The sequence below is a fragment of the Microcoleus sp. PH2017_24_DOB_U_A genome, from assembly GCF_020738205.1.
Classification (GTDB): Bacteria; Cyanobacteriota; Cyanobacteriia; order Cyanobacteriales; family Microcoleaceae; genus Microcoleus.
In genome coordinates, this window is sequence record NZ_JAEQCT010000018.1 from 1 (window position 1) to 57,671 (window position 57,671).

The window sequence follows — 57,671 nt, forward strand, 5'->3', positions numbered from 1 at the left end:
CTGTCGATCGAAAATAATTTCCTCATATAATTGCTCGATCGGCAAACTTAGATTGATACTTTGAAACTCAACCCGTTCGCCCTCCCGATAGCTCAAAATTACCCAATCCCCCGCCTCATTTTTATGATAAATATCGATCGCTATTTCATCCGAACTGACTAAAACATAATCAACCATATTCGGGTTGCGGCGATACTTTTCAAACTTCTTCCCTCGATCGTAAGCTTCGGTGCTATCCGATAAAACCTCCACAATTAAGCAGGGATAAGTAATATAAAGAGCATTCTCGCGATCGCGCCCGTCACAAGTCACGCTTAGATCGGGATACGTATAGTTGGGCGTATTGAGAATGTTAACCTTTAAATCTGAATTAAAAACAGTGCATCGACCGCCCCGCAGATGAGAGCGAATTAACAACAAGAAATTAATTGCGATCGCACTATGATTTTTAGTGCCACCACTCATCGCATAAACCCGACCATCGATTAGCTCGTGCTTTTCCAGTTGTTGCTCCTCCCAAGCAAAATACTCTTCCGGTGTAAAGTGCCGATCGTTATCTCGTGCTGCTATCATCACAATACTCCATTAATCAAAAGTTAATAATACCAACTCACAACTCGATAAAAAGTGACACGATCTGGTAAACTTACGTAAATTATCTCGATCGATTTGAGCTTTGAGATGTGAGATTTACGATAAATATCCCTAGTGTTTTTTAGCTCTACCCAAGCAAGTATCTAGCGATTATTTTGCGGGTAAGAGCAGGTGTGTCAATTTGAAGTGTTACAGACGATCCTGCCAGTAGCTGGGATCGCGACGACAACTCATGATTGCTGCGATCGCTATCCTGTCTGAATAAACTCGATACAAGATAGCATAGGAAAATTTGGGGGTTAGATACCGACGAATTTGGCCTTCAACAATCGGCCAGCGTTCGGGTGCGCCAACGATCCGAAATATAGAGTTTTCTATGGTGTCGATGAAATCCTGATGGCGGTCTTGCTGGGCGAAGAATTGGACAGCTTCTGCATATTCTTGCAGGGCGGCTGGGTGAAATTCGTATTTCATTTTCCTAGCAATTGTCGAACTTGTGCCAAGGCAACATCGCCTGGAATGGATTGGACTGTGCCACTATCAATCTCGGCAATGCGGTCTTGAGCTTTCTGTACGCCCTCCTTCAAAACATCTTGATCGATCTGTTCTGTCATGCTTTCTAGGATCTTGTCGAGGAGGATAGCCTTGGCGGTATCGGGTAGGGCAGTTGCTTCGGAAATAAGCTGGTCTAGGGTTAGCATTGGATGATTTTGCTCCGAGGAAACGATCTGAATTCTAACAATTTTTACGGGAAGATTTATTGGTTTGGATGATCTGGTGGAGTTTCTCGGCGGCTGTCATGGTTTGTGGGGAGTGGATGGGGTTGTATATGTATTATGACTAAGTTTTACGGGCCCAGCCAATACATAGACATTACGAATCAGGCTATCGACACAAACAAGATGTATGGGTCCAAGCATAATATACGTTATCAGGTGGAAGAGTTAAAGCACCCTCGAAGCCTGTATAAACAACACACTCTATCTCAACATCCGATCGCTCCGGGGGACGCAGAATCACATTGATTCTTGCTTGAAGCCCAACAACAGTTCCGTGAATCACAGTGCAGTCCTTGTTAAGGTGCCACCGACTGCATAAACTGCATTGAACCCAATTCGCTCTGTCCAAAGAACTGCATTTTCATGCCGAGCCTGCAAGCGACGACAAGTTGCCAGTAAATCGCTGTCAATCTCGTAATCACCAGTTTCAATGTCGATCGAAATAATTTTGCCAATATTTTCCTGAGTTTCTACTTTGGCACGAATTTGATTCTCGTAAATTGCTTTTCCGCGTTGGACAATTTCTCGATCGTCGAGATCGGCGTGAGACATAAAGCATCATCCATCACCGACGTGTTTTAGAACAAACGGACTTTTATTTTACACCATTCTGTTCTTGTTGTTTTGTAGCCAGAAGATTCATTAAAACATTGGCAGCCTCAGAGCAATTGTAGGGCGACCAGACAGGATACTCTTGGTTCGCAACAAAGAAGTTTGCATCCTCTGCTTTGACAAGTTCTGTTGCAAGAAACTGCATCAGCCGAAGCTTGTCAATTTTTGGAAGTTCCTGGATTTGTAACATGAGTTCAGCCAATGGCATTCGATCGTCTTCTCGTTTGAGGATTGGTGAAAGTATTGGGGATGTTAGCTTATCGCATGGGGGCGATCGCTAGCATCTATTTATTGTACCAATTAGTCCGATCAATTGGCTCAGGATCTTCACAAGTAACTTTGCGATCGCGCATTAAACAGTGATGCAAACCCACTTCGGAAACCGCACCCCAACGACACTTTTCGATTGCCCCCTGACAGATAACCTAACGATCTAACGACCAAGATAAGCGGCGGTAGGAAACCTTGATAACCTCACCAAAATCTCTCAACCGTCCGCTTCATCGACTTGTTAGACGGCTGGCAACTGCAATTTGCTTATTTGCCAAACATTTCCGGTAACATATCTTGAATGAGAATGCTAACCCCTGTTACAACCTGAGCAATAGATAGAATAGCAATTAATACGCCAAATGCGATATGTGGAACTCTTGCCCAACTCTTGCCTTGATAGATGAAAGTAGATAGTGAGCCAGCAAGGGCAGCAAAACAAATGACACTTAATCCAACAATGAGATGAGGACTAAAAAACAACTGCCCATACAGATAATAAGTTACTGCCATTCCCCCAACACCACCAACTACCCACATTGAAAGCAAGATCGAGGCTACTTGAGCGTGCTTTAGGTTGAACTTCTTTTTTACCAGTTCTTTTTTCTCTTCGCTCCGTGCTGTACGAGTGCGTCTTGTTTGTACCCCAAAGTAGGCAGCATAGAAGGTAGCAGTGACAACTGCTGTCATAATCACAGGATGTAGAAAAGCTATGAAGGATTTTAAGAGCAGCGGAATATCATTCCTCATCATGAATAAAAACCTTTGTATGTAAATAGGGTTTCAGGAGTTCTGTCAGTCAACCAGGAGTGTTGTCACAACGATTTGGAATCTTCTTGCTGAGTTGGTTCTTGGAGGAAGAGAATACAGCCCGTTGTGAATAGGAGGCTTGCCAATAGATGTCCAATTGAATGTAGTGAACAATCTGTAAAAACTTCGCTAACTGAATCACCTGTAAAAATGAGAGAACCTAGCAGGAAAAGCCAATTGCCAATTGAATAAAGCGTCATCTTAGAGCCTCTAAACTCAACTGATCCTATTCAACAGCATTGTCCTCAATGTTTCTTGCACGTTTCTCCGTTTCCTAGCACATTCTTACTGCTGAATAAGAAACTGCTTTGGAGTCACACCAACCAAGCGTTTAAAGTGACGAGTCAAATGGCTTTGGTGAGTAAATCCAACTTGATAGGCAATATCTGCAATTTTCTCTTCACCATTGACGAGTAACTTCTTTGCTCGTTCTACGCGCTGCCGAATCACATATTGATGGGGCGCAAAACCTATAGATTGCTTAAATTGCGTGGTGAAATAGTTAGGACTAATTTGGGCGATCGCTGCTAAATCAGCCAAAGCTAGCTCTTGATCGAGATGAGCATGGATGTAATCCACAACTTGTTGCAGTTTATACTTTGGTAGTCCACCGACATACGATTCATGAATCGGTTTCTGAGCACAGTAGTACTGCAATAGATGGGCAAACAATGCTCCTAGCAACGCATCAATATAGAGTTGTCCACCGAGTCCAGAGGTTTGTAACTCTTGCTTTAATGCGTTCCCAACTCCAAACAGCAGTGAGTCTGAAAGCATGAATTGGGATAAGAGTTCAATCGAATTTCCCGCAACGTGTTCTCTAAGCCGCTTCTCAAACACATCAGGTTTAATCATGAGAGCCAAGTATGAGTGTTCTCGATTCCAAGAACTACTGCATGTAGAGTGAGCTGGAACGATAATAACATCCCCAACTCTCATTTCTGCCGTCTGATATTGCCCATCAATGGTTTGCTCTACTTGTGTACCCGCTGATACCTCTGTATGAATTAAGATGACGTGCTGTTGCTCAACACCAGTGGGTATGCTGTCCGATGAATGACGAAAATGAGCAAGCTCGATGCCTGTTGATAAAAGTTGACGCTGTAAGAGAATTGCACCCTCAAAATAGAGGGCTTGACTATCTATCCTACTGGTATAACCAACGCTTTCTGATTGGGGAGATGCCATCTGTCCATAGGTGTAGGGGATCTAACGTTAATTTTACCTAATTTTCTGACAACCTTGAAGTTAGTCCCTACCAATACCTAAGCTGTCTAACTTATAATTGTGTCGCAGATGCGGTACAATACTATTCCTAGTTGGCTTATCCCGCACATCTGCGGTTTAACTCCGAACATTCTGAACAGCTTGTTGTCTGCTTTAACTCAAAGAATAAACCACCCCGATCGCCCTGTCGGTGAGAAAAAGTGACATAATTTTGTCAAACTTGTAAATGGTAAATTGTCGAGCTAGAGGAAAGAGCGTACTTGCAACCTTGACGACAGCTACAACTCATCGATCGTCACCAACCCACCTTCTGTAAACTGAATAACAAGTTCTTGCTCATCCAGCAAGGAAGTTCCAAGTAAAGGTCGCCTTCCTGTGGCAATGACAAGGACTTCTCGCTCTTCACCATCCCAAAGGACGATCGCTTCGTGAATTGGTAGCAAGACTTCACTATTATCTGCCAAATTTGCGGGAATGTCGTGTCTAAAGGTCAAGCCCATCAATAAAACAGCCTCTAGAGGAAGACATAATTCCCCAGTGAAGCCTGTATCTATCACAAACTCAATAGGGATGCTTGAGCCATTCGATAGCAAGAAAGTCAGCGTTACTGTTGCGTGTCTATTTGTCACAATCCCTGAAATCACTTGTATACACGCTCCATGACACCACCAAATGAGACAGCAACGTTATATCCAATACGAATACCAAATAGTCTAGCGTTTGGGTGCTTCTTGCTAAGGTTACGGGAGGCTTGCAATCCAGTTTTATCGACTTCATAATCACCTGTCTCAATGTCGATGATTACCATCTTGCCGATGTTCTTTTCCACTTCTACCTTTTCGCGGATGGTGCTTTCATACAATTGCTTGGCACGTTTCGCAACTTCTTCACGGCTTAAAAGGATTGCTTGCATAGGTTGACTCCCCATCGAGGATTTTCTGTGAATCCTTCCATGATAGCGCACGCACAAGCAGGGCGATTGTTGCGCGGTTAATTCAATAAATTTGTTTATTTTCTGAAAAAAATAGTTCGGACAGTTTTTTAACGGCCCTGTAAGCCGATGGCGAGGAAGCCCTGCCATTTTTAACGCATTTTAAGCAACGAGTGCGATCGACTTAAACCTTAAAAAAATAGTCCACTACATAGCCAGTAATGGTTTCGGACACTATATCAAAGCTAAAACTGTCCGAACTATTGTATATAAGATAAGAGCGCTTAAGCGCAACTACGTACCTTTTTTATCTGATTGTTGCGCCTGGACTTTCATAGATAGAACAGATCTTAAGCGCAACTACGTACCTTTTTTATCTGATTGTTGCGCCTGGACTTTCATAGATAGAACAGCGCTTAAGCGCAACTACGTACCTTTTTTTATCTGATTGTTGCGCCTGGACTTTCTTTTTTTTACGATCGCACTATGAGCTGATATCGTTTCCGGTTGCATCGGTATTGTTTAAACCGTCAACAGTTAACAGTCTACAATCTACAGTCAACATCACCTGACGGTGCAGCCGGAATTGATATCATTTCATCTGCGTTCATCCGTATTCATCCGCTAACATCTGCGGTTCCCAACTCCCGATCTAACTACTTCGCCGCCGGCAAAGACAATTGAGGCGAAGTATGAGGATAGCTGCCATTTTCAGGAATAGCTGCCGGTTTCTCGGAAAGTAAAAACTCGCGAATTAATCTAGCAACTGCTCTTTGAGCTAAACCGCCGACGACTTGCTGGCCCATATTCTGCACTTCTGGTTTCACTAATAATTGCGGCAGTAGTTGCAATACTTTCATGCCGTCAAAACCCGGAGTTGATTGCAAAATATCCCAAATCCGCTTGATGTGTTCGAGGTTTTTTTGTTCGGTTTGTGAAACTACAGGTTGATTTGCTTTGACTCCAAACCATTCGCCGACGACTGCTTTGGCGTTAGCAACAGCATTGCTCGAAAGTGTGTCGAGACTTTTCACCAATTCAGCAACAATCCGATCGCGAATATAATCTCCTCTTTGAGAAAATAAATACTCTAACGCTTGGTTGAGGATTTTGCTCACATCGTAATCGTCGCTTTCGCGGGCATTGTTCAGCAAGTTTTCTAAGCGATTCCAGCGGAATTCGCCTTGTTTGAACAATAAATCTTGCAGGGATGCTCTCAATTCCGGTGCAGGGTCGCTCAACAGCCGTTTTGCTACGTAAGGATAAGCTTTACTCAGCACTTTGAATTCTGGATCGACATTAATGGCAATCCCTTCTAGCGTAACGAGCGATCGAATAATCAAAGCATAGTAAGCGGGAACTCGGAAAGGATACTCGTACATCACCGCCGAAAGTTCGTCAGTAATGCTTTTGAAATTGAGTTCGGCAACGCTAGCACCCAAAGCATTGTTAAACACCCCAGCCAAAGCCGGAATAATTGGCGTCAAATCCGTGTCTGGCGTTAAAAACTCCAACTTCACGTAATCTCTGGCCAAACCTTCAAAGTCGCGGTTTACCAAATGCACCACAGCTTCCAACAAGCCGTACCGCTGATAAGGTTTGACTTCGCTCATCATCCCGAAATCGAGATAAGCCAACTGACCGTCAGGAGTTGCCAAAAGATTGCCGGGATGCGGGTCAGCGTGAAAGAAACCGTGTTCTAGAAGCTGTCTGAGAGAACACTGCACCCCCACTTCAATTAAGTAAGGAGCGTCAATTCCTTGAGCCTTGACGGCTTCTAAATTAGTGAGTTTGATGCCGGTGATCCACTCCATGGTCAAGACGCGGCGGCGGGTATATTCCCAGTAGATTTTGGGAACGTAAATATCCTTCAGATTCCCGTAGAGTTCGGCGAAGCGTTCGGCATTGTGTCCTTCGTGGGTGTAGTCCATTTCTTCGTAAATGCGCTCGCCCAACTCGTCCATAATTCCGGCGAGGTCGCTGCGAATGATTTTGAAGTTGTTTTGCGCCCAAACTGCGACGCGCCGCAGGATGTAAATATCTAAGCCGATGTTTTCGGCTAAACCGGGTCGTTGCACTTTGATGGCGACGGTTTCGCCGGTTTTGAGTTTGCCTTTGTAGACTTGTCCGAGGGATGCTGCTGCGATCGGATCTGCGGTGATTTCGGCGTAAATATCCTTGGGGTGTGCGCCCAATTCTTCTTGTATAAATTGATATGCTACTTCGTTGGGAAACGCTGGTAATTGGTCTTGCAGCGTGGTTAGTTCTTCTAAATATACCGGCGGTACTAAGTCGGGGCGAGTTGAAAGTGCTTGTCCGATTTTGATGAAAGCTGGGCCGAGTTGGGCGAGAATGTCTCTGAGTCGGGCGGCGCGACGTTTTTGGTTCTTGGCGACGCGGCCTGTTTTGCCGTCAAACCACAAACTGAAGGCGAAGCTAAAAAATGTCCAAACAACGCTCAACAGCCTTTTCCAGACTTGCAGGGGGCGATTTTTGTATTGGGCTGCGATCGCAACTGGATCGTAGCGCACAGCTTCTCCTGCCAACTCATAGGCGATATCTTTGGCTGATTTGAGCGGTTCGGGAGTCGCTGCGGGACTTTCTATTTCTACTTGTACTGCTTGCAGGGGAACTGTTTCTACCTCTTTGAGATTGCCGATTGCAGTGTGAGTCCCTGAATTTGAGTAAGTTGGCGGGGAGGCTGGCGATACCGTCTTGACATCCATAAACTCAGACCTAGTGTGAAGCATTGTAAAGACATTGTAACAATTTGTGGCCTTCTCGCCACTATTGTGAGATAGAGAAAACCGAATTGGTTAGTCAGTTGACAGTTGACAGTTGACAGTTGACAGTTGGCAGTTGACAGTTGTCAGTTGGCAAAGGACTAAAGAAACCGGGTTTTTTAGTGGAGTATCCAAGGTTGTAACGCTTGTTTTGGCGAAAAACCCCATTTCTGGCCACCCCCTCTCCGATTCCCCTCCTATCGCGATTTTCACTCCCTGCCGGTTCTGAGAAGTCGATCGCGAATGCTTGAAAGTTGCGATTTGGTGCTGACGGGCGATCGGGGTCGGGGCATTTCGGTATCGGGCCAGTTGGCTAAGTCGTTACAGGGACACAACTCCGGCGGCATTCCAGCATCGCGCAACGGTACGGGCATGGCGCAGCGCGCACAGGGACTGATTTCCCATGCTGGTGTCAGCAGTTCGGCGATTGTTTCGTTGGTGCCTTGCAGGTAGGAGTCTCCGCTGTCGGAGGAGATGATTTTTTGCCAGCATTCTTCAAATTCCCTGCTGTAGCGATCGCCCGCAATTACCGATTTTGGTAGCAGCGCTTCGGAACCGTTGCGAATAAATACTTTTTTGCCTAACTGAAACCAGTAAGCAATATATTTTCTGACTTCACTTTCTGATGCCATAGCTTTTACTCAATCCTGCAATTCATTGGTAATTTTAGACTTTAAACTTTAAATTTGATCTCTATCTCAAGAGACATTTGATATTTGACATTCTTTCAAAAGCCGACTATTTTAGGTGTCAAATTGTTGTGCTGGTTGCCCGATGGAGTATTTTTTTGGAGTGATTGATGTGATTTTTGAGTTTTCGAGCTTAATTATAATTATAGCTGATTTTTAGTTAAAATTGTCTGCGGGCAAACCGAGCTTTTTGCTCTAAAAGTCGATCGCGCTTCCGTCTGTTAATTCTTGGCGGGCGGTAGTGGCGTACCCAAAGCGGACAGGTTCAAGGCGTAACCTCCGGTGGCGAGATAAACAGTATCGGCGATCGCCCCGATTTGACGGACGAGTGTGCCGAGGCGATCGCGAAACAGCCGCCCCGCCGGATAAGCAGGCACAACACCCCATCCTGTTTCCTCTCCTACAAAAATTGCATCGGCCGCAGTTGACTTCAAACTCGCTAGCAAATCTTGCTGTGCAGCAGTCCACAGTGTGGCTTCTTGTTCTAAAAGATTCGCCGTCCAAGTTCCGAGGGAATCAATTAACAAGCAATCCGATGGTTTACCAGTGCGGACAAATGTCGGTAAGTCGATCGGCACTTCTAGAGTTTTCCAATGAACCGGGCGGCGATTTCGGTGTTGTTCGAGGCGGCGCAGCCACTCCAAATCTGTTTCATCAACCATGCCAGTAGCCACATAGATTACTTGTTTTCCCGAAGCAGCAGCCAGAGTTTCGGCCCATTCACTTTTACCACTTCGAGCCGGCCCAGTTACTAAGATTATTTTAGTCATTGGTTATTGGTTATTTGTTATTGGTTATTTGTTATTTGCGGTTCCCTGAGCGTAGTCGAAGGGTCGAAGGGTTATTGGTTATTTGCGGTTCCCTGAGCGTAGTCGAAGGGTCGAAGGGTTATTGGTTACTGGTTATTGGTTACTGGTTACTGGTTATTGGTTATTGGTTACTGGTTACTGGTTATTGGTTGCTGGTTATTGGTTGCTGGTTATTAGTTATTTGTTTGATTACCAATGATTTTTAGGCGATAATAGCATTGATAGGACAATATCAGAATAACTACATCAAATTTCCCAACATAGCCGTTTTCCAGCAAGTGAGTTACGCCCTTACCAATTTGCAGAGAGAAGAAAAGAAGCAAAAAATAGAGACTATCCCCAATGCCCAATGCCCTGCGCGGGCCTTCTTCCCAATGCCCAATGCCCCATGCCCCATGCCCAAACCTCAGATATCAGCCATAATTTGCACTCACAATCGCGCCAGCTATTTAGCTGGGGCGATCGACAGCTTGCTGGTACAAGATTTTCCCGATAACTTTGAAGTAGTAGTAGTGGATAACGGTTCTAACGATTATGCCAGCCCCAAAAGTACCACGACAAGCACTCGCGAGGTGGTAGAAGCAAGACTCTCCGACTGCCGCCTCAAGTATGTCTGGGAACCCAAAATCGGTCTGTCAGTAGCGCGGAACACCGGCGCCAAGGAAGCTCGCAGCGAAATATTAGCTTATCTCGACGACGACGCTATTGCTGAGCCGAATTGGCTCAGGGTGCTGCACGCCGCCTATCAAAGCAATCAAAAACTAGCCGTAGCCGGCGGCAAAGTTAACTTGCTGTGGCCTTGTGGAGTCTGTGCACCCAAATGGCTATCGCCCGGATTGGCCCAAAACTTGGGAGTTTACGATTTAGGGGATACTTGCCAGTACGTAACTGCTGCCGGTTTGACTCCCAGGGGTGTAAACTACTCGATCCGGCGTGCTTTTCTCGAACAAATTGGTGGCTTCGATGTCAAACTCGGTAGAGTCGGCACAAAGTTGCTGTCAAATGAAGAATTGCGCGCGACAGAATTAGCATTAGAGTTAGGCTGGCAAGTGGTTTATCTGCCCGAGGCCCTGGTTCTGCACAATGTGGCTGTAGAAAGGCTCAAGCAAGCTTGGTTTCTCGATCGCGGTTGGTGGCAAGGCATCAGCGAGTGTTATCGGGAACAATTGTCCGATCGAGCAGGTATTGCTCAGCTTGGACGGGGCGGTGAAAGAATACTGAGGGGTGTATACAAGTCTTTTAAATACATTAGAGATCCAGGGCTGCGCTTTGAAAATTTCGTTTTTGCTTGGGGTCAAATCGGTTATTTAAGTGCAGCCCTTCAGGGCCTGATCTTTCCACCGAAATCGACCAGCAGGCATTAGGCTATAGGCAATATCCCTCGCTGTTAAAGTCGTCGGCGCTACCATGCCGATCGCACTTCATCCACAATAACTCGACCGCATTCAGGTTCAAGCACTCGATTATGACATCTAGTTCATCAAAGATTCCGGTTTCAGTTCTCATTCCGGCAAAAGACGAAGAACTTAATCTACCTGCGTGTCTGGCCAGCATTGCCAGGGCAGATGAAGTTTTCATGGTTGATTCCCAAAGCAGCGATCGCACGGTAGAAATTGCCATCAGTAGCGGTGCCAAAGTAGTACAATTCTACTTCGACAACCGCTGGCCGAAAAAGAAAAATTGGTCTTTGGACAACCTGCCCTTTCGCAACGAATGGGTTTTAATTGTCGATTGCGACGAGCGCATACCCCCGGAACTTTGGGACGAAATCGCGCGGGCGATCGCCGATCCGAATTTTGACGGCTACTACCTCAACCGCAAAGTCTTCTTTTTAGGTCAATGGCTGCGTTACGGCGGCCGATATCCCGACTGGAATTTGCGTTTGTTCAAGCATCAAAAAGGCCGTTACGAAAATCTCGGCACTGAATCCGTCCCCAACACAGGTGACAACGAAGTTCACGAACACGTCATTTTAGCAGGTCAAGTCGGCTACTTAAAACATGATATGATCCACGAGGATTATCGCGATTTATTTCATTGGATAGAACGGCACAACAGATATTCAAATTGGGAAGCCCGCGTTTATTACAATATTATTGAAGGGCGCGATGACAGCGGCACTATTGGCGCTCACTTATTTGGAGATGCAGTGCAGCGGAAGCGATTTCTCAAAAAAGTTTGGGTGCGGCTGCCTTTGAAACCACTCCTCAGATTTATTTTATTTTACTTTATTCAGCTCGGCTTTTTGGATGGAAAAGCTGGCTATATTTATGCAAGGTTATTGAGTCAGTATGAATATCAAATTAATGCAAAACTGTACGAATTGCGCTCTTGCGGCGGCCAGTTGAATGTGGCAGGATCTGAGCCTAGTTTGTCGCCGCCAGAGAGTGATTCGGCGGTTAAAACCGCAGCTACAAAAACGAAGTCTGCCTCCGCAGACTAAGAAATAAACGGGATATTTCAGCCGAATTTTGTATTAGTCTCGCGTTGCGCGGACATTTTTTGTGTAGACGCGGTTTCAATCTGCATGAATTAAGTCCTGCGGATAGGAGTCGCTAAAATTGTCATCGTCTTTTTTTGCACATTAAATCGAATTTCATCGACGACAATTTGCCTGTCTTTTTGTATTTCCAAAATGTACTGCAATTGCTCCCGATTAACGACAGGCGGCCCCAATTTCACCACAGCTTGACCTTTAGCAGCATCTTTCAGCTCAAAAGCATTCATGGGAATGCCATTCCATTTGAATTTACCAGACCGCATAACTAGCCCCCGATTGCTGATAGGCGGCGGCGTACTTTTGGGAAACATGATTTTATCAATTTGGTTCAAGGGGATCGATCGCTGTTGGCCCGATGCCTGTATCCATAATTTTTGCACTTTCTGATCAATTTTTACAACTTGACCGTCTCTTTTGTCCCCCCCTTTCATCACAATTTGTGCTTGCGTCAGTAATTTTATGGGTACTGTCTGGCTAGCGTTAGATTGTGCTTGTACGGATGCCAAATTCTGTTTCTGGACTGGCTGGCTGGCAGCATTAACTTGTGCTGCCATACCCGTTGTTACTGTAAAAAGTGTTACAATTAGAAATGAAAGTGTGTTGCGTTTCATAGTCTCCCTAAACCCCCTTCAATGGTAAGCGTTAACTCCGCTACCGTTATAAAATTTTAGTTCACCTCTGTTGAAGGTAATTCCGTACATTTTTTAAAGGTAATTCCGTGACTGCCTCTCCCCAACCGACTCCCCCGCCTCCTCCACCGACTCCAGAACCGAATATTTTAGGTAACTTTGCCAGTATTGTTGGCTTGCTTGGTACAGCTTTGTTTTTCACGGGCTGGATTTATCGCTGGTCTTATTTTTACTACTTTCAGCTAGAGGTAATGACCCTCGATTTACCAGTAGAATCGTTTTTTATAGTACCGATTCAGGTTTTTTTAGCTAACCCCTGGACGACACTCAAAAGTTTACTGGTGCTTCTGCTAACAGCTCTAGCAATTTACCACATTTTGTGGTTATTTGATATTGTAAATAGGAAAGTTTATGCTATAGTCAATTGGATAGTTATCAGGTTTTCTTCCTCGGCTCGTGTAACAAGAACTCCGTGGCTTTATCACCCATTGATGTCTTGGCAACAATTTAATATAAATCGATTTAGCTCGATCAAATTGGTGCGATCTCTCGTCAACGAAATTATTATCGTTAGTTTGGTATTGCTAACATTGTTTTGGTCTGCTCGCAACCAAGGTATTGTCGATGCCCGACGCGATGCAGGCGAAACTTCGACTTTACCTGCCGTCACTTTAATCGCCAAGAAAGATAACATTGCTTTAGGCAGAAAACCAGATGATGTTAGCCTTCGACTCAATTCAAAAGAATTTAAAGCGATCGGCGATATAGGTCGATTTACAGATTTGAGCAAAAGAGATTATACTGATATCAATAACCCAAAAGAACCTAGAGTTTGGCGGTTGCTTTTGGAGAGAGGAAACTGGATTTATTTGTTTCCAGATTTAACAACAGAACAGCAAAAAAAACAGAAAGCTCGCCCGCTAGTGATTGCCATTCAACAAAGTCAATCAGGCGATCAATTGTTAATTATAAGTCCCGAACCTTCTAAACCGTCTAAATGAATTAGGCTTTGGCGCGGTTTTCATTCATGATCGTGCACGAGTGCCAGAAACCGGGTTTTTGCGAGAATATTTGGTGACAGGCGAAGAGATGGGAAAAAACCCGGTTTCTAAAGATGGTGCGCGAGTCCCTTTATACTTCTTGTAAAATGCGACTATTCAAACGCTCATATTCATCCTCTAGCAGCCACATTTTAGCAGCTTCGTAATTATCACTAGAAAAAATAACTTTATAGTTTTGTGCCGGATTATGAATGCAAAAACTTCCTGATTTTTCCTTAACTAACATCAGGATATAAGGAGGAGAGATCAGAGTATCAGCCCAAATTTCCGCAAACTCCCACTCAGTCTCTTGCTCTGATTCCGAACTGATTTTAGTAGCTTGTGCGGGGTCTTGTGCGAGGTATGACATGATATTTACCTGTGGTTTTCTTAATCTTTATTTCACCGTAGTTTAGTGGTATCCGAGTACCGTCTGCTTTTAGTATATAACCAATATGATTGGTGATGAAATTCTAGCATAAGGTTACACAAGAAATTGCTCAATTAATTAATTGGTATTTTTGACCGCAGATGGTGGCAGATATACGCTGATGAACGCAGATGAGGAGATATTATTTGATTAGTTCTTCGAGGGACGGGAACAGCAATTTTTCGGCGCTCACTATTTCGCAATCACAAGGTTCTTGAATTGCAGATATTGCTGATACATTTCCTAGCAGCAACTGGATGCTTTCAATTAGCAATGGTAGAGTTAATAAAATGATTGATGCTGATACTAGCAAGCTGATTAATCCGTCAGCCCAATTCCAGTGTAGCCACGCGACGGCGATCGCAGCTAAAATTACTCCAACCGACGAAAATATGTCGGCGACTGCGTGCAGAAAGGCGCTTTTGAGGTTCAAGTCGCCGTGACAGCAGGAATGCAAGCAGCAAGCGTTGATTGAGTTGATGCTTAAACCGACAATTGCGGTAATTAACATCGGGAGTCCTTCTACTTCCGGGGTTGGGGACTGCAAACGGGCGATCGACTCTGCTGCAATCCAAAGCGCGATCGCTACTAAACTGATACTATTAACTAAGGCTGCTATGATTTCTCCCCGTGCAGGAATTGCCGATCGCGCGATCGCACAATCCACCGATTTACTGCTTTTTAGTGACGAATACCAAGTCGCAGTTAATGTGATCGCTAAAGCTGCTACATCAGACAAAACATGACCAGCATCTGCCAATAGGGATAAACTGTGAGAGTTGATGGCGGCGATTAACTCTGCTACAAAAAAGCTACTAAGCAGTACCAAAGCTGTTTGTAAAAGTCGCACTTTGGCAATTCTGGGATTGGGATTGTCGCATTGTGCGAGATTCTTGGTGTTTTCAGAGTTAAAATTGTCCCCAACTGGAAATATCATGCAGCAATCCTTACAGCTAAACTCGATTTTCAATCAAACATTAGATGACTCATTATACGCCAAGTCCCGACCCGGAACCGCCGCATCCGATCGCAAATTCCCCAAATCCTGAAATCAACGATCGTCCAATTGGCGACAACCAACCAAATATTTTAACAGGCGAATCTTTAATTGATTTGCGGCTGTACAACCAATCAAATTTCGATCGCGGCAGGCCTGGTTGGCTAATTTTGCTTTGGTGGTTCGTGCAGGCGATCGCATTTCCCCTCACTCCACATCCTTGTAATAGCATCAGAAGCGCGTTGTTGCGGTTATTTGGTGCGAAAATAGGTTTTGGGGTAATTATCCGCCCTACGGCTCGTTTTACCTATCCTTGGAAAGTTGAAATCGGTGATTATAGTTGGATCGGAGATGATGTTGTATTGTACAGTTTGGATCGAATTGCGATCGGCAAACACTGCGTCATTTCTCAAAAAAGTTACCTCTGCACCGGCACTCACGACCCCCAAGACCCAGCCTTTGGGTTAATAACAGCATCTGTTATCATTAATAACGGCGTTTGGATTGCCGCCGACTGTTTCATTGGCCCTGGTGTTGCGATCGGTGCAAATGCCTTAATCGGAGCTCGCAGCAGCGTGTTTGAAAATATGCCAGCCGGCTTTGTTTGCACGGGAACACCCTGTCGCCCGCGCGATCGGCGAGAAATTAATAAAAGTTTGTAGTCAGGACTTCATTCCTTTTTTGTCTAACTTGGGACTAAGGACTTGAGTCCTTACTACAAGCTGGTTTAATGCTGGTTATACAAATATTTTTCTGAAATAAGAATGAATACAGTACCCCAAGAACTACTGACTAATCTTTTCCAGCTCTTTACAGCAACCTTATTTAAGATAGGGGAAAATTCTGTATCGCTGCGATCGCTTCTGGAACTGATAATATCATTCATGATTGTGCTGATCGTATCGCGAACTTTTACTGATTTTCTGAAAGAGCGCTTGCTCGTAAAACTAGGAATTGATGAGGGGAATCAGGAAGCCATAGCAGTTATTTTGCGCTATTTAATCATAGCACTGGGAGTGATAATTGCGATCCAAGGAATAGGATTTAACCTTGCTTCTTTTGCAGTAATTGCGGGCGGATTGGGAGTAGGAATTGGTTTCGGAATACAAGATTTAACCACCAATTTTGTCAGCGGACTAACGCTGCTTTTAGATCGACCTGTCAAAGTGGGAGACTTCGTGGAATTAGAAGGATTGATGGGAGTAGTCAAAAAAATCTCGATTCGATCGACTATTATCAAAACCAACGACGACTCCAGCGTCATAGTTCCCAACAGTAATATGATTAGCAACAAAATTGTTAATAGGAGTTACGAAAATTCGACACTTTGCCTGCGACTTTCGATAAAAGTAGACGGAAATAGTGACCCGCTGTTAGTAACAGAAACTCTTTTAAACATTGCTTATACAGAAGCAGGAGTATTGTACGAACCCAATCCGAAAGTATTATTTGCCGAGTTTGGCAATGATTGCTTTAAATTTGAACTTTTAGTGTGGACCGATCGACCAACGGATCGAGAAGTTATTAAAAGTTCTTTGAATTTTGCGATCGAGTATCATTTTCGCCAGGAGGAAATCAATTTTCCATTCAATGTCAAAACATCTAATAAACTCGCAAAAAGAATGCTTTTTGTTGGAGAGGAAAGCAAACAGTTATCTTCCCTCAGTAGTTTGTTGCGACAGGTAAAATACTTTGAAACTTTGAACGATATAGAATTGCGACAACTCATGGAAGTTGGCTATCGGCAACGGCTGCAATCGCAAGAATTTTTGTTCCGAGAAAACGACCCAGGAGATGCTTTTTATATGATTCTTTCTGGTTCAGTAGAAGTGTTTATCGCAGCAACTGATAAGGAACTGACTCATCTGGGTAGGGGCAAGTTTTTTGGCACACTTTCTTTGATACTGGGAATTCCTAGAACTACTTCGGTGAAAGCTTTGGAAGAAACTATTGTGTTTGCTATCAATAAAGAAGGATTACAAAAGATTTTAGAACGGCCATATTTATCCGAACGGATTATTCAAGAAATAGTCAAACATGAAGAACTAAAGGAGAAACAGCAGCAACTGCGAGAAATGGAATTGGTAGATGTACAAGAAGAAGATGAGGTAAATCCTGTAGATTGGGTGAGAAAAAGACTCAAGAATTTATTTAGTGTTTCAAGTTGAAATTCGCTTAATAAATATCTTGGAAATATGCTAAAATCAACTCATAAAAAATTGTCTTAATTATATGACGCGATTTATTCACGATCGCTTTGCTAAAGAATTTCTGGAAGAATTGCTGTCGCCGATCGGTACGGTGAATGTCGGTCGCGATGTGACAAGCGAAGTCCGAGAAATCGATGTTTACTTCACTCCTGGTACCCCAATTCCCGAATACTCCGAAAATCTAGGATTGTTGGGGAAAATGGCTGGTACAACTGCTATTTTTGAACCGTTTCGCAATCCAGTAAATGTGGTCGAGGCGATTAGCTGTATCATTAAGCTGTGGAATTTGCGAGGTGAATTGCAGCGGGGGGCTAAAAGAAAAAATACTCCCTCTGATGATGCTGAGTTGCCCAGACTGTGGATTTTAACACCTACAGCATCGAAAGCATTGGTAGAGGGTTTTGGTGCGATACCGAACTCGCAAAATTGGGTTGAAGGAATTTATTTTTTGCCGGGGCATTGGGAATCGGCAATTGTGGTGATTCACCAGTTGCCAGAAACTCCCGAAATTCTGTGGTTGAGGATTTTGGGCAAAGGGAAAGTGCAGGAAAGGGCGATCGCCCAAATGAGCGTTTTAGCAACGGACGATCCGTTGCGGATTACTGCGCTAGAATTATTGTATCGGTTACAGTCAAATTTAGTAGCTGATATCCCACAGAAATTAGAGCCAGAAGAGCGGGAGTTAATTATGGCGATTCGCTACGCGATGGCTACGCCTCACGCACCACTTTTTCGAGAACAAATACAAGCTGCACAGCAACAAGCTAGGGAAGAAGGATTAGAACAAGGGCTAGAACGAGGGCTAGAACGAGGACTGGAACAAGGGCTAGAACGAGGGCTAGAACGAGGCAGACAAGAACAACAGCGGTTAATCTTGGAAAATTTTCTGCGAGTTCGATTTGGAGACTTAAGCCCGAAAATGACTGTTTTTTTATCTCCAATATCCAAGTTGTTTGCTGCGGATTTTACGGTTTTGTTGCTGGCAATATCGATGCTGACAGTCGATGAATCGGGGCGGCAAGAAGCGGTCAAGTTGTTAGCTGAAAGTGTATTGAAAATGTTTGTTACTAACTTGGACGATCTGCTGCCAACAGCCGTGACTAATTTATTGGCTTTGCCGATCGCAGAATTGACATTGTTTGTAGAACAACTGCCACAGTTATCGGATGCTGAATTGAGGGAAAGGTTGGTTGACAGTTGACAGTTGACAGTTGACAGTTGACAGTTGACAGCAAAGTTTGAAAGCTCAAATGATGGGGGAAAGGGAGAGGGAAAGCGACGGGAGCATCTCTTTTTTGAAAAAAGCATTTTTATTATAGTGCGAGCGTCCCCGCTCGCGATCGGTGCAAGGCTAGCGAGCGTCCCCGCTCGCACTATGAAATGCTAAACTGAGATACTCCCAAAGCGACTACTCAAAACCTCAAAAATTAACCCCATCACCCATCTTCCCATCAACATTCGATCGCACTAGGAATTTAACTCCGCAGGCAAAATCAAGTGCAGCAGAGCGTCGATCGCTCGATCGCGCTCCATGGGCATAATATCTTTACCGTGCATCATCTCCTGCGTTAACTGGAAATATACCAGAGAGCCAATAAAAATCCGCGCCGTCGCCTCCGGATCGGACAATTTTAACTCTGGATGCAATGTTAAATATTCAGTCAGCCGATCGATACCCGGTTTAGCTAAGTTTCTCACAAAAGTCTGCGCTAGCTGGGGAAAACGCCCCGACTCCGCAATCACTAGCCTGACGAAATTGAGAAATTCGGGTTCGTGCGTCGCCTGATCCAATATAGTTGTGGCAATGAATCGCAGCGCTACGGCGGGTTCTTCATCCAGAATTGTAAAATGGACTTTTTTTCGCGCCAGCCACTGCACCAAGGCTGCAAACAATCCCTCCTTATCTTGAAAGTAGCTGTAAACCGTGGCTTTGGAAACTCCCCCCGTCTTGGCTACCTTGTCCATACTCGTACCCGCGTAGCCGTGGGTTAAAAATTCTTGCATCGCACCTTGCAGGATTTGCTCGCTTTTGTCACCTAATGTTCCGTCGGGTTCGATTGGTTTTGTCCTGGCCATCTCTGGTTTCTGTAATTTTTGCTTCGGGTATTGACATCATTATACTGAACGGTTTAGTATTCAAATAGAAACTAAACCGTTTAGTTTTTACCTACCCAAATCATGAGGTGTGTCATGGTACACCGATTAACAGCAGAAAGCTTATCTTCCAATTCACCCTTAGTTAAACAACTCCTAGTTGTAGCAGCGTTCTTCACTCTGGCGGCTGGGGGAACTACTGGTTACACGATCTGGCGATCGCGCCTTCCCGATCCCAACGCAGCAACCGCAGCAGCAGCCGTCGCAGCATCCCAATTAACCACAGTGACAGCTTTGGGGCGATTGGAACCGAGGGGAGAAGTGATTAAAGTTTCGGGATCTGGGGCGGCGGATGGAAGCAGGATCGATCGACTCCTGGTAAAAGAAGGAGACAGAGTGAAAACAGGTGAGACGATCGCAATTCTCGACAATCGCGATCGCCAGCAAGCAGCCTTTGACCAAGCTCAACAACAAGTACGCGTTTCCCAGGCAAATCTCGCAAAAGTGAAAGCAGGAGCCAAAAATGGCGAAATTCAAGCCCAGAAAGCCACTATTGGCCGCTTAGAAGCCGATCGCAGTAACGAGATCGCAGCGCAACAGGCGATCGTTGCTCGCTTAGAAGTCGATCGCAGCACCGAAATTACAGCCCAACAAGCCACCATTGCGCGCCTAAAAGCCGAACAGCAAGGGGAAATTCAAACCCAACAAGCAGCAATTGCTCGCATAGAAGCCGAACTCCGCAACGCTACAAACGAACAGCGACGCTACTCGCAACTGTACCAACAAGGAGCAATTTCTGCCTCAACTAGCGACAGCAAAACCCTCGCCACCGAAACAGCCCAACAGCAACTCAACGAAGGAAAAGCCAAACTGAATCAAATTCAGCAATCTCGCCAACAACAAATTAACGAAGCGCAAGCCAAACTGAATCAAATTCAGCAATCTCGCCAACAACAAATTAATGAAGCGCAAGCGAAACTCAGCCAAATTCAGGAATCTCGACAGCAGCAAATCGGCGAAGCGGAAGCAAATCTCGATCGCATCGCCGAAGTGCGCCCCGTTGACATAGAAGCAGCCGCCGCCGAAGTCGGTTCCGCCCAAGCCGCCGCCAAACAAGCCAAAGCCAATTTAGCTCTAGCTTACATCCACGCTCCCAGAGATGCTCAAGTCCTGAAAATTCACACGTATCCTGGGGAAAAAGTGGGAAACGATGGCATTGTCGAACTTGGACAAACTCGCGAAATGCTGGCGGTGGCTGAAATCTACCAAAGCGATGTGGACAAAGTACGGATTGGACAGCCAGCCAAAATTACTAGCGATTCTTTCCAGGGCGAATTGCAGGGAAAAGTAGAATATATCGGTTTGCAGGTGCAGCGGCAAAACATTGTTAACACCGATCCTTCTGCGAATATTGATGCTCGAATTGTGGAAGTGAAAGTGCGTTTGGATGCCGCTTCCAGTCAGAAAGTAGCGGGATTGACCAATTTGCAAGTCAAAGTTGCGATCGGCGGGAATTAAGAATTAAGATTTTTTTAACCGCAGAGAGCGCAGAGGACACAGAGAAAACAGAGGAAGAGAAGAGAGATATGATTGGACTAATTAAACCTTTACAACAGTTAAGAAACAGAACTCCTCTCGGATGGTTGCAACTGAGTCACGACAAAGGACGAATGGCGGTTGCAGTAGCAGGAATTGCTTTTGCTGACGTTTTGATGTTCATGCAGTTGGGATTTCAAAATGCGCTTTACAGTAGCAATACGCGCCTGCACCAAACTTTGCAAACAGACTTAGTTTTGATGAATCCCCAAGGCCGGAATTTGCTGAATTTATCTTCTTTCCCAAGACGCAGATTATATCAGGCGATGAATGTACCTGGTGTGAAATCAGCCGATCCACTTTACGTGAAAATTGCCAACTGGAAAAATCCCGAAACTAGGCAGGAAACGTCGATTATGGTGTTGGGATTTAATCCCGATCGCCCTGCATTTGACCTGCCAGAAGTCAACAAAAATTTGAACTTGATTAAATTGCCGGATACTGTGTTATTTGACCGAGCTTCAAGGGGAGATTATCAAGGGTCTATCGCCCAAATTAATCAGGGACAATCTGTTAAAACTGAGATCGATCGGCGCACAATTGCGATCGGCGGTTTATTTACAGTTGGAGCATCTTTTGCCGCTGACGGAGCTTTAATCACCAGCGATCAAAATTATCTACGCCTGTTTCCCCGACAGGATTCTGCAAGCGTAAATGCCGGATTAATTCAACTGCAACCCGGTGCTGACTCGCTGCAAGTCCAACAAGTTTTAAAAGCATATTTGCCGTCGGATGTCAAGGTTTTGACCAAACAAGAATTTATCGAGTTCGAGAAAAATTATTGGGCTAAAAATACTGCGATCGGCTTTGTCTTTAACTTGGGTGTAGCGATGGGTTTCGTAGTAGGAGTAATTATCGTTTATCAAGTTCTGTCAACCGATGTCAGCGACCATATGGCAGAATACGCTACTTTCAAAGCAATGGGCTACCGCAATATTTACTTGCTCGGCATTGTTTTTGAAGAAGCTATTATTCTTTCTGTCCTCGGTTTTTTACCTGGAGTAGGAGTCTCTGTAGCACTATATCATGTGACTCGTCAAGCTACAAATTTACCCTTATACATGACCATAGGTCGAGCATTAGCAGTATTAATTTTGAACATGGTTATGTGCAGTATTTCAGGAGCTATTGCCACTCGTAAACTGCAAGCAGCCGACCCCGCCGACATTTTTTAATCCCAATTATTCATCTCTCTCCGATCTTTCTCTGTGTTCTCTGCGCCCTCTGTGGTTAAAAAAATCCGAATCCTTAACTTATGAAATCCACTCTTGTTAACCCCACAACCACCAACCTACAGATTTCCGAGCCTGTAATTTCCATGCACAAACTCGACCACTACTTTGGTCAAGGTCAACTGCAAAAACAGGTACTTTTTGATATCAACCTAGAAATATATGCAGGTGAAATTGTCCTGATGACCGGGCCTTCCGGTTCGGGAAAAACCACGCTTTTGACATTGATTGGCGGATTGCGATCGGGTCAATCTGGCAGTCTGAAAATTCTCGGTCAAGAGATGTGCAATGCCAGCCAAGATAAATTAGTAAAGACGCGGCGTAACATTGGCTATATTTTCCAAGCCCACAACTTGCACCGCAGTTTGACGGCGCTGCAAAATGTCCAAATGGGTTTGGAAGTTCACGGCAATTTGTCCCGTGTCGAAATGCGCGATCGCTCTGGGCAAATGCTAGAATTAGTAGGACTAGAAGATAGGCTGAACTATTATCCCGATGACTTGTCGGGCGGACAAAAACAAAGAATTGCGATCGCCCGTGCCTTAGTTAGTCGCCCGCAAATTGTCTTAGCTGATGAACCGACAGCCGCCCTGGACAGCAAATCCGGGCGCGAAGTGGTCAATTTGATGCAGAAACTTGCTAAAGAGCAAGGTTGTACTATTTTGTTAGTGACCCACGATAACCGAATTTTGGATATTGCCGATCGCATCGTTAACATGGAAGATGGAAAATTAGCTTAAACAGTTGACAGTTGACAGTTGACAGTTGACAGATAAATTATATTGATAATAGGTAATGGAAATTGCTCATTCTTCCCTCTAGTTTCCCCAAAAATAGACATCACCCATAACTCCCCAAATTTGAATTTTGGAACTCAAAATTTTATCCAAAATCGCAAATTCCAACTCGTCCTCGGACTGTCAACTAATTGCTAACAACCAATCCTGGGCGATAAATCCCTAAATTGTGCCGATACATTTTTTCGAGTTTGGGCAGCGACGAGTCCACGGAACCGCCAAAACGCCGAAAAGAAGGCCAGATGTAAGCGAGTTTTCTGACTGCTGGCTCCAATCGACCCGCTTTTATATCTTCTAATGCACCTCGTTCTCGAATTAACTCTATAGCCATTAGGTCTTGATTTTCTGGACTGAAATCCTTGACACCGAATTTTTTGGCGAATCTGTCCCAAGTTGTGCTGAGAAACTGATACCGCCCCGCAGCGTCGGAACAGAGTTTTTTGCCGTAGCGGCGGCCACATCTCATTTCCCTGGGATGGTCGCTGAAACTGGCAAATTTGGTTCCTGTGTACTGGGTGTGGTAGCCATCGGCAGCAGCGGTGCCTTCGGCGCTGGCGATGGTGTCGAGAAATGCTTTTACCCGATCGCGCTCAATATTATCCTCGTTATCGTCGTTCCGATCTCCTTTGTCTGGTGGCTCGTCAGTTGCAACTTTCGGCAACGCTTCTGATGCTGAAGCCGGCGAGCTTTCTGCCGAGGCAGTCAGGCGTTTTGGAGGTGGCGACATTTCTGCCGAGACTGTTTGCCCCCAAAGTTTCGGGGTCATTCTACCCAAAAAAAAGCACAAACAAATGCACAAACCCCACCCCAGCCTCAAACGGAGTCGTTTGGACTGCTGGCTGTGCTCTCGCACCGGCCACGCGTAGAGGGGGATAGCTGCGGGCAAGATTCCGGTTTGCTGGCCGAAGGCGAACAGCGATTTTAGAGCTAGCAAGGTTTGCTTGTAGAAACGGGGTGGAACTTTGCGAGCCCTCATCGCTGCGGCGAAAGTCTGGATATCTGTCAGAGTCACTTCTGCCAAAGGTTTTTCTACAAACAGTTGAAAACCGTTGGCGGCCTGCCAGCTAAAGCGCTTGCTGGGGGTAGATTTGCGGTTTACCCACAGACGAATTAGCTCTTGGTCGGACATACGAAGCAGATGTCTTCCCAGATGTTCTGATGCGTACAAGAGTACCTCCTCATATCACTTCTAGTTGAAGGTTCCCAGTTTATAGATGAGATGGATAGGGATCGAGGGAAACAGGCTTCAACCATACTAAGTGATACTACTAAGCGCTCACGGGGTCAAGTTTCATCGCCGCTTTTTCGAGCAGTTGAGTGTAAAGTTGACCGAGTTGGGAGGCCACACCGTCCCAACTGAAATTGGCTTGGACGCGCATTCTGCCTGCTTGTCCGAGTTGCTGGCGCCATACTGAGTCAACTAACAGCCGATCGATCGCACTTGCAAAGGCTGCTTCATTTTTCGGCGGCGCCAGCAAACCGGTTTCTCGCGGCACTACGGTATATTTCAGCCCTCCCACGTCGGAGGCGACTACGGGCGTGCGGCAGGCCATCGCTTCAATGGCGACTAAACCGAAGGGTTCGTAGTGGCTGGGAACGACGCAGACATCGGCGGCGGCGTAGTAGGCGGGGAGAATGTCTCGGCTCAAGCCGCCCGGAAAGCTGGTAATGTCGCTTAAGCCTAATTCTTCAACGATGCTGCCGATACGATCGCGCTCTTTTCCGTCGCATTCCCCCTCGCGCCAGCCACCGCCAACGATCAGTTTTAAATCCCCTTTGCCTCGCAGCGCCGACATACTTACGGCGCGGACTAAGGTTTCGATGCCCTTGCGGAGGTCGAAACGGCCGACGTACAACACCACTTTGGTTTCTGGCGCTATTCCCAACTGGCGGCGGGCCTCCGATCGCGCGATCGACCCAAACTGCTGAGTGTCGGTACCGCAGGGAATGATGTCTATATTGCCTTTTGAGGACACCAGAGACCTCATGTGCTCTTTTTCTTGGGGACTGGTAGCCACCACGCGATCGGCTGTTTCCAGAAGAGTTTTTTCCACGTGCAGCCTGGTTTTGGCAATCATCGGAATTGTCGAAACCGACTTATATTTTACTGCTGCCAAAGAATGGTAAGTATGAACTTGTCGCAGGGGTTGCGATTTTTTCAACGCCATTCCCACCCAAGAAGACAGCCAGTAATTCGTGTGAACTAAGGGATATTGAAAGCCTGACTCTAACTGAAACTTCTGAAATTCGCGAACAAAAATTGGCAAATATCCGTAAAGTGCATCGCGGGGAATAAATTCTTGCGGCCCTGCTACGAGGCGAATTGTCCGGCAATTGGGGCTGTGCTGGACAATGCTTGCTTGTTCGCGATCGGATGAGCGGGTGAACATATCAACTTGCCATCCTTGTTTCGCCAAAGATTCTCCTACTTGACGCACGTAAACGTTTTGCCCGCCCGCTTCTTCTTTGCCAATTTCCACAGCCGGATCGCCGTGTACCGAGATCAGGGCGATGCGTTTTTTTGTTAATGAAATCATGATTGTTTACCAAAATTTAAAAAAACTTACCAGAAAGAATTGGTTGAAAGCCGGAACACGAGTGAGGGAGAAATTAAAATCAGACTATTCATTACTCCAATCCTTTTCCTTTTAGGTAGACGTTGCTCTCTTGGGGTCAACTGTCAACTGTCAACTGTCAACTGTCAACTGTTGAAAGCCGATTAATGTGCGATTTTGGCTACTGCGCGGGGAATGAAATGTAGCTGCTAATTGTTATTAAAGTCAAAATAGGCGATCGATAAATCATCCCTCAGGGATAATTTCACTGGAAAAATTGACAAACGACTTCCTTCTGCTGACAGAGACCAGCAGCAGCTAAAACTCTAGATAATCTAAATGGAAATGAACGAGGGTGAAGATAATTTCCCGGATTTGAGCAGTTGTCAAACTCGAACCAGCTTTCAGCTTGCTGTTCGAGCCGATCCAGTCAGTCGGAGGTAAAATTTTCACCTGTCGCGATAAATAATTTGAACTGTGGAGAAAGCAGAAGTAAATCTTCCCAAAGACAGAATTTGACATGGCGCTCGAAGAGAAAGATAAATTATTGCCTTCAAAATTTTTATTTCCTTCCGCCTTCCGCTTTCTGGCTGCTTCGCTCTTGCTTTTATCAAAGCCGGGGATAGACTTTAACCTCAAATTTCCCAATTGTCAAATGTTAAGAATTTTTTCGATGTTTGCGTGTGGAGGATTCCCCCTTTTCGCTGTGCAGGGTATTATTTCGCGAACCTCGCATTCGAGAGCCGTATCGGTTAGCCCAAACTTGGGTAAACTCGGCACCTAAGAACAGAATTTGAGCGGAATAATTAATCCAAAGCAGGATAATTACGAACGATCCAGCAGCACCGTAGGTAGAGGCAATACCGCTACCTCCCAGGTAAACTCCTATTAGGGATTTGCCGATCGTAAACAGCATTGAGGTGATGGCGGCGCCGATCCAAACATCATTCCAGGCAAGATCGACATCGGGCAAAAGTTTGTAAATTAAGGCAAAAAGCAGCGTAACTACGCCAAACGAGATAGCAAAGTCCACAATCTGCCAAATACCAACAGGTAACTGCAACCAGCCGTTCAACCAATAGCTGACGGCAGCTAAAATGGCGCTAAGGACTAAAGATACTAGCAGTAAAAAACCGATGCCTAAAATCATCGCAAAAGACAATACGCGGTCTTGCAAAAATCCCCAAATGCCGCGTCCCGGAGGCGGTGAAACATTCCAAATAGTATTGAGAGCTTCTTTGAGGTTAGTAAATACATTGGAAGCGCCCCACAAAAGTGTAGCGAGACCAACTATAGTAGCAATCATTCCCGACTTGGGTTCGGAAGCTTTAAGGATTAGTTCTTGGACAGTTTGAGCGCCATCTTTGCCGATTAAACTTTGGAGTTGGGCGACGATTTGACCTTGGGCTGCGTCTGCACCAAAGACTAAACCGACGATCGCAATTACGATAATTAGCAGCGGGGCGAGGGAAAAAACTGTGTAATAGGCTAGGGCGGCGGCTAGGGTTGGTGCTTTATCTTCTTGCCATTCAGTAAAAGTTTGTTTTAGCAGCGATATGACTGTTTTTAAGTTCACTACCTTTGGTTTCCTTATACTTATGCTTCACAAAGGCATTGTAATATGTTATGAGTTTTTTCTCGTCGGCCAGAAGATAGATTTATGGATGGCAAATTGCTTTTTTTATCTATTTGTAGGGTGTGCAATGCACACCTTACGAAGACCCGTAGTGCGGATATCCGATATGTGGAGCCGTCAATCTATCTGAATTGCAAGCTAAGATGAAATGATTAACCTAAACATCTATCAGATTAGATATCTATCTTGAATAACCTTACTTGTCTGGAAATAGAAGTCGCCGAAACACTGCTGAGATTAGCAATGTTGCTGGGCTTAACACTTTTAATCGCGTTTTTTGTGGCGTCAGAACTAGCATTAGTATCAGCCGATCGCCATCAAATCCGCCAACTCGCCCAGTTGCGCGATCGCCCAAACGCGAAAACCGCCGAACTCGTCCATCAAGCGCAGAACAACATACCGCATTACCTGTCGGTGACTCAAACAGGCACAACAGCCGGAAGTCTGCTGTTGGGATGGTTGGGCGAGGGTGCGACTGTACACTGGATCGAGCCCTGGATCGACAAATTGCCGATCGGTCATTTTCCCGCGATGCTGACGGCGCATTCGATCGCAGTTCCCGTAGCTTTCATCTTCGTTACATACATCGAGATAGTATTAGGAGAACTCATCCCCAAAGTATTAGCAACCCACGCCCCAGAACGCACAGCTTTGTTACTGATGCCCGCCCTCGAAATCTGCTCGAAAATACTCTGGCCGCTGCTAGCAATTCTCAACGGTACGGTGCGGCTGCTGACAGGTTGGATTACCAGTAAACAGTCAGAATCGCTGCTACCAGCTTCCGAAGCAACTCTCGTTCAAAAAGATGCTCATTCAGCCATAATTTCCGGCGTCTGGGAAGTAACAGCAGTTAACGAAAAACTCGGGTTAAACCTGCCAACCAACCAAGCGTACCAAACAATCGCCGGATTCGCGATCCACAATTTCGGTAAAATACCAAATAAAGGCGATCGATTTTTGTGGGGCGAATTAGAAATAGAAGCAGCAGATGTAGTAGAAGGTAGTTTAGAAACAGTGCTGCTGCGTCAGGTAACTCGCCCTTTGTTTGAGCCACAACGTCCAGAACTCGTCTTGAATTAATCCTAAATCAGGCTTAAATACTTCCTCGATCTATGTGTTTTAGGTTGTAATTGTGCGACAATGTATCAGAAATCTGCAAATTGCGTAAAGCACAGTTTATGAGGTGGATATGCTGAAAACACTTTGGGCTACTGTTCGACAAGGGAAAATTGAACTGCTGGAGTTATCAGAGTTACCCGAAGGGGCAAAAGTATTAGTAACACTCTTACCTGATGAAGAAGCTGAGTTTTGGCTTCAAGCCAGTCAAACATCACTAGATACAGTTTGGGATAATACTGAGGATGATGTCTATGCCCAGCTACTCTAAAAATGACATAATTTTGGTTATATATCCCTTTTCAGACTTGTCTAGTTCTAAGGTAAGACCAGCAATTGTTTTGAGTGCGCCACACGTATCTCAAGACATTATGATTGTGCCATTGACAAGCAAAACTGCATCCTTAATTGAGGGTGAGTTCGTACTCGCTGAATGGTCAATAGCAGGGTTAAATGTGGCTACAGCAGTCAAGCGAGGTTTGTATACAGTACATGAAAGCTTAGTTGTAAGAACGATTGGCAAATTAGCAGATTCTGATGCTGAGCGACTGGAGAAATCTCTCCGAGGTTGGTTAGGGTTTTAGTGCAGCAGCGACAGTTTGTCAACGAGTTTCGCAGGTGCTTAAGATTTAAATTGTACTCCATGCACCTGCAATCTGCTGTAGAGCCGTTTACTTCACAGCAAGCTCGATCGCACCCCCAACAAACTGCTCGTAATCCTCAAACAACCATTCAGGCAAACAACTATCCGCATCCTGAACTTGCAACTGTCCAGCGCGACAAAACAGCCTCGCCGCCAACAAATAATTCACAGCCTGAGGCATTCCAAACCCTTTACTCAACTCACCCACCAACGAATTCAAAACAGCACGTTCAGTATCAGTAAGCGGCTCGTTAATAAATCCGCTCCCGAGCATTGCCTTGTAACCTTTACCGAAATCGCTCCGGTACAAAAGTTCAAGTTGTTCGCCGGAAACCTTCAGCCACACATCAGCAATTTGCTTGCGAATTTCCCGCAAATCTGCTATTACCATTTCCGCCGTCGGGTCAATTTCATAAAGATTCACAGCAGCAGTTAATTGATTGAGAAACTGCGGGAGATAATCTTGGTTGACAATCGTTTGTTGATTGTCCGCGAATGGGATTTCAAAGATTTTTTCGTAATCGTCAATCAACCAGTGTGGCAAGCGGGTGTGAGCGTCAGCAACCCGCATTTTTCCTGGTACAAAGTACAGCATTCCACCCAGCAAAGCATTGATAGCTTGAGGATGCACTAACCCTTTGCTAATTTCGGTCACTTGCTGCAAAAAGTTGTGTTCGGCTTCAGTCATTGATTTGGCTTGCAAGCCGCAGCTAAGTATTGCTTGATATGCTTTGCGAACTTCCCCTCGGTAAACATTTTCTAGTTTTTCTGTGGGAACAATTAGCCAAAAATCAGCCAGTTGTTTGCGGATTTGGCGGAGTTCCAAAACTACCGATTCGTCTGACGGATCGATCCGGTAAAGATTGACGCATCCTAATAGTTGATTTGCAAATTGCGGGGATTGAATGTATTGAGCGAGTAAGTCAGAACTTGACTCCTTCTCGACGGTATCTTCTGTTTCAAAAACTTGTTCGTAATCGCCGATTAACCAGTGCGGCAAGCGGTTGCGAGCGTCGGGAATCCGCATGGTTCCCGGCGGGAAATATAGCATTGCTGCGAGCAAGGCGTTGACAGCTTTAGGATGGACTAATCCTTTGCTAATCTGGGTTAGTTGCTGCAAAAATATTTGTTCGCCTTCCATCATCGCTTGATGTTGAAAGTAGCTATGCAGCAGCATTTGATAGCTTTTACCGTCAGCACTTTTATAGGTGGCTTCTAGGTTTTCGGTGGGAACATTTAGCCAGAAATCAGCGATTTGTTTGCGGATTTGGCGGAGTTCGGATATTGCTGAGATGTTTGATGAGTTTCTTTGGTAAAGCTGGACGTTATGCAAGAGTTTATCGCCCAAGTCTGGCTGTTTGGGAATGCTATCCTGCAAGCTGCGCGAGGCTTCTAGGTGGCTAGTTTGCCAGTTGCTAAAGAGTTCTTGGAATAGTTTCGCGATCGCCCCCGAGTATGCCACACTGTCAAAACAGGCGGGATTGCCCTGCATTTTTTCCTGAATTTCCTGGCGTTTTTGCTGCCGCAGTTGCGGGTTTGTGGCGAGATTGACGGCTAGCTGAATGTAGGATGCCTCGTCACGGGCGATTAAATCGGGCATCAAGAGCGATCGTACCACTGCTGCTCCCATGCGCGATCGTAAAGTATCACCATCCCTGACAACAGTCGGTAATCCCACCTCCAGCGGATCCACAAGAGAAGTAGTCCCCGCATAGGGATAAGAATCCAAATAAACATCACCCAACTTCAAAACTTCCTTGACATCCGCACGATTCGGCAAAGCCTTCACCACCCGCAAACGCTTACTATCAATCCCATACTTCGCAAAAATCCCTTGCATATTATTCACAAAAGCCGCCCCAGGATAATAATTAGTCCAGCTAGGGCCAAAAGGCATTAAAAACAGGATAGAATTAGGAACAGCCGCCAGAATCTTCGCCCAAGTTTCCCTTAACTCCGGCACCAACTTATACAAATTAGCGCTCGAAACAAACACAACCGATTCCTCAGAAATCCCCAGGCTATTTCTAGTCAGTTGAACATTAGGAGTATAGGGTTCCAGAGTATAGCTAAAACAGCAACCCAAGCCGTCAATAGTTGCTAATTCCTCGCGATAATGCGCGCGTCCCTCAATGCCAGGTTCCATCAACTTGCCAGCAATATAATAGTCAACGTGGCGCATTCCCGTAGTCACAGGAGAATTAAAACAAGTAGTTTGTACCCGCGCCAATCGATGCTGCGCCAGCAAACTAATCGGATGAGTGACAGCAGTAATATTCGTAGCAACCAACAGAATATCTAAGTCATCAGCGCGGATAGCCTGAACTTGACTCGGCAAATCACTCGGCAATTGCACCAGCCTATCCGCGCGACTCTGGCAATACTGTTCTAATTTATTACCATCCAAATTGATAGCATACAAAATAATTTCAAACTGATCTCGATTCAGATATTCAAAAGCAGGCAAAGTCGCGAAAGTTTCCGTCATCGCCCCGAAATGCTTAGTCAGAACTCCGACGCGAATTTTCTGTCTGTTTGCAGGCCTCGCCGGAAAAATGCAATCAATGGCAGCCCCGCGATTTTTCATCGCAAATTCAATAATTTCTGCCCGTTTGGTGTAGACTTGCTTGAGATTTTCGCTATTGAAATACAAAGGGATAAAGTTAGCGGTTTGAGTGAAAAACCAGGCAATTTCCTGCCAAATTTGTGAATTTTGGTTTTGGAATATATTGCGGTGTACGTAACTAACCCATCCCTGAACGTAGCGGCAATAATTGTCAGCCTCTCCTAGTTCTTGAAAGAGCGTCGGCGCGGCAAACATAAACTTCAGATAGTCGTTAACAAACCAATTGGGTATAGCTGCATTTTCATACTTTAGCAATAACTGATCGGCACGACGGTAGAGAGAGGCTGCTAGTAAGTAGCTAACATCTTTCAGAGTTTTAATTCCCTGGGATAGATGTGTTTCTAGTTGACCGATTAAACTTTGTTCAGTATCTGTGATTGCTTCATATTTGATAGTGCTGTTAAGCAGCATTTGATGTGCCTTACCTGCCTCACCGGAGTAGGCAGTTTCTAGTTGTTCTGCGGGCAGATTCACAAAATAATCGGCAAGTTGTCGGCGGCTGTGGCGGATGTGAGCGAGAGCAACTTGATTCGTTTGGTCTTTTTGATACTCTCCCAGGTATTGAGGAAGGGAAGCTAAAAACTGTTCGGGTTTATTAAGCTGAGCTAATTCATCAGCAATTAAGTTACCGTGTTGTTGCAAAACTTTTTCTGACCAACGCACTTCTTCGGGTTTGTAAAGTTGAGAGTGCAGGCGAACAATTGTAGCCCTCATCAAGTCTAATTTTGCGCGTTCTCCCGCCATTTTTTGGGTTCTGCTAGAGCCGTCGCCGTGTTGCCTGTAGTAGAGGTAAGGCTGAGGCAAACGATCGCCTAACCAGCCTTTTTCATAGGCAGAAATCCAAAATTCCCAATCTTCGCATCCCAGCTTCATCACTTTTTTCAAGCCGCCTACTTGCTCGTAAATTTCTCTTCTAAATAAAGAAGTAGCGGGGGCTTGATTGTCTCTCAAAAATTTATTGGGGTCAAAGTCACCGTGGATAACTAAATCGCAGTTGGCGCCGAAGTGCTGCACATCTGTATAGACAAAACCCACCTCCGGTTTCGCTGATAAAACTTCAACGCACTCCTCCAGAAATTTGGGATGAATTTTATCATCAGCATCTAGGAATAAAATGAATTTTCCTGAGGAATTCTGAACGCCAACATTTCTGGAATCAGCGGGCCCCGTGTTGGGTTTGTCGATGAGGCGCAGCGCTTTTTGAGGATACAATTGAATTAAATAATTTGCGAAGTTGCTGGTATCATCGGTGCTACCGTCGTTGACAATGATGCACTCCCAATTTTGATAGGTTTGATTGGCAACACTTTCAACAGCTTCTCTGAGTAGATTGGCGTGGTTGTAGCAGGGGATGATGATGCTGACGAGTGCTGGTTCGGGCGTGCGGTAGGGCATGGCGTTTAGCTGTGACGGAGAGATTGCAACGGGGAGGGTAGTGGCGGGTTTGATACCTCGGCGGATGATGCCGTATTCATTCCATATCTTAAGCGTTTCTTGTTGCGATCGCCCTGAACCATGTTCTAAACCTTGCTCGTTGTGGTAGTAAAGCCCAATTATTTCCGGGATGCGGAACATATTTTCGGTTTTTCCCACCCGCAACCAAAATTCGTAATCGCCAGCCGCCGTCAATTCTGCTCGGAAATAGCCGTGTTTTTCGTGTAGCGATTTTCTCCACATTGGCGCAGAACCCATGATGCAGCGTCGTTCCAGTTCCCCATAGGAAAAGTCCGGCCAATTCCACCGCGTTTGAGCTTGCGTCGCAACCCAGGTATCATTAACAACATTCGTAATTAATTGATCGCCGTAAACCAGAGCAGTTTTTGGTTGCGAGTCCAAATAATTAGCCATGATTTCCAATGCGTCGGGGCGGTGTCTGTCGTCGGCGTTCGCATTAGTAATGTATCTGCCGCGCGACATCTCGATTCCTCTATTCCAAGCTGCATAAATGGTTTCTCGCTGTGGTATCCGGCAATAAATTATGTTGGGATATCTCGATTGAAACTCCCGTGCAATTTCTCCTTCGTTCTGTTCGGAGTTGCTGTTAATTACAATGATTTCCAGTTCGCCTTGTTTGTACAGCGTTTGATCTACCAAGTCTTGCAAGCAGCCGCGAATAAATTTTTCGGAATTGTAGGTAGAAACGATCGCAGATACTTTGAAAGCTGACGGGACAGGCTGCGATGTGTCATAATTCGATAATTCGCTCTGTAAGGCTGGATCGGCTTGCGGTTGAAGGGAATGCTCAGCTACTTGAACCAAAACAGAGCTAACAGTTGCAGCCATTTTCGACCAGGAAAACTTCTTAGCTTGCTCTAACCCCGCCGCAATTAATGAGTTGCGGACAGCAGGCTTCTGTATTTCCCGCAAAGCATTGACAAGCCCGCTGACATCATCGCCATCTACATAAACCGCTGCTTTTCCTGCTACTTCTGGAATCGAACCGTTTGGACAAGTGATGACTGGACAACCGCAAGCCATGGCTTCGACGACTGGCAATCCAAAGCCTTCATATTTCGACGGATAAACTAATACCGCAGCACCCGAATAAGCAACTCTCAATTCGCTATCGCTTAGTTGCAGCGTGCGGACAGTGATTCCAGAACAATACAATTGCAGATCGGGTTCTAATACAGGTTTGCCGCCTGTGCAGACTAGATCAAAGTCAAACTTATTGGCAAGTTGAGAAAAGGCTTTGAAGAATAATATCCCATTCTTGTAACCATGCCAGCCTACCCTCTCGCCTACCAAAAGAAAATAGGGTTTAGCAATGCCGTACTTTGACTTAAAACCTGCGATTTCTTCTCTATCGGCTGGCGAGAAATTGGCGTCTATTCCGCAGTGCGCTACAGCTACAGAAGCTGAGGATATCTGCGGAAAAACCTTAACTAAATCGCGGGCTGTATTTGCTGAAATAGCTATGTAGGCTGAGGCGTGGCGGATACCGGAATGCTTTTCTCTCCACTCGGAATGAGCAAGATTTTGTCCCATCAACTCGGGAATCATGTCATAGGTCATGAATACCGATCGCGTTGACAAAGGCGTTGTATAATAAGTAGAAATAAACAAGTCTGCATTTTCTTCATCGCAGATTTGCTGTAGCATTTGGCGGTCTGCATCGGTTTGGCTGTAGTCGTAGCGGGCTACATTCCGGTACTGGATGCCGGGAATTTTGGGGGCGGTTCCCGCTCTGTCAAGAACTAGAATTTGTTTAGCAAAACCATTTTCTGCCCAGTTTTCTAGCAGCGATGTCCAGACGCGACCAATGCCGGTGCTGTTAAGCTGATAAAATACGCCGTCAATCACAATCTTTTTTAAATTTTTAGGAGATAGGGCTGCTGGAGTTATCATTGATTTGCGGTTCTCTCTGTCGGCAATTTTTCTCAAAGCTGCCTCGTAATCATGTTGGAGTAATGAGGCTTTTTTCAATTCCGGCTCTTGGCAATATGATAAGCTTTGAAAAAGTTGATGCGGGATTTCCTTTTCTGTCAAGAGGTGCAAAGAATCGCCGTTAGAGTAAAAATTTAAATTGAATTTCTCGGCAATTATAGACAGTGCCTTGGTGGTATAAATAGAAATGTGCTGACCTTCATCTAGGGCATAGTACCACCATTCGCTGGGCTGGGGATTGTTGGCTGGCAGCAATCTGGTACTGAATAAAATATTGCGAGAATATTTGAAGATTTTTTCGATCTCCGACAGCGGGTCAACAAAATGCTCAAATACTTCAAATGCTGTGACTAATTCGTAGGGTAATCTGCTATTTTCGTCAGCCTCAAATCCTTGTGCAAATATATTTTTGCAATATTTATCATGCCATGAAAAATCAAATCCTAAATCTCTCATCATCCGAACAAATACACCGTAGCCGGCCCCGTAGTCTAAAAAATTAGCGCGGTGATTAAACAAATTAAAAATAATATTATTGGCTGCGGTGGAGAACATCGTGCTTCTGGATAACATTCCCACGTCGCTGCTAGCTATGGCTTCTGAATAAGCCTCCTCAAGCCAGTACGGTTCCTCGGTTTGAACAAATCCACAATTTGAGCATTGAAAATACTCAACGTTATATTTTTTTAGTACCGTAGCCGCAGCCAAGCTGTTTGTTGGAGAATCACAAATATTGCACTTCATTTTGATTATCTAAACTTACAAGGTTGTTTAATTGACTGTCTGTATTGGAAGGCCGAATATCTCTCCCGCTTTACTCAATTTTTAATGTTGCCAAGTGATGGCAATGGGGTAGGCTAGACTGTTTTAATGCTGAGTCTTGAAATCTTCAGACGGTTTCTCAAGGGTCGATCGTTATATATGAAGAGTGAATAAACAGGAACATCCTACACCAATGCAGCCCTGACTCAGATATCTTTAGTCCTGGACGTATTCCTACCAAAGAAACCGGGTTTTTTGCCTAATCTCGCGACTCCAACGAAGGATTTTCGTAAAAAAACCCGGTTTCTGGCCACCCGTGCGTCCAGGACTGATCTTATCAGGAGTCCGCCCCCTCAAGATTACTTCGACTAAAGGCTTGACAAGTTTTAATTTATGCTATATGTGACTCCTTAGTAAAGCACTCCCATCTCCTGACGGCTTTCAGGGCAGTTCGGTTTCCACTACTTCAGACGAGCGATCGCCCTTGCCGGGATTCCTGACAACACAAAAACAAGTTACAAATACGTTAAGATTGATGAACATAAATAAAAATTCCCAAATCACAGGGACTAAATAATTAGGAGGATCGACCTCGGTGAATAAACGCTGGAGAAACGCTGGACTGTACGCACTGCTGGCTATTGTAGTCATTGCCCTAGCCACTGCATTTTTTGACAAACAGCCCCCAAGTAGGGAAGTTTGGAAGTACAGTCAATTCATTCAGGAAGTCGAAGGCAACAGAGTAGACAAAATAAATATCAGTTCCGATCGCAGTAAAGCTCTCGTAACGGCTCAGGACGGCAGCAAGGTAATTGTCAACCTGCCTAACGACCCCGAACTGATTAACATCCTGACCAAAAATAAGGTAGATATTTCAGTTCTGCCCCAAAACGACGAAGGCTTCTGGGTAAAAGCCCTCAGCAGCCTGTTCTTCCCGATCCTGCTCTTGGTGGGACTGTTTTTCCTGGTGCGGCGCGCCCAAAACGGGCCCGGCAATCAAGCCATGAACTTCGGCAAATCGAAAGCTAGAGTCCAAATGGAGCCTCAAACTCAGGTGACTTTCGGCGATGTAGCCGGCATCGAACAAGCCAAGCTAGAACTCGCTGAAGTCGTGGACTTCCTGAAAAATGCCGATCGCTTCACCGCAGTCGGAGCTAAAATCCCCAAAGGCGTGCTGTTAGTCGGCCCTCCCGGAACAGGCAAAACCTTGCTCGCCAAAGCAGTCGCCGGAGAAGCAGGTGTTCCTTTCTTCAGCATTTCCGGTTCGGAATTTGTCGAAATGTTCGTCGGTGTCGGTGCTTCCCGCGTCCGCGACTTGTTTGAACAAGCTAAAACAAACGCTCCTTGTATCGTATTTATTGATGAAATTGACGCCGTAGGCCGCCAGCGCGGAGCTGGTTTGGGCGGTGGTAACGATGAACGGGAACAAACCCTGAACCAGTTACTGACCGAAATGGACGGTTTTGAAGGCAATACTGGCATCATTTTGATTGCTGCTACTAACCGCCCCGACGTGCTGGATGCTGCGCTGCTACGTCCAGGTCGCTTCGATCGCCAAGTTGTGGTCGATCGCCCCGATTTCTCCGGCCGCCTGGAAATTCTCAACGTTCACGCCCGCGGCAAAACCTTGTCAAAAGATGTGGATTTGGAAAAAATCGCCCGCCGGACACCCGGTTTCACAGGTGCGGATTTGGCTAACTTGCTCAACGAATCAGCAATTTTGGCAGCCCGTCGCAATTTGACCGAAGTCTCGATGGATGAAGTCAACGATGCGATCGATCGCGTCCTCGCCGGCCCCGAAAAGAAAGACCGCGTGATGAGCGAAAAACGCAAAACCTTAGTAGCTTACCACGAAGCCGGTCACGCTTTAGTCGGTGCCCTGATGCCCGACTACGATCCCGTACAGAAAATCAGCATTATCCCCCGCGGCCGCGCTGGTGGTTTGACTTGGTTCACACCTAGCGAAGATCGCATGGATTCTGGCTTGTATTCTCGCTCTTACTTGCAAAATCAAATGGCGGTAGCCTTGGGCGGCCGCATTGCTGAAGAGATTGTCTTCGGTGAGGAAGAAGTCACAACTGGCGCTTCCAACGACTTGCAACAAGTGGCAAGAGTAGCACGCCAAATGGTAACTCGCTTCGGAATGAGCGATCGGCTAGGGCCTGTAGCTCTCGGTCGCCAACAAGGGAATATGTTCATGGGTCGCGATATCATGGCCGAACGGGACTTTTCTGAAGAAACCGCAGCTACGATCGACGATGAAGTCCGCTTGTTGGTAGAGCAAGCTTACCTGCGCGCTAAAGACGTGCTCGTCGGCAACCGCCACGTGCTGAACGCCTTGGCAGATATGCTAGTTGACAAGGAAACTGTCGATGCTGATGAATTGCAAAATTTGTTAGCTAACAGCGATGTCAAGATGGCGACAATTGCCTAATTGATTTTAGATTTTGGATTTTAGATTTTAGATTTAATCTAAAGCTTAAAATCGATAATTGGGGTGCTTCTGGTATTGTCTGGAATCGCCCCGATTTTTTTGTGGTGCGATCGGCTGTTTAATTTCATTGTGCAATGCTATTCACCAAACAGTGGACAAGACTCAACAGCTAGTTCATACACTGGACAAATAGCCAGCCTAAGTATCTTGAATACTACGTTTTGAGGGTGATGACACCTACGGGTGCTTTCCAGCTTGTAGCTCTGTCGTTAGAGATTAAACAGATGTATTTGGTTAAGTCAGTGTCTCTAACCCAACAAGCCATCAAAACATTGGCGAGGAAAACATAACCTGAGCAATCAGAGGACTTTCATGTCTAACTTTGTATTCGTTTTAGATACCAACAAACAACCACTTGAGCTAGTAGCACCAGGACAAGCAAGACGATTGTTAAAACTAGCCCAAGCTGCTGTGTATCTCCGTTACCCGTTCACAATTATTCTGAAATATGCGGTTTCTCACCCAAAAACGCAACCGACTCAATTAAAAATTGATCCAGGTTCTAAAACTACTGGGCTGGCGATCGTTAGCGGTAATAAAGTTCTCTGGGGGGCTCATTTGAGCCATCGCGGGCAACAAATTAAAAATGACTTAGAGTCACGTCGCAACCTTCGTCGCAATCGTCGCAACCGCAAAACTCGTTACCGCAAACCACGTTTTCTGAACCGCACAAGAGCACCTGGATGGTTGCCACCAAGCTTAGAATCTAGGGTGAAAAACATCGTGACTTGGGTCAACCGCATCCGTCGATACGTCGCAATTACAGGCATATCCCAAGAGTTAGTTAAATTTGACTTACTTGCAATGCAGAATCCCGAAATATCCGGCAAAGAGTATCAGCAAGGGGAACTTGCGGGCTATGAAGTCAAAGAATACTTGTTAGCGAAGTGGGGGAGAAAGTGCGCCTATTGCGGTGTTGAAAACGTACCTTTTGAGGTAGAACATATCCACCCCAAATCAAAAGGGGGAAGCGATCGCGTTTCCAATCTTACCCTAGCCTGCCGTGGGTGCAACCAAGCCAAAGGCAATCAAGATATTCGGGATTTCTTGTTCAAAAAGCCTGACATCCTGTCCCGTATTTTGAAACAGGCCTCACAACCTTTGAAAGATGCAACTGCTGTGAATTCAACCGGCTGGGCATTGTTCCAACAACTTAAACAAACAGGATTGCCCATAGAAGTTTCAACTGGAGGTAGAACAAAGTACAATCGGACTCGTTTAGGACTAGCTAAAACTCATTGGCTGGATGCAGCTTGTGTAGGAAATGTAGAAGTGCTGCAAGTTTTAACGGATCAACCGTTGTTAATTGCAGCTAAAGGATGGGGCAGCCGTCAAATGTGTACAACCAATAAATACGGATTTCCTGTCAAGCACAGAACGCGGTGCAAAACGTTTTTTGGGTTTGGGACTGGCGACATGGTAAGTGCGATTCTCCCCTCTGGGAGGTTTGCAGGCACTCACGTCGGCAGGCTGACGGTCAGAGAAAGCGGAGTTTTTGAAATGAGAACGCCACTCGGCAAGGTTAGTCCAGTACGTCATAAATACTGTAAATCAATCCACCGCAACGATGGATATATGTATGCTTTTTCCACAAATGTCCAATGAATCAGCGATTAGAGGGGTAGCGATCGGGCGATCGCACTGCATCATTTCGATATAACCGGACTTGATATCACCCTTGGTAAACTTCTCGCCGGTGACGCACTTTACTGATATCGATCGTGCGGCTGTCGTCATCTATGGTGTATATTACCCTGTAATCGCCCACCCGAATTCGCCAGCCGTTTTTCTTCCCCTTTAACTTGAGACAGCCTGGGGGACGGGGCACACTGGCTAAAGCATTTATCTGGGGATAAATGCGACTGCTGATTTCAACGGGCAGAGCGTCCAGGTCTTTTTGAGCCGAACGTGCAGTAATGACCAAGTAATCAGACATTCAACATACCCTTTTCCTCAAGCTGGCGCTTAACTTCTTCCCAGGGAACTCTTGGTTCATCTTGTCTAGATTCAATAGTCAAAGAGTCATAAACATCCTCCCAGAGTTCGCCGTGCTTCTCGAAGTCAAGCAGCACCGCAATTTTTTCGCCTTGGCCGTCAACTAAAAACTGAAAGTCTGTCGGTTCGCCACATTCAGCCAACACGTCAACCCAAAATTCGCTGTGTTCTTTGAGGTCAACAATTGCAGCGGTTTTGTTGCCTTCATTGTCTGTTAAAAATTGAACGCCGCGCATATTGTAGTTTGGCATATATCGAATTTTGTAATGTGTACTAAAATTATATCCTAGTCAGAATGAGTTAGCATGAATCATCAATCTTGGTTGACACTACTAAAAAAACACCGAGCGATCGCCGTGATCCGTTCATCCGAACAGGAAGTCGCTTGGCAGATGGCAAAATCTGTAGCAGCAGGAGGAATCCAATTTATTGAAATTACCTGGAATACCCACAAAGCCGCTGAATTAATTTCGCAACTCCGCTCAGAATTGCCAGATTTTAGTATTGGTACTGGCACTTTATTACACTTAGAACAGTTGCAGCAAGCCATAGATTGCGGGGCTCAATTCCTGTTTACTCCGCACACCGATGTAGGCATGATTCAAGCAGCAGTTGATGCGAGAGTGCCGATCGTCCCTGGTGCTTTTTCTCCCACAGAAATTATGACGGCGTGGCAAGCAGGTGCTACCTGCGTGAAAGTTTTTCCGATCGCAGGCTTGGGAGGCGCTGCTTACCTGAAAAGCCTGCAAGGCCCTCTGGGCGACATTCCTTTGATTCCCACGGGCGGGGTGACGCTGGAAAATGCCAAGGTATTTATTGACGCTGGGGCGATCGCCGTTGGTTTAGCCGGAGACTTATTTCCCAAACACTTAGTGCAAAATCGAGATTGGCGGGCGATCGTCGAAATTGCCAAAACTCTCACCCAAAACTTAACAACTTGTTAAGCCCTCTTTCCCAATTTAAAATCTATAATCTACAATTTAAAATAGTACCAGGTGTGAAAGTTTCCCAATTCTTCAATTTTTCAATCTAAAACTATCAAATCGTCTTGGGTGTGAGGAATAAACATGATTATCAACTCAACTTACTTGCGTCGCGCAGGAACTTTATGTGTTGCCTGCGCCCTAACAGTTGCTGCATTTTGTGGCGGACAAATTCCTGCATTTGCAGGCGAACAGCGCAACATAATTGCCAATAGAATCATGCAGTTGCAGCAATCCAGTCAGCGCTGGATTGAAATTGATTTGTCAAGACAAAAACTCATAGCTTGGGAAGGAAATACACCCGTTTATGCGGTGACTATTTCCAGCGGCAAATCATCGACTCCCACCCGCACGGGAACCTTTGCCATCCAAACCAAATATCGCGTTACTAGAATGACTGGGGAAGACTACGACGTGCCCGACGTTCCCTATACAATGTATTACGATGGCGGTAATGCAATTCACGGCGCTTACTGGCACAATTTGTTTGGAAATCCCGTCACTCACGGCTGCACAAATGTAGCTGTAAATCACGCTAAATGGCTGTTCAATTGGGCCTCGGTGGGGACGCCTGTAGTGGTGCACAAATCTGAAATTTAACTAATAGGTTCGTAGATCAAACGGCGGTTGAAACCGCGTCTATACAGACAAAACAAGCCGGACGCCGGTTGAAGAGTGAGCGGTTAAAATTACATTTATGGAGACAAAATTCACTTCAAGGGCGTGGGAATTTTTGATTTCATTCAGTCCGCGGAGGCGGACTTCCTTTGTCTAGACGCGGTTTCAACCGTACGTCCTATATTTAACTTAACTGCACCACTGGTTTATCCTCTAACAAAGTTTCATTGGTTAGCAAATCTTCCACAGTAATCCGCAAAAAGCGCTGTTCGTCAACGCGGAAAAAGATTTTTATGCGATCGCTCCCCGGATACCCAGGCGGCGTCAATTGCGCGATACTGCGAGCTCCGTCTTTGTCATTTAGCGGCTGTACGGATCTTTCGCCCGCGAGTTGGCGAGTAATTAGCCTGTCGCCGTCAAAATAGATCTCCGTCCCACCAGTTTCCGCTCCCAATTCGCCGATAATTAATTCTATGCTGGGCTGATTTTCCAAAGAAGCTCCCAAGACTAATTCTACCGGTTCGGTCATCGGATAAGACTGACCGGATTTGATTAAACTGTGCCAACTGTGGCAATTTTCGCGGCGGTTCCAGTAGCGAATGCCGTAACTGTGATAGAGAAAATCTTTGATTTCTATGCCTTGACTTAATTGTAGAGCACCTTGGGCGATCGCCTCAAAGGGTTTGTCGCACCGAATTTTTGCCGGATCGAAATATTGCTGCACCCAACGCTGCACCGCTGGAATTTGGACAGTACCGCCAACGAGCAAAACTGCATTGATATCGCCAATTTCTAAGCCTTGGCGCCGCGCTTGCTGCAATACTTGATTCATGCACTCGTCGAGGTTCTCAAAAAACTGATGTTCGGCAAGGATAGATTCAAAGCCCGATCGGTCTAATTCTAATTCGTAACTCTCAAAAGTTTCGTCATCAAAATAAACCTCAGCCGCATTATTTAGCAAAGATAACTGAATCTTTAACCTTTCTGCCAACCTCGTCGTAATCGGAGATTTTGCCAACTTTTTCGTTTTAACAAAATAGTCAACCAACCAATTATCAATATCAGAACCGCCTAAATTTTGTCCGGCTTTAGCCAAAACCCTGGCAACTTTTGTCTTTTGTGCAGAAGATTCAGCTAACAACTTTTCGCCCCATTTCAGCAAAAACCCCAAAGGCTTTTTGTTGGCATTAACATCGAGGCGTACCAATGAAATATCGAGAGTGCCGCCGCCGAAATCAATCACTAATAGAATTTCGCGATCGGCCAAACCGTAACCCAAAGCAGCCGCCGTAGGCTCATCCAACATCCGCACCTGTTCCACTTGCAGAGATTCAGAAACTTTACCCAACCAATGGCGGTAAGCTTCAAAACTATCTACCGGCACAGTAAAAACCAAAGAATCTACCGACAAAGGCAATTCGCGAATTGAGTTCACAATTTGGCTCAAATACCACTCACCGACTCGTTCAAAATCAACAATTTGCCCGTCAAGTTCCGGCACAAAACCCTGCACAAAAGTGCCAATTCCCCGCTTAAAATTGCGAAAAAACCGAGAATCTCGACTCAGATCGAGGCCTTTGTCGCGGACTTGCTGACCGAGGATGACTTTATTTTGAGCAGCGTCCTCAACGTAGAGCAAACTGGGAATTAGGGGTGGATTTTGAACCGAGATTGCCGACAATCCCGGCAATTTCAAGGTTTCGGGCTGCTGGAGAGCTTGATTCCAGCGAGCGACGACGGTGTTGCTAGTTCCAAAGTCAATTGCGATCGTCATTGGGCCAAAATACACAGCTACTAAAGATTATCTTATAATATTATGGTATTTAGAGCTGACAATGCAAACATAATATTATGACTCAATCCACTTCCTTTGCAACACAGAACAAAGAGCCTGTATCGGGAATTAGTGAAATTGCAGTATGCGGGTACAAGTCTATTTATGAAGAGTGCCAAATTGAAGTGCGATCGCTGACAATTTTAGCCGGTGCCAACAGTTCTGGTAAGTCTAGCATTATGCAGCCGCTATTGCTGATGAAGCAAACGCTAGAAGCCCCTTACGATCCGGGTGGTTTGAAACTTGACGGGCCGAATGTTAAGTTTACATCCGCAGAACAGATATTGTCTAAACTGTCACCTGAAAAATACAACGATGAGTTTTATGTCAGGGTTAATCTAGAGAGAGATAATTTTTTGAAAAACGTTTTCAGCAAGCAGCCAAAACCTGGCATTAGAATTGTCAAGGCAATTTACTGTTTTCCTGACAATGATAAAATTATTACTATTTATCCGGGAATGCGACATCAAGAAGTGATTGAGGTTCTTCCAGAAAACTTTGCGGAAAATTACTATATTTTATTAGACAATATTGACGAAGAACCGCCACTATGGAGCGTAAGTAATGTTCGAGGTTTTTTAGACTTACGACTTGGTGAAAGTCATTTTGATTCATCCCATTTGGCAATCAACTTTCAAAAATATATTCGCCAGATAATTCATGTTCCCGGATCGAGAGGCAATCCAGAACGCACCTATAATATCGCAGCATTTGGCAGTGAATTTACTGGAATTTTTGAAAATTATGTTGCTAGTATAGTTAATTCCTGGCAAGAAACCAAGGACGATCGACTGATAAAATTGGGTCAAGCCTTAGAGTTCCTGGGACTCAACTGGAAAGTTGAAGCCAGACAGATTAATGACGTACAAATTGAACTGCTGGTAGGTCGTTTATCCCGCAGCGGGAGTGCAATCGATACGGTTAGTATTGCTGATGTTGGCTTTGGGGTATCGCAAACTTTGCCTATTTTAGTTGCCTTGCTTGTAGCAGAACCAGGACAATTAGTTTACCTAGAACAGCCGGAAATTCACTTGCATCCTCGCGCTCAAGCTGCTTTAGCAGAGATATTAGTTGATGCTGCAAATCGAGGTGTGCGAGTAGTTCTAGAAACTCACTGTGAATTGCTGCTTTTAGCAGTTCAATCGTTAGTTGCCGAGGGTAAACTACTACCTAATTTAGTCAAACTTCACTGGTTTAAACGGCGCGACGATGGTGTCACAGAAGTCAGTAGTGCCGATTTAGACGAGACGGGAGCTTTTGGAGATTGGCCTGAAGATTTGGGCGATGTTTCTTTGCATCTAGAAAACCGCTATTTGGATGCAGCCGAAGCTGTTTTGTGGAAGCATTAACATGGCAGACAAAGTTTCTAAACGCCTGGTAATTGATGCTTCTGTGGCGCGTGCTGCTGGGGGAGAAGATGCAACCTATCCCATATCTGTTTACTGTCGCGATTTTCTCGAAGCTGTGTTGGATATTTCTCACAGAGTTGTGATGACTCCAGATATTAGAGATGAGTGGAACAAGCATCAATCAAAATCCGCTCGTATATGGCTGCGCCGGATGGTGGCAAAGAAGAAACTATGCCCCTGCGATATCGCGGTAGATGATAATTTGTGGTCTCAAGTTGAATCGATTGCCGAAAGCGATAAAGAGCGGGAAATAATGGTTAAAGATTTGCGGTTGGTGGAAGCTGCGATCGCTACCGATCGCACAGTAATTTCACTTGATAACAAAGTCAGACAATGTTTTGCTAAAGTAGCAGTAGAGGTTGATGAGCTTAAAGATATTATATGGGTAAATCCAGCCCAAATAGCAGAAAAACCTCTTGATTGGCTGCAAAATGGTGCTGAACCCGAAATAGAAAGATCGCTCGGATTTCAAAAAGCCGACAACTGAGTTAATTTAGAGTAATTCCTGATTAGGATCGGAAGTGCGATCGCCATTATACCAATTTTCCGATGCCACAAAGACGCACCACTTTGATAAGTGGCACAAAAATCATACTATTTTATATTTTATATTTTATATTGGGCATGACTGACGGCATCAGAATTTCAGGTTTGGCTAAAGTTAAATTTTTGTAAAACTGGTATCACCTCTGGGAACCGGCCAAGCTTTTACCTTTGATGTCAATCCAAATTTTCAAAGGTGGCGTAAAAAATGCTGGAAATTGGCGATCGCAAAACAGCACTCTTAGCTCTCACACTGCTCGTCCCCGCTGCGAGTATTGGTATAATAGCAGGCTTGTATATTGCCCCCGGAAGCTGGGGACAAACAGTATCAGCCTTGTGTCAACTTTGGTTGCTCCTTTTCCCGATCGCCTGGTGTGTTTTAGTCGATCGGCAAAAACTGCATTTATCCCTCCCCAAGCGGCGAGAATTGCGGGCTGGAGCCATTTGGGGAATAGCCATGTTTGCGGTAATTGTGGGTATCTACAGCCTTTTCGGCCAGCACTGGATCGATCCTGTAGCGGCCAAAGAAAAAGCTCGCCAATTGGGAACCAACAGCCAAAATATTTACTTAATTGTTGAAGCATATTTCGTGCTAGTTAACTCGCTGATTGAAGAATTTACTTGGCGGTGGTTTGTCTGCAACAAATGCCAGATTCTGATACCAGGAAAACCAGCCATATTTCTCAGTTCACTATTTTTCACCCTCCACCACATTTTTGTAATCGCAGCCTACAGCGACTGGCGCGCTGTGATTTTAGGCTCATTCGCCGTCTTCACCGCCGGGATAATTTGGTCGCACTGTTATCTAACTTACCGTTCGCTGTGGCCTAGTTATATCAGCCACGCGATCGCAGATTTAGCCCTCGCAATGATTGCTTGGCAAATCCTCTTTAACTAGCCACTTTTTTAGCAACTATAGCCAAATACGGTTCACTTAACGTTTTTGTCATTGCGAGCGATCGAGCGCGGCAATCGCAGAGACTATGACATTTCTCGGTTAAGTCAGGTGGGCGCTGAGCAATTATCTTCTTAAGTGAACCGTATTAAACTATAGCCCAATACGCTTGGGCTAACACTTTTTGTCCGCAGCGATCGCGCCCCAGAGCAATCTCAGTGTCTATTTTTCAAATCGTTATGACTGCGGGACTCTCTTAACTCAACCGTATTGGACGCTGCTGGGATTTTGACTGATGCTGTACAACAATTGAAAGTTCATGTATTCCCACCGAGAAATGCTTTGTGTGAAGACATCTATTTAAAGTTAGAGATTTTGTTGCGCTGGCGATCGCATAATTTTTACTGCGTGAAAACTGGCAAACCATATCGTTGCCACCCTGGGCACCACAACGCTCAAAAGTACACCGATTGTCCTTCGGAATCGTCAACTCAGGAAATATGATTTTTTCATAGCAGGATTTTTTTTGTAAGCGAACTCGCTTGATACATACCGCTAAGCTGCGGCTACCAATTAAGAGTCAAGGTTGCCACGATCTATATCACTGCACCATGACAATTGTTGTGATATTTACACGATCGTTAGGTAATTGGGGGAACTTGAATTTTACGGTAATTACTTAGACATCTGTTGGGCACGCTACATACTCGGTGGAGAAGTGGCAGTCACTTTTGGGGATACTTTCAGGCGATCGCCTGCCATTAAAAAATTTAAAACTCAGGCAGTTAATTAAATTGATACCAATCAAATTATATATTCTGTAGCGATCGACAAACCTACCTTTTTCAGCAGTCCAGACGCATCAAACGGTTTTTTAAGACATTTACGGCAACAAGATCGAGCAATAGTTAAAAAAAACCAGTTTTTCCTGATTAACCTATCCATGACTGTGATTTCTGCGATTCCCTTTCAGAATCAGCTCGCGTCCGTGCAGGTGTTTGAGCAAATTACATCTCTGAATTCAGAATAAATAATATATTTTTTAAGCGATACAGAGCGTATAGTAACTTAAAACACACAGTCAAGCATCAGTATTTCTAGCGATGATAGCTATCGCGAATTAATATTTTATAACTAATAATTTAATTTAATAGAATTTTATAACAAATTTTTCCGGACGGCGATTGTCAATCTCCGGAATATTGTTACGCTGGCTACCTTTCCCCAACACTAAAGTTTGGAGAGTTACGGTAAACCGTAACTCTGTGTCGGTAAGATCAGCAAATGATGTTATGTTAGGCAGGAAGTGTTGTAGAGCTTCGTGTGTGGGGCGAAAAAAGCTGATGTTAGATCGCGTATCTGTCTTGAGAAGTAACTTTCGCAGACCCGAAAAAATATCCCGCAGGGAACTGTTGGTGAATCGAATCCATCATTACTATAGATTGAATGACAGCGAAATTGTGGATCTATACTGGGGTGTTGCGAACAGTCGCTAGGTTTGATTCTATGCCCACACCGGGAAAGCGGTAATTAAGATTCACCCGCCCCTCTTTCCTGTCGGCTCTCACAAAGCGCGCTCATCGCAGCGTCGAAACCGAGTCGGATTATTCAGCGGGAGTTAAACATGAAAATCACCTTTGTTCTTCCTACTCTGTGTCTGACTGGTGGAATTCGAGTAATATCTATTTTCGCAGAACTCTTGAAACAACGAGGACACTCCGTGTTCGTCATCTCTGTACCCCATGAGCAAGCGAGTCTGCGCCAGCAAGTCAAGTCGCTGCTGCGGGGAAGGGGCTGGATTTCCACACCTGAAAATGAGCCATCATTTTTCGATAATCTCAGTGTAGAAAGCAAAATTATCGATCGCTCGCGCCCAATAGAAGACAAAGATGTGCCTGACGCTGACGTAGTAGTTGCCACCTGGTGGGAAACCGCCGAGTGGGTAGCAAAACTCTCCCCGAGCAAAGGAGCTAAAGCTTATTTTATCCAGCACCATGAAGTTTTTGACTATCTACCTGAAGGTAGAGTCGAAGCAACCTGGAAGCTACCCATGCACAAAATTACGATCTCTGACTGGTTAGTTGACCTAGCTCGGACTAAATATGGCGATCGCCAAGTTTCCTCAGCTCCTCCGAGCGTTGACACCAAGCAATTTTATGCCTGCCCTCGCCACAAACAATCGGTTCCTACCATTGGCATGATGTACTCTGCAATTTACTGGAAAGGAACCGACATCGCACTCAAAGCTTTTTCCCTAGCCGCTGAAAAAATTCCCAACCTGCGTCTGGTTGCCTTCGGTACAGAGGCCCCATCCCCGGAATTGCCGCTACCAGCCAATGCCGAGTATGTAATTAGACCCGACCAAGACAAACTCAAAGATTATTACAGCAAATGCGATGCGTGGCTGCTGGCGAGTCGCTCTGAAGGCTTCGGCTTGCCAATTATCGAAGCGATGGCGTGCCGCACTCCCGTCATCAGTACCACAGCAGGCGCTGCTCCTGAAATTTTGAGCGGCGGTACTGGCATACTTGTAAGCCCAGAAGATCCCGAAGAAATGGCAAAAGCCATAGAATCTATGTGTCATTTGTCGAATGCCCAGTGGCAAGCCATGTCGGAAGCCGCCTATGCTAAGGTGACCAATTACTCTTGGAAAGATGCCACGGAGCATTTTGAAGCAGGATTGAAAGTTGCTGTAGAGAAATCTCAACAGCGTGAAGTTAACATAGTTTCCTGTTCTCCCTACTATGTGCGGGGCCCATTACCATGCGCGGTTCCCACCGGCGCCGGAAAAAGTTAAGCTTTGATGTTAACAGCAGCAATTTGAAATTCTGCGCTAGTGATGCCAGCGATCGCGGGATTCTGCGTAGGAACTCAATTATCGTTTGGTAGGGTGCTTCTAGTAAAACTCACATCGGCGGTGTCCTGTTTTATACCCAGCAGTTTCGACACTAATTCTGACCGCATCTACCTCAAATACTGGTTTCCTGTTACTGCCGGCCAAAATCTCAACCCGAGTTCAACGGATGTTTGAAAGCTCAGGCTGTTAAAGGTTAGACTTGTCTAATCCTCACACATCTCCTGATTTGTCATTGGCAAAAGTCCCTGACGACAAAGTACGGCCGGCTCGACATCAAGTAACGATCGCCTCGATCATTGACCTAAACCCTGCGCCAAACCCAAAAAGAGACTCGTCAGTGCAAATAGATTAGGATGGAGAAGCTCGATCGACCAGTTTTGATCTTTCACATCTACCTATACTATGAGAATTACTTTTGTCCTTCCTACCCTTGCTCTTACAGGTGGCATGAGGGTTTTGTCTATCTACACACAAATTCTCCAACAGCGAGGACACACAATATGTATCGTCTCTACACCTCACGAACGACCAACTTTAATGCAACAATTGCGCTCTGTGGTCAGAGGTAAGGGTTGGGAACCCGCTCAGGCGAGAGGGCCGTCTCACTTTGACCGTATAGATGTCGAAAGTCGAGTTACCGAAACCTACCGTCCAATTACCGACAGGGACGTACCTGATGCCGATATTATCATGGCTACTTGGTGGGAAACTGCCGAGTGGGTGTCTAAACTCTCCCCCAGCAAAGGAGCGAAAGTATATTTTCTCCAACACTACGAGGCTTTTGACTACACACCAAAAGCTCGAGTAGATGCAACTTGGCGGCTGCCGATGCACAAAATTGCCGTCGCTAAGTGGCTGGAAGACAAGGCTAGGGATGAATTTGGTAATTTGTCTGTATCTCTCGTGCCTCCCACTGTTGACACCACACAGTTTTACGACCCCCGATCGCGATCGGGGCAGCCGCGGGGCAAGCAGTCAGTTCCCACAGTCGGGATGTACTATTCTATAGCTCCTTGGAAAGGCTGTGCTCTTGCCATTGAAGCTTTCAATCTAGCGGCCAAAAGAATCCCTAATCTTCGTTTAGTTGCCTTTGGTTCCGGCGAAACTGCTCCTCCGGATTTGTTGCAGCATAATATTGAGTATTACAAGATACCTAGTCAAGACGAACTCAAAGAACTTTACAGCAAATGCGATGCTTGGCTGTTTGCCAGCCAAACCGAAGGCTTCGGCTTGCCAATTTTAGAAGCGATGGCTTGTGGCACTCCAGTGATCGGCACTCCTGCTGGCGCGGCTCCGGAACTCCTCGCTGGCGGGGGTGGAATACTTGTGAAACCAGAAGACCCAGAGGATATGGCAAAAGCGATCGAGCAGATTTGTCAGTTGTCAGATGCCGAATGGCGGGCCATGTCTGAGACTGCTTTGGACACGGTGATACATTATACCTGGGAGGATGCAACCGATATCTTCGAGGCTGCACTGTACACCGCAGTCGAACGTCAGCCACAATTAACGGACAAGCTGTACAAATAGAGATCTATTTATAGCCTTTCGAGCTTTCATATGAGGTACTCATGGGCATAGGGCATAGGGCATTGGCCTCCGTCATAGGTCTCCGTGGGCATACCTCACCACGCTTGAGAACCGCTTTATCAAGATCGGGTAAAGAGGCGATCGTAGGAGCGAGAATTCAGATCCGGGAAATAAAGTAGTCTTTCTACCACCATTTTACTGCCAAAAAAACCTATGGCTGCATTAATCCCATTGACGATGTTCGGTTTGATCCCGATCGTTCTTTACTTGTTTGTGAGGTTTCCGACTCAGCGGGCGGTAATTATCACTTTTGTGGCAGCGTGGCTATTTTTACCACAAGTTTCTTATCCCATCCCCATATTGCCCGCCTATACCAAAGTTTCCGCATCTTGCTACGCCATTTTGCTGGGTGTTATTATCTACGACACTGAGCGCCTCACCAAATTTAAGCCTGGCTGGCTGGACGTGCCAATCGTAATTTGCTGTTTGTCTCCAATTATTTCACAACTTACTAATGGCGGTAGCCCAATTTCTCCGACTTTCAACCAAATCGTTACTTGGGGTCTGCCTTATTTTTTTGGACGGTTGTATCTGGGTAGTTTAGACGGGCTGCGACAATTGGCGATCGGGATTTTTGCAGGTGGTTTAGCCTACGTTCCTTTTACTTTATTGGAAGGGGTTAAGGGCCCACTTCTGCACCAAATGGTTTACGGCGTCAACGCCTTTGAGGACTGGGGTCAAGCAAGGCGCATGGGGGGGTGGAGACCTGTAGTATTTATGCAGCACGGTTTGATGGTGGGCGTGTGGATGATGACAGCAGCCTTAATCGGAATTTGGCTCTGGCAAACTGGGACGCTCAAAAAGTTTCAGGGCAAAAACATTAAGACTCTAGCAATTGTATTAACTATCGCTTTTTTCCTCTGCCGTTCTACAGGTGCCTATACTTTATTTTTTATCGCGTTACTCATATTATTTTGTGCCAAGTGGTTTCGCACTTCTTTGCCACTACTATTCGTAATTGGATATATAGCGTTTTATCTGTACGTAGCTGCATCTGGTCAATTCTCGAGCCACGACGTGATGAGCGTAATCAATCCCATATTTGGCGAAGAACGGGCCGCCTCTCTGAAGTTTAGATTTGACATGGAAGAGATATTAGGAGATAAAGCGCGACAAAGATTTATTTTTGGCTGGGGGGATTCGGGCGGAAACCGCGTATACGACGGGTACGGTAAAGATATCTCGGTCACCGATAGCTTGTGGATTATTGCATTTGGCATCAACGGTGCAGTCGGTTTAGTTAGTTTATTTGCTTCATTTTTACTTCCTGTTGTCGTCTTTGCGTTCAAGTATCCCGCCAGAACCTGGTCTCATCCGAAAGTAGCGCCCGCTGCGGCCCTGGGAGTAGCCGTAACTATGTATATGTTTGACTGTGTTTTGAACGCTATGGCTAACCCGATTTTTGCGGTCATTGCTGGAGGAATATCGGGTCTGGCTTTAAAAGCTCCAGAAAGTCTGAAGGCCAAGAAAACCATTTCGCCTTCGCCACCAAGAAGACAGTCGCTGGTTCACCAAAAATCAGGATGATTTTCAAGCTTTGAGCGCGCTCAAAGCTTGAAAATATATTGCATTCTCTAGATACAAAAATTTAAGAATCTACTATGTTTGTATTAAATCTAGTTGGGAAGTTGCAATCTCTTTCTCAGTTGGCTGAAAATTAATGTAATAAAATAAAATATCGACATTAATTGGCAAGGTTTCAAACATTAGCACCGGATTGTGTTTTGATTAAAACTGTGTTGCGAGTTGTAAACCAAATTAGCTTTATACACTTTTTCCTAAAAGCAGCAGATTCTTTACACAATCTTTAAACATTCTGACTGGACAGGTAGGGTGTAGGGCGATATACTAAAAAAAGTATATTCACACCCACGCCCAAGTAGTGAAAACACTCTTGCTGTATTGTGGGTTTATGGTTTGAGTTGTAGTTGAATATCAAGGCTAGATGGGAATAAAAAAATGAAAACAGTTAATTTATTGAATGTAGCGATAGATAACTTTACAATTACAGAGTTGTTTGAAAAACTAGATGACGAAGGTGGTGTCGTATTTACACCCAATGTAGACCACTTAATTAAGTTGCAATATGACCGCGACTTTTATGAAGCTTACAATACATCTAGTTATAGAGTCTGCGACAGTCAAATCTTGATGTATGCCTCAAAATTTTTGGGTACTCCTATCAAGGAAAAGATTTCGGGTTCTGACTTGTTTCCGGCATTTTATATGTATCACAAGGATAACGAGGACGTTAAAATATTTTTGCTAGGAGCGGCTGAAGGAATTGCCAGGAAAGCTCAGGAAAAAATCAATCAAAAAATTGGTAGAGAAATAGTTGTTGAAGCACTTTCTCCTTCTTTTGGCTTTGAAAAAAATGAGGAGGAGTGTGAAGCAATAATTGACACGATCAATAAATCAGGAGCTACAGTTCTGGCGATAGGAGTGGGAGCGCCGAAGCAAGAGAAGTGGCTGGTTAAATACAGGAGTAAATTCACACACGTGAAAGTTTTCTTGGCCGTAGGTGCAACCATTGATTTTGAAGCTGGTTGCAAAGCAAGATCTCCGAAATGGATGAGCGAAGTCGGCATCGAATGGGCGTACCGACTGTTAAGCGAACCGAGAAGGTTGTGGAGAAGATATTTGATAGAAGGTCTGCCGTTTTTCCGCTTGATCGTAGAACAAAAATTAGGGTTTTATAAAATGCCTTTTGTTGACAGTTAAACCACGAAGCTAGAAGGGAAGGCGCTTGGGAAACACTCTTATTTACAAATCAATAACGTCAATGAATCTGAGTGTGATATCCGGCGTTTGAATTGAGTCCTGATAGATGGAATCTGTGGAAAGTGCGATCGCACTTTCTGCCAATAATATTCATTTTTGGTTTCAGGTGCAGGTAAAATCGGAAAGAAACCTTTGTTGCAAATCCCTAACTCGGGATTTAAATCATGAATCTGCCTTCTTTCTTGTGGTTGTGGAAAATAGCGGCGTGGTCAATGGGTGTGGCGCTTTTGGCTTACCTGTTGTTGGCCGTTACTGGAACGTGGATGTTTGCCGCCCGCAGCACGAAACAGCCACGCCCAAAATGGCTGCGTCCCTTTCATTTGGGGACTGGTGCGGGGATGGCGACTCTGGTAATTTTACTGCTCTTAATTGGCGTAGTCGGTACGCTCGGATACTATGGCAATTTGGGTCACTCAGCTCATTTACCGGCGGGGTTGGCTGTGGTGGCGTTGGTGTTGGTTTCTGTAGGAAGCGGGCTGCAAATTGGCCCTAAACATCCTTGGGCGCGTCCGCTACACATTGGCACTAATTTGGCTTTGTGTGGGGGATTTGTTATTGTGTTGCTCACAGGATGGACGATTGTACAAAAGTATTTACCGAAAGTTTAACGTTTGATTGTTCGGACTTCAGTCCTCTGATAAGAGATGCGGACTGAAGTCCTCACTACGAACCTGAGATGCGGACTGAAGTCCTCACTACGAACCTGCTACTTTAGCTATGAAATCTAAGATATGTTGAGCGGTAATCTGTGGTTTTTCTAAGTGGGGAACGTGTCCGCAATCCGGTATCCAAATTAGTTGGGAATTTGCGATCGCACTTTTAAATTTTTCTGCATCCGCAGTCCCTAATATTCTATCTTGTTTTCCCCACAAAATCAGCGTCTGCTGCTGAATTTGCGATAGTTTTTGCCCAAAACCGCCGTAACCTCCACTTTTGGTAAATGCAATTAAAGCTTGATTCCAGTTGGGCATTTCTAAGTGCAAAGCCGCGCAGGTTTGTGCGTCAACAGAAGCCAAAGTTTTGTCGAAATAAGCATTGACGCTAATTTTTTGGCGAATTATTGGGTTGCGTAAAAATGAAGTTGCTAGATATCCTAAAGGAGGGATTAAAAATTTTCCTTTATTAGATGTTACCGCAAAACCAGCACTGTCTATTAACACTAATTTTTTGACGGCTTCGGGATGATTGAGAGTGAAATCTATTGCTGCGGCACCTCCCATCGACGCGCCAACTAAGATTACAGGCTGCGAAATAAGGGTTTTCCAGAAATAGTAGAGGTGACTTCCAATCGCTTTTTGACTGAATGGCAAATCCGCCGCTCTTTCTGTAAAGCCAAAACCCAACAAATCAACCGCCCAAGTCTCATTTTTTTCGGCAAGCAGCGGCAACAGGCGGCGGTATTCAAATACGGAACTGTCGAAGCCGTGAATTAACAAAATGGGGGTGTTTCCGCTGCCTTGGCGCGCGTAGGTTGTGGCAATTGGCTGCTGGCTGAGACTCGTTGTAATTGCCTCTACTTGAATGCTTTTAGCTAAGGCAATTGAGGTAGATTCTGTGAGTTGTGCGATCGACTTTGGGAGAAAACTTGCTGGCATAATTCTTGATAAAGTGTGAATCGGTAGGGCCGATGCCTCCGCGATCGCCCCTTCCCCTCAAATATTTAAGTATATATGCTCGATCGCCTCCTACTTGAGGATTTAGGGCGATCGACCTCTGAAACCAGGATCTATATTTAGTCTCGTGGTGTCTCGGCTAAGGCTGAGTTGGTTAACTATATGTTAAAATATTTGAGAATAGTTGCTAATAATTCCTTTTTAATCTACTATGCTTAAGAGCAGTAGATATTGCTTCGTGGGGGTTAAAGCGCACATTGGCATCTAACGCAAGAGAGATTAAAACTACGAACTCGCCAAAAAATCGTCTTTCTGGGCTGGTTGGATGGCTGCGTCCGAAATATTAACAGGGAAAGAGTTCGCTGAAACTGGAAATTTAGCGATGTATACCATTGTGCGCTGCCAGTATTGAGAATTAATCTCAAGTCTGGTGCACAAGCAAGCCAAAGCAAAAAGTTACTAAAATCGATCGACAACCAGAAAAGATGAAAGAAAACACCCAAGAATACAGCCAACAAAACGAACAGCTAAACCCCAGACAGTTCGGGGCTTTTACCTTTTACGGCGAGACACCAGAAGTCTCTCAAACCGCAGAGGATAGCACAGAAATTCAGCCAGACTCAGCTCAAGGTAAATCATTCCCGCTAGCAATGGCAAGCGTTGGCGACAAGCTGCGGATAGTCAAACTCAAAGGTTCAGAAGGCACTGTGCGACGCCTCATCGGCATGGGATTAGTCCCCGGCATAGAAGTTCAAATAGTCAGCAATTCTGGGGGCTCGGTGATTGTGGGAATTGGCGACAACCGCATTGGTTTGGGGGCGGGTATGGCACAAAAAATTATGTGTACGAATTAACGGAATTAGCGGAATTGGAAATTGGGAATTGGGAATTGGGAATTGGGCATTGGGCATTGGACATGAAAAAAAGTTATTAAGCTGTTGCTTATTTAAACTGCAATATTCGGGGCGGTACTGCGAATCCACCCCGCAAGAGTTTGATTATTTCTTGACATACAGTTTAAATGCCACAACAGCTTACCAATGAACAATGACCAATGCACTTAATTCCCAATTACCAATTACCAAGAAGAATGGGTTTAAAACCTCCTCGTTTTAGGGGGAAATAAAACAAAATTATTTACTGTTTCAATCCTCTTCCTTTTATGGAGAGGTAGCCCTCAAGCGGTCAACTGTCAACTGTCAACTGTCAACTGTCAACTGTCAACTGTTAACTGTTAACTGAATAACTAGCCATTACAATAGAAAAAAATGAACGATAAAAAACAACTGCGAGATTTAGCTGTTGGCAGCATCGGCCGAGTAGTTGGCTATGAGAAAACAGCCCGCGGTTACAAAAGTAAATTGTTAGCAATGGGATTGACGCCGGGAACAGAATTTACTGTTACCCGCCACGCACCCCTAGGAGATCCCGTAGAAATCCTAGTGCGGGGTTTCAAACTCAGTTTGCGGAAAGATGAAGCCAATATCTTATTTGTACAGGAAGTAGAAGAATGACTAAGCAAATCATTGGATTGGTGGGCAACCCCAACTGTGGAAAAACTACTTTATTTAATGCGTTGACAGGTGCTAACCAGCGAGTCGGTAATTGGCCGGGAGTAACAGTTGAACGCAAAGAGGGAAAATACCCTCACGACGGTTTTGTAATTACTATTGTTGACTTGCCGGGAGTTTATTCTATCGATGCCGAAGATGGAGATACCGGACTCGATGAATTGGTAGCGCGAGATTATTTGCTATCTGGCGAAGCTGATGTGATTGTGAATATTGTTGATGCTTCCAACTTAGAACGAAATTTGTATCTCACAACGCAAATTTTAGAGATGCGCGTGCCGATGATAGTCGCGCTAAACATGATGGATGTTGCCAAGGAACGAGACATCCGAATTAATGTTAGCAAACTCGCAGAACGCCTCGGCTGTATGGTAGTGCCGATGAGTGCTACGTCAAATGACGGGGTGCCTTTGTTGCGCGATGCTGTGAATAAGGCGCTGGTTAAGCCGATCGTACCATCTGCCTGTGTAGCTTATCCGGCTGTCATCGAAGATGCGATCGCCCAACTAATCCCGCATATCCAACAGCACAGCCCCAACCGCAGTATAGATGCCCGCTGGACAGCCCTGAAACTCCTAGAATACCAGGATGAAGTCGCCCCGGAACTCGCCAATACAGAGTTAGAAAAAATAGTCGTCCCGCACCGCCGCCGAGTCCACGAAACCCTCGATGACGACTTAGATATTATCATCGCCGACAGCCGCTACACCTTCATTCGCACCCTCACTCAAGGC

53 protein-coding genes (1 of these 53 running past the window's edge) are annotated in these 57,671 nt (G+C 45.3%); 27 read left to right on the forward strand and 26 right to left on the reverse strand.

Translation table 11 applies throughout. The features are described from left to right. The 12 genes from JGK07_RS02165 to cobU form a co-directional block, all read right to left on the reverse strand. On the reverse strand, positions 1-573 hold a 573-nt coding region (locus JGK07_RS02165), incomplete at its 3' end, for a Uma2 family endonuclease (protein WP_293219626.1). A 210-nt stretch (positions 574-783) separates the two neighbouring features. Further along, on the reverse strand, positions 784-1,068 hold the full coding sequence (locus JGK07_RS02170; RefSeq protein ID WP_293187157.1) for a type II toxin-antitoxin system RelE/ParE family toxin: 285 nt from the start codon (positions 1,066-1,068) through the stop codon (positions 784-786). After that, the gene (locus JGK07_RS02175) at positions 1,065-1,295 is read right to left on the reverse strand and encodes an addiction module protein (protein ID WP_293187156.1); all 231 of its coding nucleotides are present in this window, start codon (positions 1,293-1,295) and stop codon (positions 1,065-1,067) included. Before JGK07_RS02175 ends, JGK07_RS02170 begins: the two co-directional genes overlap by 4 nt. A 357-nt stretch (positions 1,296-1,652) precedes the next feature. Next, on the reverse strand, positions 1,653-1,925 hold the full coding sequence (locus JGK07_RS02180) for a hypothetical protein (protein ID WP_293187155.1): 273 nt from the start codon (positions 1,923-1,925) through the stop codon (positions 1,653-1,655). A 43-nt stretch (positions 1,926-1,968) separates the two neighbouring features. Then, entirely contained in the window at positions 1,969-2,193 is a 225-nt protein-coding gene (locus JGK07_RS02185) for a hypothetical protein (RefSeq protein ID WP_293187154.1), read from the reverse strand. Between the two features lie 329 nt (positions 2,194-2,522). Next, on the reverse strand, positions 2,523-3,008 hold the full coding sequence (locus tag JGK07_RS02190) for a DUF4079 domain-containing protein (protein WP_293187153.1): 486 nt from the start codon (positions 3,006-3,008) through the stop codon (positions 2,523-2,525). Positions 3,009-3,350: 342 nt separating this feature from the next. Next, on the reverse strand, positions 3,351-4,253 hold the full coding sequence (locus tag JGK07_RS02195) for an AraC family transcriptional regulator (RefSeq protein WP_293219629.1): 903 nt from the start codon (positions 4,251-4,253) through the stop codon (positions 3,351-3,353). A 317-nt stretch (positions 4,254-4,570) separates the two neighbouring features. Next, positions 4,571-4,921 carry a clan AA aspartic protease gene (locus tag JGK07_RS02200; RefSeq protein ID WP_293223537.1) on the reverse strand — a complete coding sequence of 117 codons (351 nt, stop codon included), beginning with the start codon at positions 4,919-4,921 and terminating at the stop codon, positions 4,571-4,573. Positions 4,922-4,932: 11 nt separating this feature from the next. Continuing rightward, complete coding sequence (locus JGK07_RS02205) at positions 4,933-5,205, reverse strand: hypothetical protein (protein ID WP_293178736.1); 273 nt, start codon at positions 5,203-5,205, stop codon at positions 4,933-4,935. Positions 5,206-5,879: 674 nt separating this feature from the next. Beyond that, entirely contained in the window at positions 5,880-7,949 is a 2,070-nt protein-coding gene (locus JGK07_RS02210) for an AarF/ABC1/UbiB kinase family protein (RefSeq protein WP_293178830.1), read from the reverse strand. 266 nt (positions 7,950-8,215) lie between these two features. Further along, complete coding sequence (locus JGK07_RS02215) at positions 8,216-8,638, reverse strand: hypothetical protein (protein WP_293178738.1); 423 nt, start codon at positions 8,636-8,638, stop codon at positions 8,216-8,218. Positions 8,639-8,916: 278 nt separating this feature from the next. After that, the gene (gene cobU / locus JGK07_RS02220; protein ID WP_293178740.1) at positions 8,917-9,465 is read right to left on the reverse strand and encodes a bifunctional adenosylcobinamide kinase/adenosylcobinamide-phosphate guanylyltransferase; all 549 of its coding nucleotides are present in this window, start codon (positions 9,463-9,465) and stop codon (positions 8,917-8,919) included. A gap of 434 nt (positions 9,466-9,899) precedes the next feature. On the opposite strand from cobU, the gene JGK07_RS02225 reads away from it, so the two are divergent. Further along, complete coding sequence (locus JGK07_RS02225; protein ID WP_293178833.1) at positions 9,900-10,868, forward strand: glycosyltransferase family 2 protein; 969 nt, start codon at positions 9,900-9,902, stop codon at positions 10,866-10,868. Between the two features lies 1 nt (position 10,869). Here the strand turns inward: JGK07_RS02225 and JGK07_RS02230 are convergent, their stop codons facing one another. Next, a complete protein-coding gene (locus JGK07_RS02230; RefSeq protein ID WP_293178845.1) occupies positions 10,870-11,082 on the reverse strand; it encodes a hypothetical protein in 213 nt (70 codons plus the stop codon). On the opposite strand from JGK07_RS02230, the gene JGK07_RS02235 reads away from it, so the two are divergent. Further along, a complete protein-coding gene (locus JGK07_RS02235) occupies positions 11,009-11,947 on the forward strand; it encodes a glycosyltransferase family 2 protein (RefSeq protein ID WP_293223599.1) in 939 nt (312 codons plus the stop codon). The two genes, JGK07_RS02230 and JGK07_RS02235, sit on opposite strands and share 74 nt — an antisense overlap. A gap of 89 nt (positions 11,948-12,036) precedes the next feature. Here JGK07_RS02235 and JGK07_RS02240 read toward each other — a convergent pair whose 3' ends face one another. After that, on the reverse strand, positions 12,037-12,615 hold the full coding sequence (locus JGK07_RS02240; RefSeq protein ID WP_293223540.1) for a hypothetical protein: 579 nt from the start codon (positions 12,613-12,615) through the stop codon (positions 12,037-12,039). 107 nt (positions 12,616-12,722) lie between these two features. Here JGK07_RS02240 and JGK07_RS02245 point away from each other — a divergent pair, with 107 nt between their 5' ends. Then, entirely contained in the window at positions 12,723-13,634 is a 912-nt protein-coding gene (locus JGK07_RS02245; protein ID WP_293223543.1) for a hypothetical protein, read from the forward strand. 130 nt (positions 13,635-13,764) lie between these two features. Here JGK07_RS02245 and JGK07_RS02250 read toward each other — a convergent pair whose 3' ends face one another. Together JGK07_RS02250 and JGK07_RS02255 are read right to left on the reverse strand one after the other, a co-directional pair. Further along, a complete protein-coding gene (locus JGK07_RS02250; RefSeq protein ID WP_293223546.1) occupies positions 13,765-14,043 on the reverse strand; it encodes a hypothetical protein in 279 nt (92 codons plus the stop codon). 202 nt (positions 14,044-14,245) lie between these two features. Next, positions 14,246-15,040, reverse strand: coding sequence for a cation diffusion facilitator family transporter (locus JGK07_RS02255; RefSeq protein ID WP_293223549.1), 795 nt, complete (start codon positions 15,038-15,040; stop codon positions 14,246-14,248). Positions 15,041-15,084: 44 nt separating this feature from the next. On the opposite strand from JGK07_RS02255, the gene hpsU reads away from it, so the two are divergent. The 3 genes from hpsU to JGK07_RS02270 all read left to right on the forward strand — a co-directional run bounded on the left by hpsU (position 15,085) and on the right by JGK07_RS02270 (position 18,511). After that, a complete protein-coding gene (gene hpsU, locus JGK07_RS02260; protein ID WP_293223552.1) occupies positions 15,085-15,762 on the forward strand; it encodes a hormogonium polysaccharide biosynthesis acetyltransferase HpsU in 678 nt (225 codons plus the stop codon). Positions 15,763-15,864: 102 nt separating this feature from the next. After that, positions 15,865-17,268: a mechanosensitive ion channel domain-containing protein gene (locus JGK07_RS02265; protein WP_293223555.1), complete on the forward strand. Its 1,404-nt coding sequence runs from the start codon at positions 15,865-15,867 to the stop codon at positions 17,266-17,268. A gap of 64 nt (positions 17,269-17,332) precedes the next feature. Further along, on the forward strand, positions 17,333-18,511 hold the full coding sequence (locus JGK07_RS02270; RefSeq protein ID WP_293223558.1) for a flagellar assembly protein H: 1,179 nt from the start codon (positions 17,333-17,335) through the stop codon (positions 18,509-18,511). A gap of 266 nt (positions 18,512-18,777) precedes the next feature. On the opposite strand, the gene JGK07_RS02275 is transcribed toward JGK07_RS02270, so the two are convergent. Beyond that, on the reverse strand, positions 18,778-19,386 hold the full coding sequence (locus JGK07_RS02275) for a TetR/AcrR family transcriptional regulator (protein WP_293178764.1): 609 nt from the start codon (positions 19,384-19,386) through the stop codon (positions 18,778-18,780). Positions 19,387-19,500: 114 nt separating this feature from the next. On the opposite strand from JGK07_RS02275, the gene JGK07_RS02280 reads away from it, so the two are divergent. The 3 genes from JGK07_RS02280 (at position 19,501) to JGK07_RS02290 (ending at position 22,972) form a co-directional block, all read left to right on the forward strand. Then, the gene (locus JGK07_RS02280; protein WP_293178767.1) at positions 19,501-20,922 is read left to right on the forward strand and encodes a biotin/lipoyl-binding protein; all 1,422 of its coding nucleotides are present in this window, start codon (positions 19,501-19,503) and stop codon (positions 20,920-20,922) included. Between the two features lie 68 nt (positions 20,923-20,990). Continuing rightward, positions 20,991-22,175, forward strand: a complete 1,185-nt coding sequence (devC, locus tag JGK07_RS02285) for an ABC transporter permease DevC (protein WP_293178770.1) — start codon at positions 20,991-20,993, stop codon at positions 22,173-22,175. An 80-nt stretch (positions 22,176-22,255) separates the two neighbouring features. Next, entirely contained in the window at positions 22,256-22,972 is a 717-nt protein-coding gene (locus JGK07_RS02290) for a DevA family ABC transporter ATP-binding protein (RefSeq protein ID WP_293178773.1), read from the forward strand. A gap of 184 nt (positions 22,973-23,156) precedes the next feature. On the opposite strand, the gene JGK07_RS02295 is transcribed toward JGK07_RS02290, so the two are convergent. The 4 genes from JGK07_RS02295 to JGK07_RS02310 form a co-directional block, all read right to left on the reverse strand. Beyond that, complete coding sequence (locus tag JGK07_RS02295; RefSeq protein WP_293189964.1) at positions 23,157-24,158, reverse strand: glycoside hydrolase family 104 protein; 1,002 nt, start codon at positions 24,156-24,158, stop codon at positions 23,157-23,159. Between the two features lie 139 nt (positions 24,159-24,297). Then, positions 24,298-25,566: a glycosyltransferase family 1 protein gene (locus JGK07_RS02300; protein ID WP_293189962.1), complete on the reverse strand. Its 1,269-nt coding sequence runs from the start codon at positions 25,564-25,566 to the stop codon at positions 24,298-24,300. A 336-nt stretch (positions 25,567-25,902) separates the two neighbouring features. Then, positions 25,903-26,223 carry a hypothetical protein gene (locus JGK07_RS02305; protein ID WP_293196162.1) on the reverse strand — a complete coding sequence of 107 codons (321 nt, stop codon included), beginning with the start codon at positions 26,221-26,223 and terminating at the stop codon, positions 25,903-25,905. A 19-nt stretch (positions 26,224-26,242) separates the two neighbouring features. Beyond that, a complete protein-coding gene (locus JGK07_RS02310) occupies positions 26,243-27,160 on the reverse strand; it encodes a YihY/virulence factor BrkB family protein (RefSeq protein ID WP_293178785.1) in 918 nt (305 codons plus the stop codon). A gap of 246 nt (positions 27,161-27,406) precedes the next feature. On the opposite strand from JGK07_RS02310, the gene JGK07_RS02315 reads away from it, so the two are divergent. From JGK07_RS02315 to JGK07_RS02325, 3 genes are all read left to right on the forward strand, one after another. Beyond that, positions 27,407-28,300, forward strand: coding sequence for a CNNM domain-containing protein (locus JGK07_RS02315; protein ID WP_293178788.1), 894 nt, complete (start codon positions 27,407-27,409; stop codon positions 28,298-28,300). A 109-nt stretch (positions 28,301-28,409) separates the two neighbouring features. Then, entirely contained in the window at positions 28,410-28,607 is a 198-nt protein-coding gene (locus JGK07_RS02320) for a hypothetical protein (protein ID WP_293178791.1), read from the forward strand. Continuing rightward, on the forward strand, positions 28,591-28,920 hold the full coding sequence (locus JGK07_RS02325; RefSeq protein ID WP_293178794.1) for a type II toxin-antitoxin system PemK/MazF family toxin: 330 nt from the start codon (positions 28,591-28,593) through the stop codon (positions 28,918-28,920). Before JGK07_RS02320 ends, JGK07_RS02325 begins: the two co-directional genes overlap by 17 nt. Positions 28,921-29,007: 87 nt before the next feature. On the opposite strand, the gene JGK07_RS02330 is transcribed toward JGK07_RS02325, so the two are convergent. Further along, the gene (locus tag JGK07_RS02330) at positions 29,008-35,736 is read right to left on the reverse strand and encodes a glycosyltransferase (RefSeq protein WP_293241296.1); all 6,729 of its coding nucleotides are present in this window, start codon (positions 35,734-35,736) and stop codon (positions 29,008-29,010) included. 613 nt (positions 35,737-36,349) lie between these two features. On the opposite strand from JGK07_RS02330, the gene ftsH3 reads away from it, so the two are divergent. Then, a complete protein-coding gene (gene ftsH3, locus JGK07_RS02335) occupies positions 36,350-38,188 on the forward strand; it encodes an ATP-dependent zinc metalloprotease FtsH3 (protein ID WP_293178800.1) in 1,839 nt (612 codons plus the stop codon). A 372-nt stretch (positions 38,189-38,560) separates the two neighbouring features. After that, positions 38,561-39,853, forward strand: a complete 1,293-nt coding sequence (iscB, locus tag JGK07_RS02340) for an RNA-guided endonuclease IscB (RefSeq protein WP_293178803.1) — start codon at positions 38,561-38,563, stop codon at positions 39,851-39,853. A 67-nt stretch (positions 39,854-39,920) separates the two neighbouring features. Here iscB and JGK07_RS02345 read toward each other — a convergent pair whose 3' ends face one another. Next, a complete protein-coding gene (locus tag JGK07_RS02345) occupies positions 39,921-40,184 on the reverse strand; it encodes a type II toxin-antitoxin system RelE/ParE family toxin (RefSeq protein WP_293178806.1) in 264 nt (87 codons plus the stop codon). Beyond that, complete coding sequence (locus JGK07_RS02350; RefSeq protein ID WP_293178809.1) at positions 40,177-40,494, reverse strand: hypothetical protein; 318 nt, start codon at positions 40,492-40,494, stop codon at positions 40,177-40,179. Before JGK07_RS02350 ends, JGK07_RS02345 begins: the two co-directional genes overlap by 8 nt. A 54-nt stretch (positions 40,495-40,548) precedes the next feature. On the opposite strand from JGK07_RS02350, the gene JGK07_RS02355 reads away from it, so the two are divergent. Both JGK07_RS02355 and JGK07_RS02360 read left to right on the forward strand, forming a co-directional pair. Continuing rightward, positions 40,549-41,187 carry a bifunctional 4-hydroxy-2-oxoglutarate aldolase/2-dehydro-3-deoxy-phosphogluconate aldolase gene (locus JGK07_RS02355; protein ID WP_293178812.1) on the forward strand — a complete coding sequence of 213 codons (639 nt, stop codon included), beginning with the start codon at positions 40,549-40,551 and terminating at the stop codon, positions 41,185-41,187. A gap of 117 nt (positions 41,188-41,304) precedes the next feature. Further along, entirely contained in the window at positions 41,305-41,826 is a 522-nt protein-coding gene (locus tag JGK07_RS02360) for a L,D-transpeptidase (RefSeq protein WP_293178839.1), read from the forward strand. 202 nt (positions 41,827-42,028) lie between these two features. Here the strand turns inward: JGK07_RS02360 and JGK07_RS02365 are convergent, their stop codons facing one another. Continuing rightward, on the reverse strand, positions 42,029-43,618 hold the full coding sequence (locus JGK07_RS02365; RefSeq protein ID WP_293178842.1) for an Hsp70 family protein: 1,590 nt from the start codon (positions 43,616-43,618) through the stop codon (positions 42,029-42,031). A gap of 77 nt (positions 43,619-43,695) precedes the next feature. Between JGK07_RS02365 and JGK07_RS02370 the strand changes: the two genes are divergently transcribed. The 8 genes from JGK07_RS02370 to JGK07_RS02405 all read left to right on the forward strand — a co-directional run bounded on the left by JGK07_RS02370 (position 43,696) and on the right by JGK07_RS02405 (position 54,361). Beyond that, complete coding sequence (locus JGK07_RS02370) at positions 43,696-45,027, forward strand: AAA family ATPase (RefSeq protein ID WP_293178815.1); 1,332 nt, start codon at positions 43,696-43,698, stop codon at positions 45,025-45,027. A gap of 1 nt (position 45,028) precedes the next feature. After that, positions 45,029-45,574, forward strand: a complete 546-nt coding sequence (locus tag JGK07_RS02375) for a hypothetical protein (protein ID WP_293178818.1) — start codon at positions 45,029-45,031, stop codon at positions 45,572-45,574. 264 nt (positions 45,575-45,838) lie between these two features. Then, complete coding sequence (locus JGK07_RS02380) at positions 45,839-46,528, forward strand: CPBP family intramembrane glutamic endopeptidase (protein WP_293178821.1); 690 nt, start codon at positions 45,839-45,841, stop codon at positions 46,526-46,528. A 1,621-nt stretch (positions 46,529-48,149) separates the two neighbouring features. Beyond that, entirely contained in the window at positions 48,150-49,322 is a 1,173-nt protein-coding gene (locus tag JGK07_RS02385) for a glycosyltransferase family 4 protein (protein WP_293178824.1), read from the forward strand. 462 nt (positions 49,323-49,784) lie between these two features. Then, positions 49,785-50,912, forward strand: a complete 1,128-nt coding sequence (locus JGK07_RS02390; protein ID WP_293178827.1) for a glycosyltransferase family 4 protein — start codon at positions 49,785-49,787, stop codon at positions 50,910-50,912. A 213-nt stretch (positions 50,913-51,125) separates the two neighbouring features. Continuing rightward, positions 51,126-52,499: an O-antigen ligase domain-containing protein gene (locus JGK07_RS02395; protein WP_293196152.1), complete on the forward strand. Its 1,374-nt coding sequence runs from the start codon at positions 51,126-51,128 to the stop codon at positions 52,497-52,499. 432 nt (positions 52,500-52,931) lie between these two features. Continuing rightward, positions 52,932-53,693 carry a WecB/TagA/CpsF family glycosyltransferase gene (locus JGK07_RS02400; RefSeq protein WP_293184416.1) on the forward strand — a complete coding sequence of 254 codons (762 nt, stop codon included), beginning with the start codon at positions 52,932-52,934 and terminating at the stop codon, positions 53,691-53,693. A gap of 224 nt (positions 53,694-53,917) precedes the next feature. Continuing rightward, entirely contained in the window at positions 53,918-54,361 is a 444-nt protein-coding gene (locus JGK07_RS02405; protein ID WP_293196150.1) for a DUF4079 domain-containing protein, read from the forward strand. A gap of 87 nt (positions 54,362-54,448) precedes the next feature. Here the strand turns inward: JGK07_RS02405 and JGK07_RS02410 are convergent, their stop codons facing one another. Next, positions 54,449-55,348 (reverse strand): alpha/beta hydrolase, encoded by a 900-nt coding sequence (locus tag JGK07_RS02410; RefSeq protein ID WP_293218892.1) that lies wholly within the window; start codon positions 55,346-55,348, stop codon positions 54,449-54,451. A 503-nt stretch (positions 55,349-55,851) separates the two neighbouring features. Here JGK07_RS02410 and JGK07_RS02415 point away from each other — a divergent pair. From JGK07_RS02415 to feoB, 3 genes are all read left to right on the forward strand, one after another. Beyond that, positions 55,852-56,220, forward strand: a complete 369-nt coding sequence (locus JGK07_RS02415; protein ID WP_293184410.1) for a FeoA family protein — start codon at positions 55,852-55,854, stop codon at positions 56,218-56,220. A 414-nt stretch (positions 56,221-56,634) separates the two neighbouring features. Further along, positions 56,635-56,880, forward strand: coding sequence for a FeoA family protein (locus tag JGK07_RS02420; RefSeq protein ID WP_293184408.1), 246 nt, complete (start codon positions 56,635-56,637; stop codon positions 56,878-56,880). Continuing rightward, a protein-coding gene (feoB, locus tag JGK07_RS02425; RefSeq protein WP_293223567.1) for a Fe(2+) transporter permease subunit FeoB crosses the window boundary here: on the forward strand, positions 56,877-57,671 show its beginning. The gene runs 1,545 nt beyond the window's last position; only the first 795 of its 2,340 coding nucleotides appear in the window; it begins with the start codon at positions 56,877-56,879; its stop codon lies beyond the right edge, outside the window. Before JGK07_RS02420 ends, feoB begins: the two co-directional genes overlap by 4 nt.

Coding starts and splice junctions, on each gene's coding strand:
- JGK07_RS02170 (WP_293187157.1), bottom strand. CDS start 1,068: ATGAAATACGAATTTCACCCAGCCGCCCTGCAAGAATATGCAGAAGCT.
- JGK07_RS02175 (WP_293187156.1), bottom strand. CDS start 1,295: ATGCTAACCCTAGACCAGCTTATTTCCGAAGCAACTGCCCTACCCGAT.
- JGK07_RS02180 (WP_293187155.1), bottom strand. CDS start 1,925: ATGTCTCACGCCGATCTCGACGATCGAGAAATTGTCCAACGCGGAAAA.
- JGK07_RS02185 (WP_293187154.1), bottom strand. CDS start 2,193: ATGCCATTGGCTGAACTCATGTTACAAATCCAGGAACTTCCAAAAATT.
- JGK07_RS02190 (WP_293187153.1), bottom strand. CDS start 3,008: ATGATGAGGAATGATATTCCGCTGCTCTTAAAATCCTTCATAGCTTTT.
- JGK07_RS02195 (WP_293219629.1), bottom strand. CDS start 4,253: ATGGCATCTCCCCAATCAGAAAGCGTTGGTTATACCAGTAGGATAGAT.
- JGK07_RS02205 (WP_293178736.1), bottom strand. CDS start 5,205: ATGCAAGCAATCCTTTTAAGCCGTGAAGAAGTTGCGAAACGTGCCAAG.
- JGK07_RS02210 (WP_293178830.1), bottom strand. CDS start 7,949: ATGGATGTCAAGACGGTATCGCCAGCCTCCCCGCCAACTTACTCAAAT.
- JGK07_RS02215 (WP_293178738.1), bottom strand. CDS start 8,638: ATGGCATCAGAAAGTGAAGTCAGAAAATATATTGCTTACTGGTTTCAG.
- cobU (WP_293178740.1), bottom strand. CDS start 9,465: ATGACTAAAATAATCTTAGTAACTGGGCCGGCTCGAAGTGGTAAAAGT.
- JGK07_RS02225 (WP_293178833.1), top strand. CDS start 9,900: ATGCCCAAACCTCAGATATCAGCCATAATTTGCACTCACAATCGCGCC.
- JGK07_RS02230 (WP_293178845.1), bottom strand. CDS start 11,082: ATGAAAACTTCATCTGCCCTGGCAATGCTGGCCAGACACGCAGGTAGA.
- JGK07_RS02240 (WP_293223540.1), bottom strand. CDS start 12,615: ATGAAACGCAACACACTTTCATTTCTAATTGTAACACTTTTTACAGTA.
- JGK07_RS02250 (WP_293223546.1), bottom strand. CDS start 14,043: ATGTCATACCTCGCACAAGACCCCGCACAAGCTACTAAAATCAGTTCG.
- JGK07_RS02255 (WP_293223549.1), bottom strand. CDS start 15,040: ATGATATTTCCAGTTGGGGACAATTTTAACTCTGAAAACACCAAGAAT.
- hpsU (WP_293223552.1), top strand. CDS start 15,085: ATGACTCATTATACGCCAAGTCCCGACCCGGAACCGCCGCATCCGATC.
- JGK07_RS02265 (WP_293223555.1), top strand. CDS start 15,865: ATGAATACAGTACCCCAAGAACTACTGACTAATCTTTTCCAGCTCTTT.
- JGK07_RS02270 (WP_293223558.1), top strand. CDS start 17,333: ATGACGCGATTTATTCACGATCGCTTTGCTAAAGAATTTCTGGAAGAA.
- JGK07_RS02275 (WP_293178764.1), bottom strand. CDS start 19,386: ATGGCCAGGACAAAACCAATCGAACCCGACGGAACATTAGGTGACAAA.
- JGK07_RS02280 (WP_293178767.1), top strand. CDS start 19,501: ATGGTACACCGATTAACAGCAGAAAGCTTATCTTCCAATTCACCCTTA.
- devC (WP_293178770.1), top strand. CDS start 20,991: ATGATTGGACTAATTAAACCTTTACAACAGTTAAGAAACAGAACTCCT.
- JGK07_RS02290 (WP_293178773.1), top strand. CDS start 22,256: ATGAAATCCACTCTTGTTAACCCCACAACCACCAACCTACAGATTTCC.
- JGK07_RS02295 (WP_293189964.1), bottom strand. CDS start 24,158: ATGTCCGACCAAGAGCTAATTCGTCTGTGGGTAAACCGCAAATCTACC.
- JGK07_RS02300 (WP_293189962.1), bottom strand. CDS start 25,566: ATGATTTCATTAACAAAAAAACGCATCGCCCTGATCTCGGTACACGGC.
- JGK07_RS02320 (WP_293178791.1), top strand. CDS start 28,410: ATGCTGAAAACACTTTGGGCTACTGTTCGACAAGGGAAAATTGAACTG.
- JGK07_RS02325 (WP_293178794.1), top strand. CDS start 28,591: ATGCCCAGCTACTCTAAAAATGACATAATTTTGGTTATATATCCCTTT.
- JGK07_RS02330 (WP_293241296.1), bottom strand. CDS start 35,736: ATGAAGTGCAATATTTGTGATTCTCCAACAAACAGCTTGGCTGCGGCT.
- iscB (WP_293178803.1), top strand. CDS start 38,561: ATGTCTAACTTTGTATTCGTTTTAGATACCAACAAACAACCACTTGAG.
- JGK07_RS02345 (WP_293178806.1), bottom strand. CDS start 40,184: ATGTCTGATTACTTGGTCATTACTGCACGTTCGGCTCAAAAAGACCTG.
- JGK07_RS02350 (WP_293178809.1), bottom strand. CDS start 40,494: ATGCCAAACTACAATATGCGCGGCGTTCAATTTTTAACAGACAATGAA.
- JGK07_RS02355 (WP_293178812.1), top strand. CDS start 40,549: ATGAATCATCAATCTTGGTTGACACTACTAAAAAAACACCGAGCGATC.
- JGK07_RS02365 (WP_293178842.1), bottom strand. CDS start 43,618: ATGACGATCGCAATTGACTTTGGAACTAGCAACACCGTCGTCGCTCGC.
- JGK07_RS02370 (WP_293178815.1), top strand. CDS start 43,696: ATGACTCAATCCACTTCCTTTGCAACACAGAACAAAGAGCCTGTATCG.
- JGK07_RS02375 (WP_293178818.1), top strand. CDS start 45,029: ATGGCAGACAAAGTTTCTAAACGCCTGGTAATTGATGCTTCTGTGGCG.
- JGK07_RS02380 (WP_293178821.1), top strand. CDS start 45,839: ATGCTGGAAATTGGCGATCGCAAAACAGCACTCTTAGCTCTCACACTG.
- JGK07_RS02385 (WP_293178824.1), top strand. CDS start 48,150: ATGAAAATCACCTTTGTTCTTCCTACTCTGTGTCTGACTGGTGGAATT.
- JGK07_RS02390 (WP_293178827.1), top strand. CDS start 49,785: ATGAGAATTACTTTTGTCCTTCCTACCCTTGCTCTTACAGGTGGCATG.
- JGK07_RS02395 (WP_293196152.1), top strand. CDS start 51,126: ATGGCTGCATTAATCCCATTGACGATGTTCGGTTTGATCCCGATCGTT.
- JGK07_RS02400 (WP_293184416.1), top strand. CDS start 52,932: ATGAAAACAGTTAATTTATTGAATGTAGCGATAGATAACTTTACAATT.
- JGK07_RS02405 (WP_293196150.1), top strand. CDS start 53,918: ATGAATCTGCCTTCTTTCTTGTGGTTGTGGAAAATAGCGGCGTGGTCA.
- JGK07_RS02410 (WP_293218892.1), bottom strand. CDS start 55,348: ATGCCAGCAAGTTTTCTCCCAAAGTCGATCGCACAACTCACAGAATCT.
- JGK07_RS02415 (WP_293184410.1), top strand. CDS start 55,852: ATGAAAGAAAACACCCAAGAATACAGCCAACAAAACGAACAGCTAAAC.
- JGK07_RS02420 (WP_293184408.1), top strand. CDS start 56,635: ATGAACGATAAAAAACAACTGCGAGATTTAGCTGTTGGCAGCATCGGC.